At 46.2% G+C, this 57,671-nt stretch carries 53 protein-coding genes (2 of these 53 cut by a window edge); 26 read left to right on the top strand and 27 right to left on the bottom strand.

Going from position 1 to position 57,671, the window contains the following annotated elements:
* Positions 1-1,403 carry the 3' portion of a hybrid sensor histidine kinase/response regulator gene (locus C9J01_RS04720; RefSeq protein WP_107296930.1) on the top strand. The gene continues 1,357 nt to the left of window position 1, outside the view, so only the last 1,403 of its 2,760 coding nucleotides appear in the window; the start codon falls outside the window, past its left edge; it ends in the stop codon at positions 1,401-1,403.
* 652 nt (positions 1,404-2,055) lie between these two features.
* On the opposite strand, the gene C9J01_RS04715 is transcribed toward C9J01_RS04720, so the two are convergent.
* Positions 2,056-3,216 (bottom strand): MFS transporter, encoded by a 1,161-nt coding sequence (locus C9J01_RS04715; protein WP_237156870.1) that lies wholly within the window; start codon positions 3,214-3,216, stop codon positions 2,056-2,058.
* Positions 3,217-3,915: 699 nt separating this feature from the next.
* A complete protein-coding gene (locus C9J01_RS04710) occupies positions 3,916-4,830 on the bottom strand; it encodes a DNA ligase (RefSeq protein ID WP_237156869.1) in 915 nt (304 codons plus the stop codon).
* Positions 4,831-5,107: 277 nt separating this feature from the next.
* Here C9J01_RS04710 and C9J01_RS04700 point away from each other — a divergent pair, with 277 nt between their 5' ends.
* The 3 genes from C9J01_RS04700 to C9J01_RS04690 all read left to right on the top strand — a co-directional run bounded on the left by C9J01_RS04700 (position 5,108) and on the right by C9J01_RS04690 (position 7,389).
* Positions 5,108-6,169 carry a PTS sugar transporter subunit IIC gene (locus C9J01_RS04700; RefSeq protein WP_107296927.1) on the top strand — a complete coding sequence of 354 codons (1,062 nt, stop codon included), beginning with the start codon at positions 5,108-5,110 and terminating at the stop codon, positions 6,167-6,169.
* Between the two features lie 189 nt (positions 6,170-6,358).
* Positions 6,359-7,021 carry a chromosome segregation ATPase gene (locus C9J01_RS04695; RefSeq protein ID WP_237156868.1) on the top strand — a complete coding sequence of 221 codons (663 nt, stop codon included), beginning with the start codon at positions 6,359-6,361 and terminating at the stop codon, positions 7,019-7,021.
* A 53-nt stretch (positions 7,022-7,074) separates the two neighbouring features.
* Positions 7,075-7,389 carry a cupin domain-containing protein gene (locus C9J01_RS04690; RefSeq protein ID WP_107296925.1) on the top strand — a complete coding sequence of 105 codons (315 nt, stop codon included), beginning with the start codon at positions 7,075-7,077 and terminating at the stop codon, positions 7,387-7,389.
* On the opposite strand, the gene C9J01_RS04685 is transcribed toward C9J01_RS04690, so the two are convergent.
* Both C9J01_RS04685 and C9J01_RS04680 read right to left on the bottom strand, forming a co-directional pair.
* Positions 7,386-7,895 carry a nucleotidyltransferase domain-containing protein gene (locus C9J01_RS04685; protein WP_107296924.1) on the bottom strand — a complete coding sequence of 170 codons (510 nt, stop codon included), beginning with the start codon at positions 7,893-7,895 and terminating at the stop codon, positions 7,386-7,388. The two genes, C9J01_RS04690 and C9J01_RS04685, sit on opposite strands and share 4 nt — an antisense overlap.
* Positions 7,896-8,025: 130 nt before the next feature.
* Positions 8,026-9,519 (bottom strand): FAD-dependent oxidoreductase, encoded by a 1,494-nt coding sequence (locus C9J01_RS04680; RefSeq protein WP_107296923.1) that lies wholly within the window; start codon positions 9,517-9,519, stop codon positions 8,026-8,028.
* Positions 9,520-9,955: 436 nt separating this feature from the next.
* Between C9J01_RS04680 and C9J01_RS04675 the strand changes: the two genes are divergently transcribed.
* Entirely contained in the window at positions 9,956-10,939 is a 984-nt protein-coding gene (locus tag C9J01_RS04675) for an outer membrane beta-barrel protein (protein ID WP_107296922.1), read from the top strand.
* Positions 10,940-11,059: 120 nt separating this feature from the next.
* On the opposite strand, the gene sstT is transcribed toward C9J01_RS04675, so the two are convergent.
* From sstT to C9J01_RS04640, 7 genes are all read right to left on the bottom strand, one after another.
* Positions 11,060-12,301: a serine/threonine transporter SstT gene (gene sstT / locus C9J01_RS04670; RefSeq protein ID WP_107296921.1), complete on the bottom strand. Its 1,242-nt coding sequence runs from the start codon at positions 12,299-12,301 to the stop codon at positions 11,060-11,062.
* A gap of 264 nt (positions 12,302-12,565) precedes the next feature.
* Positions 12,566-14,161: a BatD family protein gene (locus tag C9J01_RS04665; protein ID WP_237156867.1), complete on the bottom strand. Its 1,596-nt coding sequence runs from the start codon at positions 14,159-14,161 to the stop codon at positions 12,566-12,568.
* 100 nt (positions 14,162-14,261) lie between these two features.
* On the bottom strand, positions 14,262-16,172 hold the full coding sequence (locus C9J01_RS04660; protein WP_107296919.1) for a VWA domain-containing protein: 1,911 nt from the start codon (positions 16,170-16,172) through the stop codon (positions 14,262-14,264).
* Entirely contained in the window at positions 16,165-17,130 is a 966-nt protein-coding gene (locus tag C9J01_RS04655) for a vWA domain-containing protein (protein ID WP_107296918.1), read from the bottom strand. The genes C9J01_RS04660 and C9J01_RS04655 overlap by 8 nt, the downstream gene beginning before the upstream one ends.
* Positions 17,123-17,629 (bottom strand): DUF4381 domain-containing protein, encoded by a 507-nt coding sequence (locus C9J01_RS04650; RefSeq protein WP_107296917.1) that lies wholly within the window; start codon positions 17,627-17,629, stop codon positions 17,123-17,125. Before C9J01_RS04650 ends, C9J01_RS04655 begins: the two co-directional genes overlap by 8 nt.
* Complete coding sequence (locus C9J01_RS04645) at positions 17,622-18,590, bottom strand: DUF58 domain-containing protein (RefSeq protein WP_107296916.1); 969 nt, start codon at positions 18,588-18,590, stop codon at positions 17,622-17,624. Before C9J01_RS04645 ends, C9J01_RS04650 begins: the two co-directional genes overlap by 8 nt.
* Entirely contained in the window at positions 18,587-19,543 is a 957-nt protein-coding gene (locus tag C9J01_RS04640) for an AAA family ATPase (RefSeq protein WP_107296915.1), read from the bottom strand. Before C9J01_RS04640 ends, C9J01_RS04645 begins: the two co-directional genes overlap by 4 nt.
* Positions 19,544-20,111: 568 nt before the next feature.
* On the opposite strand from C9J01_RS04640, the gene C9J01_RS04635 reads away from it, so the two are divergent.
* From C9J01_RS04635 to phaC, 4 genes are all read left to right on the top strand, one after another.
* Positions 20,112-20,852: an SDR family oxidoreductase gene (locus C9J01_RS04635; protein WP_107296914.1), complete on the top strand. Its 741-nt coding sequence runs from the start codon at positions 20,112-20,114 to the stop codon at positions 20,850-20,852.
* A gap of 38 nt (positions 20,853-20,890) precedes the next feature.
* Complete coding sequence (locus C9J01_RS04630; protein WP_107296913.1) at positions 20,891-22,099, top strand: acetyl-CoA C-acetyltransferase; 1,209 nt, start codon at positions 20,891-20,893, stop codon at positions 22,097-22,099.
* Between the two features lie 79 nt (positions 22,100-22,178).
* A complete protein-coding gene (locus C9J01_RS04625) occupies positions 22,179-22,526 on the top strand; it encodes a phasin family protein (RefSeq protein ID WP_107296912.1) in 348 nt (115 codons plus the stop codon).
* A gap of 68 nt (positions 22,527-22,594) precedes the next feature.
* Positions 22,595-24,403, top strand: coding sequence for a class I poly(R)-hydroxyalkanoic acid synthase (gene phaC / locus C9J01_RS04620; RefSeq protein WP_107296911.1), 1,809 nt, complete (start codon positions 22,595-22,597; stop codon positions 24,401-24,403).
* Positions 24,404-24,593: 190 nt separating this feature from the next.
* Here the strand turns inward: phaC and C9J01_RS04615 are convergent, their stop codons facing one another.
* Genes C9J01_RS04615 through C9J01_RS04605 form a run of 3 tightly spaced genes read right to left on the bottom strand, consistent with a single transcriptional unit; the run spans position 24,594 to position 27,157 of the window.
* Positions 24,594-25,277: a 3-oxoacid CoA-transferase subunit B gene (locus C9J01_RS04615; RefSeq protein ID WP_107296910.1), complete on the bottom strand. Its 684-nt coding sequence runs from the start codon at positions 25,275-25,277 to the stop codon at positions 24,594-24,596.
* A 2-nt stretch (positions 25,278-25,279) separates the two neighbouring features.
* On the bottom strand, positions 25,280-25,930 hold the full coding sequence (locus tag C9J01_RS04610; protein ID WP_107296909.1) for a CoA transferase subunit A: 651 nt from the start codon (positions 25,928-25,930) through the stop codon (positions 25,280-25,282).
* A gap of 9 nt (positions 25,931-25,939) precedes the next feature.
* The gene (locus C9J01_RS04605; RefSeq protein ID WP_107296908.1) at positions 25,940-27,157 is read right to left on the bottom strand and encodes an acetyl-CoA C-acetyltransferase; all 1,218 of its coding nucleotides are present in this window, start codon (positions 27,155-27,157) and stop codon (positions 25,940-25,942) included.
* 200 nt (positions 27,158-27,357) lie between these two features.
* On the opposite strand from C9J01_RS04605, the gene C9J01_RS04600 reads away from it, so the two are divergent.
* From C9J01_RS04600 to C9J01_RS04535, 15 genes are all read left to right on the top strand, one after another.
* Entirely contained in the window at positions 27,358-28,248 is an 891-nt protein-coding gene (locus C9J01_RS04600; RefSeq protein ID WP_107296907.1) for a TIM barrel protein, read from the top strand.
* 59 nt (positions 28,249-28,307) lie between these two features.
* Positions 28,308-29,195 (top strand): sugar phosphate isomerase/epimerase family protein, encoded by an 888-nt coding sequence (locus C9J01_RS04595; protein ID WP_107296906.1) that lies wholly within the window; start codon positions 28,308-28,310, stop codon positions 29,193-29,195.
* Positions 29,196-29,203: 8 nt separating this feature from the next.
* Positions 29,204-29,944 (top strand): sulfite exporter TauE/SafE family protein, encoded by a 741-nt coding sequence (locus tag C9J01_RS04590; protein ID WP_107296905.1) that lies wholly within the window; start codon positions 29,204-29,206, stop codon positions 29,942-29,944.
* A gap of 261 nt (positions 29,945-30,205) precedes the next feature.
* Positions 30,206-30,721, top strand: coding sequence for a hypothetical protein (locus tag C9J01_RS04585; protein WP_107296904.1), 516 nt, complete (start codon positions 30,206-30,208; stop codon positions 30,719-30,721).
* Between the two features lie 13 nt (positions 30,722-30,734).
* Positions 30,735-31,049: a PTS fructose transporter subunit IIB gene (locus tag C9J01_RS04580; protein WP_107296903.1), complete on the top strand. Its 315-nt coding sequence runs from the start codon at positions 30,735-30,737 to the stop codon at positions 31,047-31,049.
* Positions 31,050-31,060: 11 nt separating this feature from the next.
* Positions 31,061-32,155: a PTS fructose transporter subunit IIC gene (locus C9J01_RS04575; protein ID WP_107296902.1), complete on the top strand. Its 1,095-nt coding sequence runs from the start codon at positions 31,061-31,063 to the stop codon at positions 32,153-32,155.
* Positions 32,156-32,165: 10 nt separating this feature from the next.
* The gene (locus C9J01_RS04570; RefSeq protein ID WP_107296901.1) at positions 32,166-34,790 is read left to right on the top strand and encodes a glycoside hydrolase family 38 N-terminal domain-containing protein; all 2,625 of its coding nucleotides are present in this window, start codon (positions 32,166-32,168) and stop codon (positions 34,788-34,790) included.
* A 111-nt stretch (positions 34,791-34,901) separates the two neighbouring features.
* Complete coding sequence (gene ptsP / locus C9J01_RS04565; RefSeq protein WP_107296900.1) at positions 34,902-37,424, top strand: phosphoenolpyruvate--protein phosphotransferase; 2,523 nt, start codon at positions 34,902-34,904, stop codon at positions 37,422-37,424.
* 49 nt (positions 37,425-37,473) lie between these two features.
* Positions 37,474-37,815, top strand: a complete 342-nt coding sequence (locus C9J01_RS04560; RefSeq protein WP_237156866.1) for a SemiSWEET transporter — start codon at positions 37,474-37,476, stop codon at positions 37,813-37,815.
* Between the two features lie 179 nt (positions 37,816-37,994).
* Positions 37,995-38,675, top strand: coding sequence for a hypothetical protein (locus C9J01_RS29480; RefSeq protein WP_146157057.1), 681 nt, complete (start codon positions 37,995-37,997; stop codon positions 38,673-38,675).
* A complete protein-coding gene (locus C9J01_RS04555; RefSeq protein WP_107296899.1) occupies positions 38,578-38,892 on the top strand; it encodes a PTS fructose transporter subunit IIB in 315 nt (104 codons plus the stop codon). The genes C9J01_RS29480 and C9J01_RS04555 overlap by 98 nt, the downstream gene beginning before the upstream one ends.
* On the top strand, positions 38,885-40,006 hold the full coding sequence (locus C9J01_RS04550; RefSeq protein ID WP_107296898.1) for a PTS fructose transporter subunit IIC: 1,122 nt from the start codon (positions 38,885-38,887) through the stop codon (positions 40,004-40,006). The genes C9J01_RS04555 and C9J01_RS04550 overlap by 8 nt, the downstream gene beginning before the upstream one ends.
* Before the next feature lie 25 nt (positions 40,007-40,031).
* Positions 40,032-42,152 carry a metallophosphoesterase family protein gene (locus tag C9J01_RS04545; RefSeq protein ID WP_107296897.1) on the top strand — a complete coding sequence of 707 codons (2,121 nt, stop codon included), beginning with the start codon at positions 40,032-40,034 and terminating at the stop codon, positions 42,150-42,152.
* 78 nt (positions 42,153-42,230) lie between these two features.
* On the top strand, positions 42,231-43,097 hold the full coding sequence (locus tag C9J01_RS04540; RefSeq protein ID WP_237156864.1) for an endonuclease/exonuclease/phosphatase family protein: 867 nt from the start codon (positions 42,231-42,233) through the stop codon (positions 43,095-43,097).
* A gap of 603 nt (positions 43,098-43,700) precedes the next feature.
* Positions 43,701-44,969 carry a RidA family protein gene (locus tag C9J01_RS04535; protein WP_107296896.1) on the top strand — a complete coding sequence of 423 codons (1,269 nt, stop codon included), beginning with the start codon at positions 43,701-43,703 and terminating at the stop codon, positions 44,967-44,969.
* Positions 44,970-45,068: 99 nt separating this feature from the next.
* On the opposite strand, the gene C9J01_RS04530 is transcribed toward C9J01_RS04535, so the two are convergent.
* The 9 genes from C9J01_RS04530 to C9J01_RS04490 all read right to left on the bottom strand — a co-directional run bounded on the left by C9J01_RS04530 (position 45,069) and on the right by C9J01_RS04490 (position 52,396).
* On the bottom strand, positions 45,069-47,519 hold the full coding sequence (locus tag C9J01_RS04530) for a tetratricopeptide repeat protein (protein ID WP_107296895.1): 2,451 nt from the start codon (positions 47,517-47,519) through the stop codon (positions 45,069-45,071).
* Complete coding sequence (locus tag C9J01_RS04525) at positions 47,497-48,066, bottom strand: methyl-accepting chemotaxis protein (protein WP_107296894.1); 570 nt, start codon at positions 48,064-48,066, stop codon at positions 47,497-47,499. The genes C9J01_RS04530 and C9J01_RS04525 overlap by 23 nt, the downstream gene beginning before the upstream one ends.
* Positions 48,067-48,249: 183 nt before the next feature.
* Positions 48,250-49,173, bottom strand: a complete 924-nt coding sequence (locus C9J01_RS04520) for a LysR family transcriptional regulator (RefSeq protein WP_107296893.1) — start codon at positions 49,171-49,173, stop codon at positions 48,250-48,252.
* A gap of 90 nt (positions 49,174-49,263) precedes the next feature.
* On the bottom strand, positions 49,264-49,590 hold the full coding sequence (locus tag C9J01_RS04515) for a hypothetical protein (RefSeq protein WP_107296892.1): 327 nt from the start codon (positions 49,588-49,590) through the stop codon (positions 49,264-49,266).
* Positions 49,583-50,041: a DMT family transporter gene (locus C9J01_RS04510; protein ID WP_107296891.1), complete on the bottom strand. Its 459-nt coding sequence runs from the start codon at positions 50,039-50,041 to the stop codon at positions 49,583-49,585. The genes C9J01_RS04515 and C9J01_RS04510 overlap by 8 nt, the downstream gene beginning before the upstream one ends.
* On the bottom strand, positions 50,038-50,478 hold the full coding sequence (locus C9J01_RS04505) for a DMT family transporter (protein ID WP_107296890.1): 441 nt from the start codon (positions 50,476-50,478) through the stop codon (positions 50,038-50,040). The genes C9J01_RS04510 and C9J01_RS04505 overlap by 4 nt, the downstream gene beginning before the upstream one ends.
* The gene (locus tag C9J01_RS04500; RefSeq protein WP_107296889.1) at positions 50,475-50,990 is read right to left on the bottom strand and encodes a VOC family protein; all 516 of its coding nucleotides are present in this window, start codon (positions 50,988-50,990) and stop codon (positions 50,475-50,477) included. Before C9J01_RS04500 ends, C9J01_RS04505 begins: the two co-directional genes overlap by 4 nt.
* Positions 50,990-51,349 carry a carboxymuconolactone decarboxylase family protein gene (locus C9J01_RS04495; protein WP_107296888.1) on the bottom strand — a complete coding sequence of 120 codons (360 nt, stop codon included), beginning with the start codon at positions 51,347-51,349 and terminating at the stop codon, positions 50,990-50,992. The genes C9J01_RS04500 and C9J01_RS04495 overlap by 1 nt, the downstream gene beginning before the upstream one ends.
* A gap of 141 nt (positions 51,350-51,490) precedes the next feature.
* A complete protein-coding gene (locus tag C9J01_RS04490; RefSeq protein ID WP_107296887.1) occupies positions 51,491-52,396 on the bottom strand; it encodes a helix-turn-helix domain-containing protein in 906 nt (301 codons plus the stop codon).
* A gap of 322 nt (positions 52,397-52,718) precedes the next feature.
* Here C9J01_RS04490 and C9J01_RS04485 point away from each other — a divergent pair, with 322 nt between their 5' ends.
* Together C9J01_RS04485 and C9J01_RS04480 are read left to right on the top strand one after the other, a co-directional pair.
* The gene (locus C9J01_RS04485; protein ID WP_336596066.1) at positions 52,719-53,582 is read left to right on the top strand and encodes an alpha/beta hydrolase; all 864 of its coding nucleotides are present in this window, start codon (positions 52,719-52,721) and stop codon (positions 53,580-53,582) included.
* Positions 53,583-53,615: 33 nt separating this feature from the next.
* Positions 53,616-54,167, top strand: a complete 552-nt coding sequence (locus C9J01_RS04480; RefSeq protein ID WP_107296885.1) for a nuclear transport factor 2 family protein — start codon at positions 53,616-53,618, stop codon at positions 54,165-54,167.
* Positions 54,168-54,245: 78 nt separating this feature from the next.
* Here C9J01_RS04480 and arsA read toward each other — a convergent pair whose 3' ends face one another.
* The 4 genes from arsA to C9J01_RS04460 form a co-directional block, all read right to left on the bottom strand.
* The gene (arsA, locus tag C9J01_RS04475) at positions 54,246-55,955 is read right to left on the bottom strand and encodes an arsenical pump-driving ATPase (RefSeq protein WP_107296884.1); all 1,710 of its coding nucleotides are present in this window, start codon (positions 55,953-55,955) and stop codon (positions 54,246-54,248) included.
* A gap of 10 nt (positions 55,956-55,965) precedes the next feature.
* Positions 55,966-56,355, bottom strand: a complete 390-nt coding sequence (arsD, locus tag C9J01_RS04470; protein WP_107296883.1) for an arsenite efflux transporter metallochaperone ArsD — start codon at positions 56,353-56,355, stop codon at positions 55,966-55,968.
* Between the two features lie 81 nt (positions 56,356-56,436).
* Positions 56,437-57,468, bottom strand: coding sequence for an ACR3 family arsenite efflux transporter (gene arsB, locus C9J01_RS04465; RefSeq protein WP_107296882.1), 1,032 nt, complete (start codon positions 57,466-57,468; stop codon positions 56,437-56,439).
* A gap of 96 nt (positions 57,469-57,564) precedes the next feature.
* Positions 57,565-57,671 carry the 3' end of an ArsR/SmtB family transcription factor gene (locus C9J01_RS04460; protein ID WP_107296881.1) on the bottom strand. The gene runs 205 nt beyond the window's last position, so only the last 107 of its 312 coding nucleotides appear in the window; its start codon lies off the right edge, out of view; the stop codon is at positions 57,565-57,567.

The following is a 57,671-nucleotide window of genomic DNA, read 5'->3' as shown; positions in this document are numbered from 1 at the left end:
AATCCGGTAACCTTGTCTTGTCACCAAGCGAAAGCCGGGTGGCCGAGGTGGCATACGACACTATGACTGTCGTGTTGGCAAAAGCAACGTCGAGCCAACTGAATCTTGATGTGAAAATTGCTCCGGATTTACCCGCCATCGTGATATTAGATGAGCACCGTTTGCGGCAGGTTCTGATGAATTTGGCTTCCAATGCTGTCAAGTTTACCCAAGAAGGTGGGGTAACGCTTGAGATCGAATGTGCTGAACACATTGATGGCCGTGCCAAGCTTGTCTTCTCTATGGTAGATACCGGTATAGGGATAGAGAAAGAGAAACAAGACCAAGTATTTGCTCCCTTTATTCAAGAAGATAGTTCAATTACCCGCCAGTTTGGTGGTACGGGGTTAGGGTTGGCGATTTGCCGCCAGTTGGTTGAATTAATGGGTGGCCAGTTAGCGCTTGAATCAGAAAAAGGCGTAGGGAGTCGATTTTTCTTCAGCTTAGATGTTGAGGTATGTAAAGCGCATGATAACTCGCTGGACAAATTGAAAACTCGAAAAGCACTTGTTTTAGGGCCAAATACTATTGCGACACATCGTATTGAGGGGGAGTGTAAAGACCTTGGGCTTCAGGCTGCAACGATAGATGTAGCAGATCTCTCAAATCAATCAGAAGAAGACTTTGATGTTATTTTCTACTGCCAGCAAAGCATCAAGCAAACCCAATACGATTTGGGGTTAATTAACTCGATGATGCCAAGCTTGAACATCATATTGTGTATTGATCACCGAAATGAACAGTATGACTTTGGCAATTTGATAGCAGGCATCGTGACACTGCCATTTTTCGGCAAGCGATTAGTCAAAACGCTAGAGAAAGCCTTGGTAGAGAAAAAAGAGCCTGTATCTATACAGCAATTGGCTTCTAAACCGGTTAAATCTGGTATTTCAGCTAAGCTCACTCCTCCTGCTCCGGACGTTAAAGAGGTTTCAGAGCAAATTCCTGATTCATCTGTTGATCAGCTAAAAGTGTTGATTGTAGAGGATAACGCTGTAAACCAGAAAGTAGCAGGTTTGTTTTTGAAAAAGGCCGGATACCAATTTGAGATCGCTAATAATGGTCAGGAGGCGGTTGATAAGGTTAAAGCGGGCAATCAATACTATGCCGTTCTGATGGATTGTATGATGCCGGTGATGGATGGCTTTACCGCGACAGAAAACATTCGGGCGTGGGAGAAAGAAGCCGCAGTGCCTGGCTTACATATCATTGCTCTTACAGCCAGTGTCCTCGATGCGGATATCTCGAAATGTTATGAGGTAGGCATGAATGATTATGTGGCTAAGCCTTTTAAGAAAGACGTTTTGCTAGAGAAACTTGAAGGGCTCAACCGTTCAGAAAGTATCGAGGAGCAAGTGGTTTAGCTTTTTTAATGCACAATCTTCCCGCCAACTTGTGAGAGATCTCTTACAAGACGGTGGGATTTTTATGTTTGTGGATGTCAGATGAAATTATCATCAATATTTGTTTCTTTTAAAATCAGCTGGTTATAGGTAATCTGTTGTATAGTGCCAAAATGGATATGAGAAATGTGATCTTTATTGGTTGTTAAGAATTTTAGTTCGCGTAATCTTAACTGCGTCGGAAGGAACTGACGGAACGGAACAGGAAAGCAGCCAGGGAAGTTGGCAACCTCAGGAAGAGGTCGGTGGATCAGGATGATTTATCGGACAAGGACTGTGAAGGGATAATCGAACGGAAGCGATACGGTAAGTAGGATGCTTACTAGTCATGACGACGCAGATGGACCACTTCAGGATGAAGTTATGGACACCTCCAGGATGGAGAAGAGAGTCGAAACAGGATGGATCGACGGGTCAAGGCGAGACCAATAGGACATGTCCAGGACGGATATAAAAGGAAGCGCTGAAGGAATCAGCTGAATCATGGAATGATGCAGGGAGCACCTTAGTAGCCGGATTGCTGCAAGTAAGACCAAAGGGCGCGACGAAAGTCGCGCCCGCTCTTTTTTATAGCCCTATAAAAATCGTCAATTCTGATTTTCTTATCTAACCCTTACTGTGCAATCGCTGTAGGCTTGGTCCGTAGGCTCACCATCAACATATAAATAGCTGTAGCCGTCAGTACTGCAAAGAAAAATCCAGTTAGCCCTGTTTCTGTTTGCATAATGTAGTTCGCTGCAACTGGGCCAAATGCTGATCCCACACTGTAGCTAAATAGCATAATTTGCGTGGCTGAGACAATTGAAGTTGACTCTAGGCCATCACAGGCAAGAGTGATGGCTATTGGGTAAAGCGCAAATGCAGACATCCCCAATAGTGCCAAAGCCACAATTTGTACCCCGTAACTGTTATCTATATGCAATAAGCCCATCGCGAATACACCTAGAAGGCTCATCAAAGCTAGAAGCAGCGATTTAGGCATCTTGCACGAGAGTTTACTTAGCACTGGCTGAATGCTCATTCCCCCCAATACTGTCGCAGCCATTAAGCTACCAACTTGTTCGAGGTTGCTGGTGGTCGCTTTTAAAGCCAGAGGTAATAACCCGTATATTGACCCCATTACAATGCCCGAAACCAAACAACCAATTAATGCTGGTTTGCTAAGGGCAAGAATTTGCTTCAAACTCAAGCTCACATGTTCTGCTTGGCTTGGGTTCGACTGCTTCGATGTTAGTGCAGGAATAATGGCCAGAGATAACAATGCGACAGTCACGATAAATGGCAACACGCCACTTGTGCCAATTACACCAATGCCAAGTTGGCCCACGGTCGTACCACCGTATAGTGAAGTCATATAAAGGCCTAGGTTTTTGGCCCGTTCCTCTTTGCTATCACCAATTAGTAGCCAGGATTCGATCACCACAAAAATGCCTGCAACGGCAAAGCCCGCAACAAAGCGACTGGCCATCCAAAGGCCAAGCGATGATGTTAACCCCATGAAGATGACTGATGAGGCTAACATGGCCACGAAACCAATAAATGCCATACGGTGACCAACCTTTTTGATCACAGGTTCGATCAGCATTGCACCAGCTAAAAGACCAAAGTAATAAATGCTTGCAAGCCACCCGGCTGCAGATTCAGGTATATGATGGCTTGCCAATGTTAAAGGAAGCACACTCATAAAGTACCCTGAGGCGATGGCAAAAATAGATAGCCCCAAAATAGGAACCCAAACAGGATTCTTTGCGGATGGCGTAGCGTGCTTGTTCACTACAGTGATCTCCAAAAATTAAGCAAATAAATGACCACTTTCTCAGGTTGAGAAGCGGCTATAACAGGGTGTTCAGGCGATGATATAGGCATTGGACATGCCCAAGGGATTGTCGCTGATCGGGACTATGGCGATAAAATTAGGCCGAGTAAAATGACTAATTCTAATGTGAAATAACAATCAAATTTATCTGATTAATATCGTCATAATGAAGCTTTGATAGATAAAGTTAAGTTAGCTATTGATATATGGCTTATTGTTAATTAAATAACTGATTTTATGATGGTTAAATGCTTAGTGTTATGAGTTTTTTGGTGGTTTTCGATTCTAAAATGATTAGTAGGCTAAATAATTCGTTAAGCCGGTAATCATTGAAGATTTTAATGTTCAAAAGATGATTTTTTTATTAACACCAGAAAAGAGGGGCCTCAGCTTCAAAGCGTAAGGCCTTTTGCTACTGTGTAGTGCAAGCATTCACTGTTTTGGGGCGGCACTTATATACAGGGTGAATTAAGTTATTGATTATTGGTACTTCAAAAGTTGGCAAGCATCATGCAATAGTTAATTTGCAATCTGAAGCTCAACATACGAGGTAATGATTGCGGCAGATGGTACACAATCACATCTTTTTACGTACTACTCTCAGTAGCGGGGGAGTAGTACTTTTTTTATCTATCTCTTCATTACTAGTCATCTAAATTAAGCCTCTGGACTAGAGCGTTCCCTTAAAAAACGCGCAAAGCGAGGAATACCGTTGTCGGTGTAACCGTTAAACCGGTATTGAACAATAGTTCCCAGTGCTGGAGGGGACTGCCTGTCTTGGTCACTGAAGCCAGAGCCAATTTTAAACCTCTTGTTGTCAGGAGTGACGACCCAAATAGCCCCCATTTGGCCACTGTATTTTCCTTTTCCTGGCTCATAGCCAACGATGACGGCTTCGGCATCTTGATAAGGTTTTATCTTGATCAGCGCTTGACTCTTACCTGGATGGTAAAGGCTATCTTTGTGATGGAGCATAATGCCTTCGCCACCTTGGCTTTCGAGATTGTCGAGAAGAGATTCTAGCTCCGTATAATGGCTGACCTCGTATTGCGGGGCGATTTGAATATGTTGCATGTCTATTGATTCAATGATTTCATCAATAGCTTGTAGCCGGAGAGCAAACGGTGACTTTAGTGATGGTGCATCAAATACCATCAATCTCACTTTCTGCCATTCTTTGTTACAGGGCTGTTTTTGGCGAACAATACTGCTGAGTTGCTGGAACTGTTGATGCGCTATCCATAGTTCTCCCTCAAGCCACATATCCTTTGGCAGTGGAGCTACAAACCATGCTGGTGCATTGATGGGGTTCCCTTGGCGAGTAATAAGCTCACGGCCTGTCCAAATAGCCCTGATACCATCAAGCTTTTCACTGGCAAAATATTCGCCTAGAGTTTCGATAAATTCATCATCATGCCTCATCTTGTCGATGTCGATACTACTCGCATGCATGAGAGAATGCTTTATTGGCGTTGAAGCGATAGCTGGGTTAAACGGGCTTGTTGCGAAGGCTATCAATGCTGATAACACACTAAGTTTAATGTTGGCAGGGAGTTGTGGAGAGCGACTCATAATCAATTGCCTCTTTGTGACGACCAAGAAGATATTGAAGGTGACGATAGGGAGAAAGTTACACTGAGAAAAATATCATTTCTTTTCGGTGGGCTAACTTGCGATTCAAGTAGCACCTTAGGCAGTGGCTCTAACATTGGTTATTACAAATATGCGAGACGGTGTGGATCTAGGCTGGGTTGTCAGATTTATTCATACTTTGAGTTATTTTGTTGCATCTTGGCGAGGCAAGAATAGAATTGCGTGTTTGTGCTTTAAAATCTAGTTACGTGTAATCATGTCCAGTACCCAACCTGCTACATTTTCTGCTCAGTGCCATGCTTTTTTCCATCGAAAAGGTGTAACGCTTTCACCTAGAACCTACTTTATCCATGCTATGAGCTTCATGGCGTTGGGACTGTTCTCATCGCTACTCATCGGTTCGATTTTAAATACGCTAGGGATCAAGCTCGGCATTCCACTTTTTACTGAAACACTTTGGCCATTGGCAAAGCAAATGACCGGGCCTGCCATTGCTGTTGCTGTTGCCTTTGCGTTAAAAGCCCCGCCTTTGGTTATGTTTTCAGTCACGACAGTGGGAGCGGCGGGAGCTTTGTTGGGTGGCCCTGTCGGTGCTTTTGTCTCAGCGTTGATAGCCACTGAGCTAGGTAAGCTGGTGGCTAATGAAACCAAGGTCGATATCCTTGTTGCTCCTGCTGTTACAATGATTAGCGGGGTATTGGTTGGAACTTTGATTGGGCCTTATATCAGCCAGTTCATGACCTCGCTGGGTGACTTGATCATGTCTGCGACACTTTTACAGCCTTTCTTTATGGGGGTTGTCGTTGCCGTTTTAATGGGCATGGCATTAACACTTCCAATTAGCAGTGCTGCAATCGCCATTATGCTAAGCCTTAACGGGCTGGCAGCAGGCGCAGCTACGGTAGGGTGTTGTGCTCAAATGGTGGGCTTTGCGGTAATGAGTTTCCGTGAAAACCGCTGGGCAGGGGTGATGGCCCAAGGGTTAGGGACCTCCATGCTGCAAATGCCAAATATCATCAAGAATTATAAAATCTGGATCCCAACCATTTTGACGTCAGCAATTCTGGGCCCGATAGCCACCACGGTTTTTGCTGTTGAAAACACCCCTCTGGGGGCGGGAATGGGTACATCAGGCTTTGTTGGTCAAATCCAAACCGTTATTGCATTAGAGGCTTCGGGTTGGGATACCATGACCATGTACAGTGTGATTATCTTACTGCACTTGGTTTTGCCTGCATTTCTTACTTTGATGTTTTCCGAGGTGCTAAGGAAAGCCGGTTGGATAAAACCAGGTGATCTGAAGCTCAATTTGCAGTGATAGCTAATTCCAAGTCTCTTTGCTATATAGAAATTTCGGAAAATTTGATATAAATCTGACATTAGGTTTCTCTGCACTGATAATTTAATAGTCAGTAATTGCTTTTATTAGATAGCCACCGCTTTACAGCGTAACTGGCTGTACAACTGCTAAGGGCAGGAAACATTTCCAATACTTATGGATATCGATATGACATCTTGGAAAATATCTTTAGTTGCTGGTTTGGTTGTGGGTGGTCTGCTAACAACCGCTGTTTGGCATCGTTCACCGAGGCCAACCCAAGAAGAATTTGAACAGCTTCAGCAGAAGAACCAACAATTGATTGCTGAAAAATCTGCTATTGAACAAGAGTTTGAAGTATTCCAAACTCAGAGCGCGCTTGATATTGAACAATTGCGCACTGAGCTAAAAGCCTCTCAACAAGCGATTGAAGATCAGAAAGCCGAGCTTGAGAAGAAAGTGGCTGCGGTAACGACTGAGAAGAAAACCTTGGCTGTGACTAAGAAAAAACTCGATACCCAGGTGGTGAAATTAACCCACACGGCGGAACAGCAAAAAGCGGTATTGGACAACTCAAAGGCGTTGTATCAACAGCAACTAGAGTTGCAAAAACAAATAACGGCAGCCAAGACTGATGTTAAGAAAGCAGAACAAGTTGCAGCAGAATTCAAGCAAGCATGTGATGAGTTCAAGTCTGGTACCAGTTGGAACTGGGTGTCACAAGCTGACTGTGACAAATACGAGGCCCGACTAAAGGTGGTTGAAGGAGAGCAAGCGCAATTGGCCGCTCTGGAACAAGAGCTAGATTTGCTTAACCAACGAATTGAAATAGAAATACCAAGACCGAACTGATTTATTAAGAGGGAAAAGGCGAGCTTATGCTCGCCTTTTCTTTAGGAGCGAGAATGGAAAACCTGTTTGCCGCGATTCCGGCGTCATTACCCGAAGAGCTTTTTGAAGATATCGTAAAAACAGACTCGATGAGGATTGAGCGTATTGTTTCTCGTGGTCATACTACCCCGAAAAACGAATGGTATGATCAAGAGGAGAGTGAATGGGTGTTGGTAGTGAAAGGCAGCGCCAGAATCCTATTTGAAGACGGTATGTATGAAGTGTCGATGGAAGCTGGCGATCATATTAATATCCCTGCACATCAACGTCACCGTGTATCTTGGACCGACCCTAGCCAAGATACTGTTTGGTTAGCAGTGTTTTATTAACTCAGCGGCTCTAACCAGCATGGAACTGGAAGTTGGAACTCCTCACAGAGTCGTTGTGTGTCCAGAAAATCACAAGGTCGCAGTGCATAACCGCTGTGGCTTTCAAGCTGATATTGTGGAGAGATACAATTGACGGTTAATCCTTTGATCTCGCCGCTGTGTCCAAACGCATAGTCAGGATAGAAAACGTTTTTATCTGGTGGCCCGTAGATACCTTTGCCATCATCATCAAAACAGATAACATGAAAATCAATTTGGTCGGTATCACCAATCATAACAAAGTTATGATCGCCTACATTAGCTTCTGCCTGTTTCATATATCCCTTTTCTTGCAGAATATGAATAGCTTTTTCCACATCATGTACTTGGATAACAATATCTAAATCTGAGTGATTTCGTGTCTGTTGCCCCAATAGGGCATCAATTCCCCAACCGCCATCAATCCAGACTGTTATGGCGCTCTGTTGGAAAAGTGAATAGATCTGAATGACTTTGTCTGCTGTCATCTTTCTTTACCAAGATAATATCAATCTAGATATCTTAGGCTGTGTAGTTAGCGTTTTTATGACAACAGAGTAGATAAAAAGGGGGAAAAAGTTGTTCCCCCTGACTTTAAAGAATGGATTTGTGGCAGGCTTATTTTTTTAAATCGAAAGACAGTGTTTTAGCCAATGCTGCGGGGTATTCTCGCTCGTCGGCTAGTTCAACTGCATAGGTTTCGATATTTTCCGCAGTAAGTGACCGTGTCACAGGAAAAGCCATCTCAATGGATTGAGAATGACTAGTACCTGCATACAAGCCTTCGATTTGCAGTTGCTCAACAATACTGTTTGCTGCCGACAACGCCGACGAGGCTTTGACTATCTCGGTGCGGGCATAGCGACTTCCAGCGAAGGATACATCGGCTGCTCGTAAGGTAATATCATCGCCGGGCACTTGCTGGGCACCAAATAACGGTTTGCCCCCGACTTTGGCCGAGTTGTAGCCTGGAACAAAACGCGACATATGGTTGATAGCGCGTGTTGTACGAGTCTCGATTTCGTCTTTTTCCCAGCCGGACTTTATTTTACGAATGAAACTGTCGCCAAGTTTTGGTTGAGAACTGTCATGAGTATTCTTGACAAGGCCTTTTTTAAACAAGGTGATATCTTCAGTCATGCCGTGTAACTGGAAGTAACCGTCAGGATATGGGGTGAGTTGCGCCATACCATCAGGGGTACCGCGTTCGCCATGGAAGATCACTTCAGGCCAATAGGCTTGGCACTCTGGCCACTGGGTGACATACGCGGCTTTAAATTCAACCAAGCGGTTACGATGTTGTTTGGCAAAATCATCAATGACACCGGTCTGGAAGCCACAGGCATTGATTAGATAATCTACTTCAAGGAAGTTGGTAATATGATCTTGGGTCGCAGGGTCGAACTTCTGGTACTCAATCTGCCAACCAGAGTCAGCCCGCTGGGATACATGGGTGACTTTACTCTGGGTATGAATATGACTTGATTCTAGCTTTTTCAGAGCAAGGTTTGCAGTCGCCGCAAGGCGGAATACACTCCAACCGTATTCCTGAACCAACACCATAGGGTATTTGAAATTGCCTAGCTCAAGGTTTTTCGCAACCGGAATCATCCAGTCATCAAAGTTGGCAGGCTGAGATGGAACCTCGAGCTTTGAAAGCGCCTCTAGATCTTGTTTGTCATAAAGTTTGAAGTAACTGTCGGGCTCACCAATCACTTTGTTCGAAGGATCTTCGCTAACTAGCTGGCGGTAGACAGACTGTAGCTTCTCAAGACGTGGCAGGAGTTCACTAGGATCACCCTGATCATGCACTGGCGTTGCAATAACGGTCGGGCGAATGTTAACCGTATGTGGAAAGACCTTCAAAGAGTCAATAGATTGCTGGAGCAATGCGACGCATTGCTCATCAGGTATTTCACGGTACAGGTTTCCACCGGCATGAAGGTGACAGATTGGCGGCCCGTTCACAAGGCTTGTGCCTTCTTCGAAAATATCTGTCTTGATGCCAAGCTCGGCTAAACGGAGCGCAATGGTTGAGCCTGCTATGCCACCGCCAATAATACCTACCGACAAAGAAGGGCGATGATCATGCGGTTTAGCTTGTTCTTTCATATAAATGCGCGTCGTTATAATTCAGTGTCTAAGTTACATGATTTTACTGTGCATAGATCACATTGAAAACCGAAAAAGAATAGGGACATTAGGATTATTGGTAAAGGAATGCAACTTTCCCGCCTATGCTTTCTGATTTGCTTCTGCTTATACAGCGACCGACTTTTAAATGACAAAATACTACCAATGATGCGTGATTTTTTTGTGCTTATTTATGGCCTGGATTTTAGTCAGATTGGTCTGTTTGAGAAGCAGGTAAATTTAAACATCTAAATAACATGATTTTGGCTTGATACGATTCGAAAAAAATCTGGGCAAAAGATCACCTTATTTGCTCATTTTATTGAACAATTTTGTTATCTAAATTTGTACAAACACTGTTCTTTGTTCTACACCTAATGTGGTAGTGGTAAATAATAAATAAGGACAGTTAGTTATGAATAAAGTCTTCAAGGTACTTCCTCTTGCACTGTTGATATCCGGCGCTGTTCACGCTGCCACAGACAATCCATGGTATGTGGGTGCCCGTGTCGGTGGGACAACGTATGACAATCTTGACGGTGCAATCAAAGGCCAAAATGCCGACAAAGACGATTGGGGCGGCGGTGTTTTCTTAGGGTATAACTTCAATTCTTGGTTTGCCTTGGAAGGTGGTTACACTTACCTAGGCCAAGCTGACATCGGCTCTGATGGGTTTGAAGTACAAGGTATTGACCTGTTGGGTAAATTTACCTACGAAGTTTCAGATTCGTTTGACATCTACGGTAAGCTCGGTGGTTTTGTTTTCGATGCTGACAACAGCATGAGTTCTGTAAATGATGACAAGAGTGGTTTGGCAGGCACCGCTGGCGTAGGTCTTGAGTATTTCTTCAATGATGCCTTATCGGCCCGTGCCGAATACCAGTATTACAATCAGGTGGGTGATACACAGACCCCAGGTGAAAGTGACATTCATTTCTATGGCTTGAGCTTAGTCTATCACTGGGGGGCACCAGCGCCATTGCCAGTGGTTGAACCTGAACCAGAGCCAATGCCTGAGCCAGTAGCCCCAGAGATTGTGAAGGTTGAGGCCGTAGGTGCTGTCCTACCATTTGCGTTTGACAGTGATAAGCTGACTCAGCGTGATATTGAACTGTTACAACCTGTTGCCCAGCAGCTTGTGGCGTACCCAGATACGCAGCTTTATGTTGTTGGCCATACCGATAGCCGCGGTTCGATTGAATACAACCAGAAACTATCTGAAGACCGTGCTGCCGTTGTCGCTGGTTATGTAGGTAATCACTTCGGTATTGATGAAAGCCGCATCGTTGCCCAAGGGCGTGGTGAACTAGAGCCTGTAGCAACCAATGATACTGAAGAAGGTCGTGCACAAAACCGTCGTGTAGAAGTGTTTGTTCCTGGCTTTGAAATGGAAAAATAGTCGTTTGTGTTAGCAAACTCTATGTACCAAATAAAATGTTCCAAACAAAAATCCAGCACCTAGGTGCTGGATTTTTCGTTGTAGCTAATGCTGACTAAGAGCTTTATAAAAACGGCTGGATTAAGCGGTTTTGATATCAGCACTCTCAAGCTTTGCTTCTGCTGCCTTACAAGCAGCAGCGGTAAAGATAACGTCTGTAGAACTGTTAAGAGCGGTCTCTGCTGAATCCTGAATAACACCAATGATGAAGCCAACAGCAACAACCTGCATCGCCACATCGTTCGGGATACCAAACAGGCTACATGCAAGAGGGATTAGCAATAGTGAACCACCTGCCACACCAGAAGCACCACACGCAGAAACTGCAGCAACCACACTCAATAGCACAGCGGTTGCAACATCAACGTCAATACCCATAGTGTGTACCGCTGCCAATGTCAGAACCGTAATGGTAATTGCAGCACCAGCCATGTTGATAGTTGCACCTAGAGGGATAGACACAGAGTAAGTGTCTTCGTGCAAATCCATATCTTTACACAGCTGCATGTTTACAGGGATGTTAGCCGCTGAGCTACGGGTGAAGAATGCGGTGATACCACTTTCACGGATACAGCGTAGAACTAGCGGGTATGGGTTTTCTTTGGTTTTCACAAAAACAATGATTGGGTTAACCACAAATGCGATAACAGCCATTGAGCCTAGCAGTACCGCTAGTAGGTGACCGTAACCAAATAGGGCATCAAAACCGGTTTCTGCAAACGTGTTAGCAACCAGACCGAAAATACCAATTGGCGCCAGACGAATAACAAAGCGAACAATCAGGGTAATGCCGTTTGATACATCGTGGAATACCTGCTTGGTTGCATCACTGGCTTGGTGAAGGGCGAAGCCAAGCGCAATTGCCCATGCAAGAATACCGATAAAGTTACCTGTCATCAGGGCGTTAACTGGGTTATCGACAATCTTGAATAGCAAAGTATTAAGTACTTCGGTAATACCTTCTGGCGGTGTTGCGCCAGTTGCACCGGTAACCAGAGTTAGAGTGGTAGGGAAAAGGAAACTCATGGTTACAGCGGTTAGTGATGCCATCAGGGTACCGAATAGGTACAACACGATGATTGGTTTCATGTTGGTATGTGCGCCTTTCTTCTGGTTGGCAATAGAAGAAGCGACAAGAATGAAGACCAAAATCGGAGCAACAGCCTTAAGGGCGCTGACGAACAAGCCGCCTAAAAAGCCAACTTTGACAGCTGAAGCGGGGGAAAATAGTGCGAGGAGAACACCGGCGATAATACCAACTAGTATTTGTACCACCAGGCTTCCATTCGCGACTCGGGCTAAAAAGGGTTGTGTTTGATTCATATTACATCCTGCATATTTATAGTTTTGACGCTAAGCATTAAATCTTGCCTGCGACACATTTTGTAACAGGAATTTTGGCACATTTCCATAGTCTATTAAAGAAACTTTTGGTTCACACAATATTAACAGTCTGTTTCTGCTAAAATTGAAGCCTTTAATTCTATTCGTTTAGCTGAGGCGGGTTGTTAAACAAGGAAGACGTAGAACAGGGTGGAATGTTAAAAAGCCCACCAGGAGGTGGGCTTTATTAGCGGTAAAGTGCTGTTATTTGGGGGTTATTGGCTCTAGTGCACTTGACTTCACATTTACACCTGTAACGGTTGTTTTATTCAATCTTTGCATAACTGCTAGTGCATTCTGCTTATCCTTGTTGCTAACTTGGTGTTTATTTTTGCTGTAGTGGCACTGCATAACGTGCTGTATGGCTTCGTCCAACTCTTGGGTTAGTGGATGGTTAGGGTGCTGTTTTAGCCATTGTTGGTAATAGCTTTGCAGCTGAACCGGTTGGTTTTTCCCCAGTGCATCAATCATCCCTTCAATAGGTGTAAGCTGTTGTTGCATAGTGACTTTGTTAGATGGTTGAAGTCGTTGTTTAGGCTTTCTCTTTTCAAGGAGCCACAGCACTAATGTCACCAACCAAAGTATGGCGAGGCATAAGGAAAGCCAAGGCCACCATCCACTGTCTTTGACGATCTCTGTCTGAACATTCGTTACCTCAGGCTCAGCGTTGTCTGATTGCAAGGCTTGAGGCGGCAAGAATGCTTGTGAAGTTGGATCCCCCGGCAGTACCGATAATGTTAAACCATCGATCTTGCTGGTTTCTTGCTTGGATGTTTCAGTATTCCACCAATTAATGGATAGTTCGGGTAGGGTGATTTCCCCCGATTGGCGTGGGATGATCACTTGCTTGATAGTCATGAAAGTGAAATCGTCATCACTGCCATAAACAGGGCTTTCGTCATAAACTCGCACAGAGTTCGGATACTGCAAATTCAGGTTGGGCAGGGTACTTTGTTCTGCATTTTTGATGCGTAAGGTGATAGTACGGCTAATGGGTTCGCCGACTTTAATTTCATTTACGTCAGGTTGCCATTGCTGTCCAAGCTCTAGTGCTTCCGTTGGCAGCCATAGTCCTTTGTAATCAGCAGGTTTGGCCTGTACCGATAGCGTCATATCATCGGCTTGCTGTTCAAATGGGATCTGCAAAGTAGAGCCAAAACCACGGTTACCTTTAATCAAGTTACCGGTAAATTTGGCTCCGCGAAGTAGGATATCGCCTGACTTATTGGCCGTGATTTGGTAGTCACGGGTAATGATCAGGTAGCGACGACCATTCAGGACAGTTTCGACCTGGCGGTCTTCACCAAGTTGTTTCACATTTAGACCGTCGCCAGAAGGTGCCTGCAGAGCAGCTTGGCTCATTTGCTCACCAATGCGGATCCTTACTGTGTAGCGAATACTTTCGCCGACATAGAGCTGGTCTTTATTACTTTCCGCATCAATTCGAATCTCTGGCTTGGATGCACTTGTTGTCGACTTGTTTGCTGATTTCATCACCGTCATGGTAATCGGATCAGTTTTACTTGCGCCGATACGAAAGCTTGGAATGGTAAATTCCCCGATTTCTTTGGCAGCAACGGCAATTTTCCATTCGGTTTGCCGAGTGACCACGCCATTGACAAAACTAGTGCCACTACTGACCGATGGGGAGCCGTAATTGAAATCATCGTCGAGCACACTGAGGTCAAGTGCATTGGTGTTGACGTTATCATCGACGCTAATCGTTAGTTGGAATACCTCATTAACGCCAACGATATTTTTGGAAACCGTTGCGACGGCTTGGGCAGCGTACGAAGACACTGAAAACGTGAGTAGCCATCCTAAAAGTAGTATTTTCAGCCAGTGATTGCCCACTGTGTTTGTACGTTGAAAGCTAAACATATTATTACTAATCATATATTTACCAAGAGTTATCTGTTGCTTCAGGTGCCTGCTTCTCTCGAGCTTGTAAAATAAGCTGAGCACGTATCAAGGCGCTGGTATCATTCGGCACCTGCTCTAATTTCTTCAGAACTGGATCACTGGCTGTCACGCTCTCTTGCGTTTCCTGACCTTGAGGGTTGGTGACAGCATTGGCATTGTTGTCATCGCCTTGATCACCATTGTTATTTTCAGCTTGCGCTGATTGTGCCGGCGATTGTTCCTCTGATTGTTGCTGCTCTCCAGAAGTTTGACCCTGTTGTTGGTTCAGTTCACTATTCTGGTCATCATTGGACTGGCTTTGGGCTTGCTCTGACTGCTGATCGTTCTTCTGTTGTCCATTTTGCGGGTCACCTTGAGATTGCTGACCCTGCGGCTGAGACGGGTTAGATTGGTTTTGATCTTGGCTTTGGTCAGAATCAGAATTATCGCCTGATTGTTCCTGTTGCTGATCGTTTTGTTGCTGGCCATCTTGCTGCTGGCTTTGTTCCTGCTGTTGGTTTTCTTGTTGTTGCTTCTCTTGCTGTTGCTTCTCTTGCTGTTGCTTCTCTTGCTGTTGCTTTAGGGCTTGGACTAAAGACAAGTTTTTCTTGGCATCTTGATGCTCTGGGTTCTTTTCCAGAATCGATTGATACAGAGATTCTGCTTGGTCTAAATCGCCACTTTGTGCATAGGCATTGGCAAGGTTGTATTGGGATTGTTCATCAGTGAGGGGAGAGAGTGTTTCTATCGCCCCTTGATAATCACCAGCCTTATATTGGGCGGCACCACGCCATTGTGGCGAAGAAAATTGCCCTGCAGCTTCAGTGAAATTTTCTTGCTCGAATAACTCATAGCCCAAACCGTCGCTATTGGTAAACGGTGAAGACCATGACGCAGCAAATGCGTGATCAACCGGGGTTAGGACCAAGACAGCGGCGATAACAACGCCACGGCGGAAACCGAGTAGTGCAAGCAAAGCGATAGGGATCAATAGCCAGAAACCACCATTGATGTGCTCTTCAAGCTCTTTACTCGCATCGTTATTGTTATTGCTGACAGGTTTCTCTGTTGCTTTGATCAGCGCTTCGATATCAAAGTCGGTCGGCTGTGACAGTTGGAAAATCCCCCCTGTTGCGCGTGCAAGTTCACGCAGAGGTGCGACTTCTAGCTTATCGATCACTGTTTTGCCATTGCTATTGGTCAACAGTGTCCCGTCCGGCAGTCTGATGGGGGCTCCATCTGTTGTCCCTACACCTAAGACAGAAAGGCGGTATTGATTCTCACCCAGAAGCTGTTTGCTATCACGGCTTTCTTTTTGGCTGAGGCCATCTGTGATCAAGATGATATCGCCTTGCTGGTGGCCGGCTTGCTTGAGTAAGTTGATGGCTTCTTGGATACCTGCCGCTGCATTACTTCCCTGTATCGGCATGATTTCAGGGGAGAGGTGGGGGATAAGGTTCGCTAACGTCGAACTGTCTTTGGTTAAAGGGCTGACAATATAGCCATCCGCTGCATACGTGACTAAGCCTGTGCTTCCCTCTTTCCAACCGGGTAGAAGGTCAAGAGCCTTGAAGCGGGCTTGGCTGAGACGATTTGGCACAATGTCATCGGCATACATGGAACGAGACATATCCATGACCAAGACCCGAGCTCCTGAGAGGCTAAAAGCAGGGATCGGAGACTTTTGCCAGCTTGGACCTGCAAGTGCAATAACAGCAAGAGTCCACAGAATCCCAAGAGCAGGTAAAGCTGCCCTAGTCTGAGTTTTTGCAGATAGCCCCAGTTTTTCAGCCAAATGTGGTGCAATTAGTCCCTGCTTATGTTTCTTCTTCGCTAACCAAGGCAAGATCATTAGCAATGGGAGCAAAGCGATTAGCCAATATGGATATAGGAATGTAAAACTAACCATTACGCTTTCTCATAACAACGATAACGATTGACAACAACAGAGCTAGAGCCAATGGGAACCGGAAAAGCTCCTGACGAGGCCGCCAAGTTTGCTGGGCGGTATTTATAGGCTCTAGTTGGTCAATCATCTGATAAATTTGTTCCAACTCTTGCGGGTTACGCGCACGGAAGTATTGCCCGCCGGTCATTTCTGCAATGCGAGTCAGCATCCTCTCATCGAGATCGTGGGAAGGGTTAACCGTGCGGGTGGAAAAGAAGGTACGCTGTTCCATCTCTTCAGCACCGACACCGACGGTATATATAGTCACATCACTGCGAGCGGCAAGCTCAGCAGCTTCCAGCGGTTCAATAACACCCGCGGTATTGGCACCGTCACTTAGCAAAACAATCACTCTCTGCGGCGCTTCACTATCAATGAAGGTCTTGGTTGCAATACCTAGTCCTTCACCAATAGCGGTACTTTGGCCGATAAGCCCTAATACCGTCCGGTCTAGTTGTTGCTGGACGGTGTCCCGGTCAAAGGTTAGTGGTGTTTGTAGATAGGCGTGGTTGGCAAACAAAACCAGTCCTAGGCGATCGCCATTACGCTTGCCGATGAACTGATACAGCACATCCTTAACAGCCGTTAGACGATCGATAGCTTCCCCGTCTTCGGTGATCATGTCTTTGATCGACATAGATCCTGATAAATCAACCGCTAGCATCATGTCCCTGTGATCAGGGTTGATCTCTATTGGATCGCCATACCAAACAGGGCGAGATAGCGCACCGACCAAACATATCCATGCCGTTGCCATGAGTATGACTAACCATCGGCTGACTTTGGCTTTCTGTCCTAGTCCATCGGGCAATTTTGGCAATCTGATAGCCGAAGGCTGAGCTTTCGGCTTGCTGAAGAAATACACGGCAGCAGGTAAAGGGAGCAGCAAAAAAGCCCAAAGCCAAGTAAATTCAAACATTACCAGACTCCTTGGACACATCCGGTAGGGTATGGAATTTGGCTTTGCGGATCCATTTCCTGGCTTGTTGGTAACACATTGCAAATTGTTCTTTTTCTAATGGTACAGGGGAGAAAAGCCCTTTCTGCCAAATCTCAGATAAGCGAGTAAAGCCTTGATCTTTTGGCGCTAGGTGCTGATCGAGGAAAGACAGCCATGATTGACCGGTCAAACCTGCAACGTATTCTCGGGAGTGGTATGACATAGCTACCTGACGCAAAAGCAAGTTAACCTGATTAAAACTCTCGGGAGATTTCAAACACGCCAACTGTTGTAGGGCTTCTCGACGAGCAAGGTTGTAGCTTTGATGTTTTTTGAACACCAGCACCAAATAAGTTATCAAAATTACAGCGAGCAAGATGGCGACCCACCATCCCCATGCAAGCGGCCAAACGCCTGGAGCATCAGGGAGGTGAATATCAGCAAGTGGAAGTGTAGGTAATGTTGTTGCTTCAGCCATTTGCCCCTCCTTTATAAGGTTTGAAACCAGATTGCCCTAATTGCTCCATTAAGGTTTGGGCTGCAGACAAGTGGTGTAATGGGATAGCTAAGCTCTTGCACATTTCCTGAATAAATTGCTGATGCTGCTCATACTGCAGATTTAGGCTGTCACGGGTACTTTTAGCTGAAAAATCGAGCCAAGTTGCTTGCTTATCATCGGTGACAAACTCAATGCCATTGAATGAAGTTTGCCCCAACTCTAATGGGTCAAAGAGCTGTACGAACTGAAGCCGGTTGTGTTGACGGAGTTGGCTTAAACGTCGCTTATCTTTTTCCTGCAATTGATAAAAGTCACTGAGCACGACAATCTCACTGCCTTTGGGGCAAAGGTGATGTAGGTGCTTCAAGGCATCTGAAAAGTTAAGGCGATTGCCATCGAATTGGTTGCTGTCAGATTCTTGATGGGCAGCAATGATAGCGTTGATGACCGTTAATGGTCCTTGTTGACGAGCCGTGGGCTTACACTCATAGAGACGGTTTCCGTTAAACACAATGGCCCCAATCCGGTCTTGCTCACTGACGGCAAGCCAACTCAGTAAACTCGAAAAATGGGCCGCTTGGACCGATTTCAACAGAAGTTGGGTGCCAAACTTCATGCTGGGACTGACATCTATAAGCAGCATGACCGGCTGCTCACGCTCTTCGGTGAACAGCTTGGTATGGGTTTTTCCGGTTCGAGCTGTAACGCGCCAGTCAATGGCGCGAATATCATCCCCGGCTTGGTAAGGACGGACTTCAGCAAAATTCATTCCCCGTCCTTTGTGACGACTTTGGTGTTGGCCATTGAGTTGTGACCAGACACTTTGCGCAGGGGGTAACCATCGTACTGACTGGTTTTTATAGTGCAGTAATTCAGCCAGACAGAGGTTAACGCCATCACTGTGAGCAGGAAGTGCTGGGGTTAAATCCTGTGTGTTCATGCGCAAGCAACCTGTGAAACTAACTGCTCGATAATGGTATCAGGCGCGATAGCTTCAGCTTGGGCCTCATAGCTTAGAAGCAAGCGGTGGCGCAACACGGGATAGGCCATAAGCTGGACATCTTCAGGTGTGACAAAGTCTCGTCCGTTTAGCCATGCATGGGCACGTGCACAGCGGTCAAGGGCAAGTGTTGCACGCGGGCTGACTCCCATTTGTAACCAACTAGCAAGTTGCTCGCTGTATTTGTATGGGTGGCGTGTCGCCATGATCAAGCGAATGATGTACTGCTCAACTTCTTCGGCCATGTGAATATTGAGTACTTCTTTACGGGCCGCAAAGATTTCTTGTTGAGATATCTGTACCTGCTCATCAGCAGTGATACCTAACGCTTCTCCCCGGTTAAGTCGCAAGATTTCTAGTTCGCTAGATTCATCAGGGTATTCAACATTGAGTTGAAGTAAGAAGCGATCTAGCTGGGCTTCTGGAAGTGGGTAGGTTCCTTCTTGCTCAATGGGGTTTTGGGTCGCCATAACCAAAAACAACTCTGGTAGCTGGTAGGTCTTTCGCCCTGCGGTGATTTGCTTTTCAGCCATGGCTTCTAGCATGGCGGCTTGAACTTTTGCTGGCGCCCGGTTGATTTCATCGGCGAGCAACAAGGCATTGAAGATAGGCCCAGGCTGGAACGTGAAATCTCCCGTTTCTGGGCGGAAAATATCGGTGCCTGTCAAATCAGCAGGCAATAGATCAGGGGTAAATTGAATGCGGTGGAAATTCCCCTCAATGCTGTCAGACAGCACTTTAACAGCACGTGTTTTTGCCAACCCTGGAGGGCCTTCTACCAAAATATGGCCGTCAGCAAGCAGGGCGATCATTAACTGTTTAACAAGATTCGGTTGACCGATGACCTGAGTATTCAGGTGAGATTGAAGGCGTTGGAAAGTCGTTGTCAACATGGATTGCTATTTTCCTTAAATGAAACAGTCAAATATGAAAATTAAGACTCAATTTGATGGCGTAAGTTCAGCACCTTTGTGTAGTTGGTGATTTAATAACCTCCTGTTTAACTGCTGAAACAGGTCATACCTCTTTAATTTGGTGATTAAGGTTGCACTTTGTTAGTGCGCTTCTGCACTAACGGAAGTCAAAAAACAGCTTTCATCTCATTCTAGACCATTGTTTTTACTCATATAAAACTTGGCACTTATTGTGCTTATGTTTATTAACATTGTTAATACATTTGTTTGTTAATCCTGACTTTGCAAACAAGCGTGATTCTATGCGGGAATATTGGTACGACCATTGATGCTCTGTGTTGATATTGGTATGAGCATGTGTTCTTATAATATTTGTGCAATGTAAAAGTCACCCAAGTGTCTTTTTCACTCGCTAGGATGCAACAAGATTAAAAATAAGGCTGAGAAACAGCCTACGTTGGTTAGTGGTCCTTATTGATAAAGCAATTATAAGTTTTTGATTTTAAGGATGGTAAGTCATCATAAAGATGGAATGGAGTCTTCTGTAATGAGTAAAAAAGCATTAGTAACTGGTGCAAAAGGTGGTATTGGTTCAGCGATCACTAAAGGATTAGTTGATGCGGGTTTTCGTGTGATTGCCACATATTTCCCAAGCGGTGAAGCCAAAGCTAAAGAATGGTTTAAAGAGAATAATTATTCAGAAGAGCAGGTTCGTTTGTTCCCGCTAGATGTTACAGATGCTGATTATTGTGCAGAAGCATTGGCAACATTGTTGCAAGAGGAAGGTAACATTGACGTGCTTGTCAATAACGCTGGTATTACACGTGATACAACGTTCAAGCGTATGTCTAAAGAGCAGTGGGGTGATGTAATCACGACAAACTTGAACAGTTTGTTTAATGTGACTCAGCCGCTTTTTGCATCAATGTGCGAACACGGTAATTCACGCGTAATCAATATTTCCTCAGTAAATGGTCTTAAAGGTCAATTCGGTCAGGCGAACTACTCTGCTGCGAAGGCAGGGATGATTGGCTTCACCAAAGCACTGGCTGCCGAAGGTGCACGCTCAGGTGTTACTGTTAACGCCATTGCCCCAGGTTACACCGGTACACCAATGGTAGAAGCAATTAAGCCAGAAGTACTAGATAGCATTAAAGCTGAGATCCCAATGAAGCGTCTTGCTGCTCCTGCTGAAGTTGCAGCAGCGGTCACTTTCTTGGCGAGCGATGCTGCTGCTTACATCACAGGCGAAACACTGTCTGTGAATGGCGGCTTGTACATGCACTAATGGTTTAATTTCTGAATTTCGAAAGGACGCAAAAAATCATGTCAAAAGTATATATCGTTGCGGCTAAACGTACGCCTATCGGTAGTTTCAATGGTGCGCTGAAATCAGTTCCTGCTTCACAACTAGCTGCTGTGGCAATTAAAGCCGCACTGGAAGAAGCGAAGGTTGACCCAGCAAACCTTGACGAAGTTATTCTTGGTAATGTTGTTGGTGCTGGACAAGGTATGGGGCCTGGTCGTCAGGCTGCTATCTATGCCGGCGTTCCTCAGGAAGTACCAGCGTACAGCCTAAACATGGTATGTGGTTCGGGTATGAAAGCGGTAATGGATGCTGCTGCTCATATCAAGGCCGGTGATGCTGAACTTGTTGTTGCTGCTGGTGCAGAAAACATGTCACAGATTCCATTCTGTGCACCAGCTACAATCCGTGATGGTCAGAAAATGGGCTCTCTAAGCCTAGATGATCTTCTTATCTCTGACGGTCTGACCGATGTCTTCAATAAGTACCACATGGGTGTAACAGCTGAAAATGTTGTTGCCAAAGTGGGCCTTAATCGCGAACAACAAGACAACTTTGCACTTGCAAGCCAACAAAAAGCAGTGGCTGCTATCGAACAAGGCAAGTTCGCAGGTGAAATTGCACCTGTAGAAGTGACTGTTCGCAGAAAAACCAGTGTTGTAGATACCGATGAGTATCCAAAGGCGGACGCAAGTATTGAAGGTTTGGCGAAACTTCGCCCAGCATTCAAGAAAGAAGGTGGCTCTGTTACAGCAGGTAATGCATCAGGTATCAACGATGGTGCAAGTGCAATTATCGTTGCTTCAGAAGCTGCTGTTGAAAAATATGGCCTGACTCCGCTAGCAGAAATCGAGAGCTATGCCCAAGCGGGTATTGCTCCAGAGGTGATGGGCCTAGGTCCTGTCCCTGCTGTGGTTAAAGCACTGGATAAAGCAGAACTCAATATCGCTGATGTTGGCCTGTTTGAATTCAATGAAGCTTTTGCGGGTCAGGCACTAGGTGTACTACATGAGTTGGCCGACGAGCTTGGATCTCCAGTTGAAGATCTGGCCGAGCGTTCCAACGTAAATGGTGGTGCGATTGCACTGGGTCACCCACTGGGTGCTTCAGGTAACCGTATTATTGTCAGCCTTCTTCACGAAATGCGCCGTCGCGGCACAGAGCATGGCCTTGCCACGTTGTGTGTTGGTGGTGGTATGGGTACAGCAATTGTACTGAAGAGCGTCTAATTCAATTGTAAAGCTAACCAGTACCTGTATTCATCATGGCACAGGTACTCAATCATTCTTTTAATGAAGGAAACAAGCTATGTATACGGAAATGTTTAAATCTTTCTCTGAGCAGACTGAAAAATCACTTGCACCATACGTTAAGTTCAACAAGCTGTTCACTAAGAACGTTGAAGATCTAACTGAGCTTCAGCTTGCCGCTGTTCGCGCTTACAGCGACCTTGGCCTATCTCAGCTTAAAGCTGTTAGCGAAGTAAAAGACGTTCAGTCATTTGCTGCTTACAACAGCCAGCAGCTAGAAACATTGACTAAGCTTTCTCAGCAGCTAATCGATGACAGCAACAAGTTCACTGCAATTGCTCAGTCTTTCAAGTCTGAAGTTGAAGAGCTAGTGGCTGAAAACGTAAAGCAAGTTACTCCAGCTTAATCAAAATGACCACTCTGCCGCCCCCGCTCCGGGGCGGCATTTTTAGTCCAAAATTAGAGGTCATTGGCATGAACCAGAACTTTTTTTCGGACTACTTTGCCAAGCTCCAAGAAATGAACCAGATGTGGTGGAAGGAGCTGGATTCAGGCAAGGCAGCCATGAATACCCCCCTTAATAAAGCGCTCAATGAAGTTAGCTTGGAAGATACGACCAAGTTCATCGAAAAAGCATCAGCGCAGCCAGCCGTCATTGCCGAATTGCAAATGGACTGGTGGGAAAACCAAATGAAGATTTGGCAAAATGTCGTCATGAAAAGTGGCGATACGTCAGATTTTATTCAGCCCGAAAAAGATGATAAGCGCTTCACGGATCCTGCATGGGAAAATGAGGCGTTTTACAACTATATCAAGCAATCTTATTTGCTGTTTAGCAATAAGATGAAAGAGTCCATCGAGTCGATTGAAGGGCTAGATGAGAAGGCGAAGGAGCGTTTGGGCTTCTTTTCGCGTCAGGCGATCAATGCATTGTCGCCGACCAACTTTATCACCACCAACCCTGAGCTGGCGAAGCTGACGGTTGAGAGTAATGGTGAAAACCTGATCAAAGGGATGGAGTTGCTTCAGCAAGACATGCAGTCGAGTGCTGATGTGTTGAAAATCCGCATGACCAATGATGCGGCTTTCCAGCTAGGTGAGAATGTAGCAAACACCGCCGGTGATGTTGTTTACAAGAACCACCTGTTCGAGTTGATTCAATACAAGCCACTGACTGAAAAAGTCAACGCGACACCGTTGTTGATCGTGCCGCCTTTTATCAACAAGTACTATATCTTGGATCTTCGCGAGAAGAATTCCATGGTGCGCTGGCTGGTTGAGCAGGGGCATACTGTATTTATGATGTCTTGGCGTAACCCAGATGCCAGCATGTACGATGTTGATTTCGACAACTACGTTGTTGATGGCGTGGTTAAAGCCGTTGATGTTATAGAAGACATCACTGGTGAGAAGCAAATCAATGCGGCGGGTTACTGCATTGGCGGTACGCTACTTGCGACAGCATTAGCTTACTACTCGGCTAAACGTATGCGCAGCCGTATCAAGTCGGCGACATTCTTTACTACGTTGCTGGATTTCTCCCAACCTGGAGAAATTGGTGCTTACATCAATGATCCGATCATCTCGGCCATTGAAGCGCAGAACGAAGCGAAAGGGTATATGGATGGTCGCTCACTGAGCGTAACGTTCAGCCTATTGCGTGAAAACAGCCTGTACTGGAACTACTACATTAACAACTACCTGAAAGGTAATAGCCCGATCGATTTCGATCTGCTGTACTGGAATGGTGATAGTACCAATGTAGCGGTAGCGTGTCACAGCACATTGCTGCGCCAGTTCTACTTGGAAAATCGTCTTGTTGATCCGAAAGGGTTCAAAGTTGGTGGTGTGTATATTGATCTGGCGAAGATCAAGATCCCAACTTACTTTATCTCAACTCAAGAAGATCATATTGCGTTGTGGCAGGGTACTTACCGTGGTGCACGTAAACTTGGCGGTAAGTCCACATTTGTACTGGGCGAGTCTGGCCATATTGCCGGGATTGTTAACCACCCGGCTAAGAACAAGTATGGCTTCTGGACTAATGATAAGTCTTCGGCTGAACCTGAAACATGGTTGAAAGGGGCTAAACGCCAAGAAGGTTCTTGGTGGGGTCACTGGAACGAGTGGATGGCAGGCTTCGAAGAGGCCGAGGTCGTTGATGCACGCTCTGCAGGTAGTGATAACTTCCCAGTTAAGTGCGCAGCGCCAGGTGACTACGTGATGCAAAAGTTGCCAATTGAAGTCTCTAACGTGTTGCAAGGCCAACCGGAAGAAGCTTAATCGAGCAATCAGTTGATTGAAAAGCCAACGTTTATACGTTGGCTTTTTTGTGCTTATGATTTCTCTATGGACATTTTACTTACTGCATGGGTACCGAGGCAGGGGCCTAGATAACAAAACACCGAGATTCATTGATGAACCTCGGTGTTGTTCTACGTCTCGGTGTTGTTTCAGGCAAGAAGTACCGATATTAGAGATCGCTTGGGATCGGCATTGCTTTCAAGTCTGGTGATATGATCAACTCTGCTTCTGTCGCTGCCTGTATTTCATCGATGGTGGTGCCCGGAGCCAGTTCGGTCAACATCATGCCTTGTTCAGTGATCTTGATGACCCCCATTTCAGTCACGATCAAATCGACCTGATTGGCTGCAGTGAGCGGCAGTGAGCAATGCTTGAGCAGTTTTGGTTTACCTTTGACGGTGTGCTCCATCGCAACGATAACCTTCTTGGCACCAACCACAAGATCCATTGCACCGCCCATACCCGGTACCATTTTGCCAGGAATGATCCAGTTAGCCAGGTTACCGAACTGGTCTACCTGCAATGCACCCAGTACCGTTGCATCTACGTGCCCGCCACGGATGATGGTAAATGAATCCGCACTGTGGAAAGTACATGCGCCTGTTGTGGCGGTAATAGGTTGGCCACCGGCATTGACCAGATCTGGGTCAATGTTAGCCTCATCTGGCATTTCTCCAATGCCGATAAGACCATTCTCTGCTTGCAGAAGGATCTCGATATCCGATGAAGTCTCATTGGCTACCAGGCTAGGAAGGCCGATGCCTAGGTTGACTACATCTCCATCATGAAGCTCTTGTGCCACTCGCCATGCAATCATGCGTCGGATCTGGTGTTTTTCTCGTTGAATTGTCATGGTTAGGCTCCTTGGTAAATGTGGTCAATGAACAGTCCTGGTGTGTGTACGGCCTCTGGAGCAATGTCACCAGCGTTGACCAAACTTGCTGCTTCGATAATAACTGTCTCTGCGGCTGTGGCCATTAACGGGTTGAAGTTCTGGGTTGTGCCTTTGTAGACGGTGTTACCTTTGGTATCGACAACAGAACCACGGATCAAAGCAAGGTCTGCACGTAGCGGTTTTTCCAGTAGGAAGTCTTTGCCATCGATTTGAATGACTTGCTTGGATTCAGCAACCAGTGTGCCAAGGCCAGTAGGCGTTAAGACACCACCAAGGCCTGCACCAGCAGCGCGAATACGTTCGGCTAAAGTGCCTTGCGGTACGAGTTCAACATCCAACTCGCCACTATTCATTTGGGCACCTGTTTCTGGGTTGGTGCCAATATGTGAAGCATATAGCTTGCCGATACGCTTGGCTTTAATCAGGCGGCCAGAGCCAGACTCAGGTGTGCCGGTGTCAGTGGTAATCAAGGTGATATTTTTAATCCCTGACTCAAGAATGATATCAATCAGTCCTTCAGGTGCCCCGTTGGCCATAAAGCCACCGATCATGATGGTCATATCATCGCGGAGTAGGTTGGCGATCTCGCTGGCAGTAATAGATTTCTTCATCATTGGCTCCTATTTGTTGGCCTGGCATCGACGGATAATCACGGCTGTGCCCATACCGCCACCGATACAGAGGGAGGCCAAGCCATAGGTTTGCTGTGAGCGTTCAAGTTGGTAAATCAATGTGGTCAGGATACGGTTGCCTGAAGCCCCCAGAGGATGACCAAGGGCGATTGCACCGCCATTTAAGTTAGTACGGGATTCGAGCCAAGACCTATCCACACCGTGCTTTTCGCATAGCTCTTTCATCACCCCTAATGCCTGAGCTGCAAACGCTTCATTAAGTTCGAAACATTCGATATCAGCCAGTGTTAGTTTGGCTTTGTCGAGGGCGTTGGCGATAGCTGGAACAGGGCCGAGTCCCATTACTTTTGGTGAAAGGCCGGCTTGGCCGCAAGCGATGATTTCTGCCATTGGGGTGAGGTTATAGCGTTCAACCGCAGCCTTGGAGGCCAGGATAATGGCGGATGCACCATCGTTTATGCCAGAGGCATTACCGGCAGTGACAGTACCGTCTTTTTTAAAGGCGGTACGAAGGCTTTGTAACTTTTCAAGAGTCGCATCGGCTTTTGGGTATTCATCGATGCTGACATTGTATTGCTGGCGGCGGTGGGAGACATTGACCGGTTCAATTTCATCGCTAAAGCCATGTTCTTGGATAGCTGCTGTCGCTTTCTGCTGGCTGGAAAGGGCAAATTGGTCTTGCTCTTCACGGCTTAGTTCGTGTAGTTCAGCAATGTTCTCTGCGGTGATCCCCATGTGGTATTGGTTGAACACGTCGGTTAGGCCATCTTTGATAATTGAGTCATCAAGGGTCAGTTGGCCCATCTTTACGCCATCACGTAGCGGGTTTGCAGAAATGAAAGGTGCTTGCGACATACTTTCCATTCCACAGGCGATAACAATCTCAGTCTCACCGGCTCGAATATGGCTGACACCATCCATCACGGTTTTCATGCCAGAGCCACAGATCATATTCAGGGTATAAGCAGGTACGGTTTCAGGAATGCCTGCTAATACCGCAGCTTGTCTGCCAGGGCCCATGCCGATACCGGCGCTTAAGACATTACCTGCAATTACCTCATCAACCAGGCTTGGATCGAGATGACATTGCTCTAAGGCCCCTTTGATGGCGGTAGCTCCCAACTGAGGTGCAGAGACTGGGGCGAGGGCACCATTGAAGCTGCCGATAGGGGTGCGCTTTGCGGCAACAATGTATACAGATTCCATACAACTTCCTGTTTCAGTTTGATTTGTTATCAACAGTGTATGGGCGGGAGGCCGGAGGGTGTTATAGGCATAGATTCAAATCTGATTTGCGAAAATGCAAAAATAAGATGCGCGCTTGGTCACGCCATTTCGACTACAGAGTGATTAGTCTGGCTGTAATTTAATTTTATTCAGCTAATGGATCACTTGAGGGTGGAACTATGAGTTATTCAATTGCATGTGCACCTTGCTGTTGGGGTGTTGAATCTTCCGATAATCCACATAACCCGAATTGGATGACAGTGTTGTCAGAGGCAAGGTTGGGTGGTTTTACCGGAACAGAGTTGGGGCCTTACGGCTTTTTGCCACTCGATGCCGATACGGTAAACACAGCGCTGTATGTCAAAGAGCTAGAAATCTGTGCGGGTACCATTTTCGAGCCACTGTCCGAATCTGGTAACTATGAAGACATCATTAATAAAACCAAGCGTTTATGTGGGTTGTTGCAAAAAATTGGTTGTGAAAAGCTGGTGGTGATCGATTGTGTTAATGACATCAGAAGCCGCTATGCCGGCATGCCAGAGCAAGCACCAAGACTAGATGCTGTACGTTGGGCGCAGATGATGGGCACCATCAGGGATATTGCCGAGATTGCCAAACGTCATGATATCAGGGCCGTTGTCCATCCACATGCCGGCGGTTACATCGAATATCGGGATGAAATTGATCGGATGCTGGATGATTTGTCTGCTGACGAAGTTGGCCTATGCCTTGATACCGGCCACCTCTATTACGCAACTATGGATCCCGCCAAGAGCTTGGTTGAATACGCAGACAGGCTTGAATATGTCCACTTCAAAGATGTTAACCAGCAGCGCTTGCAGCAGGCTATCGAGAAACAGGTTGGCTTTTGGCAAGCCTGTGCCGATGGTGTGATGTGCCCTCTCGGTGAAGGCGCAGTGAATTATGACCAAGTGGCTCAAGCTTTGGAATCCATTGGTTACCATGGTTGGATCACCATTGAGCAAGAGCGGGATCCGCGTCATTCAGACACTACGTTACCCGATATTAAGAAAAGCCGTCAGTTCTTGGTTGAAAAAGGCTTCATTTAACCCGTAGGTAGTCTGCGAAAGAATATTGTTTAGTAGTTTGTCATGTAGAGGATGTCATTATGGCAATGAAGATAGCGTGTGCACCTTGCTCGTGGGGAGTAGAAAATTCAGAGCAGGGCGGAAACCCTAGCTGGGCGAAAGTGTTGGTAGAAGCACGTGAAGCTGGATATGAGGGGATTGAGCTTGGACCCGTTGGATACTTTCCTGAAGATCCGGCAATCCTTGCCAGCTCACTGCGAGTGAGGGGAATGAAAGTTTGTGCAGGAAACCTTCATGGCGATTTCAGTTGCCCTGATTCGAAAGAGAAAGTGCTTGTCAAAGCACGCCGGGTGATTGATTTACTCAGCGCCTTAGGGGTAGATAAGTTGATCATTATGGATCGTGCCAACGCTGCAAGAGATGCTTATGTAGGACACGGTGTGATTGCACCAAGGCTTAAGCAGGAACAGTTGCAGGCAATGATTTCAACTATCACAGAAGTTGCAGAGATGGCGGCAGAAAAAGGTGTACGAACCTTGCTTCACCCTAGTTCAGGGGGATTTGTCGCTTTTTCTGATGAGATCGCTTCGGTATTGAATGCTATTCCTGCAGAACGTCTAGGTTTGTGCTTGGACATTGGCCATTTGTTTATCGATGGGATGAAACCAGAAGAGTTTATCCGTCGTTATGCCAATCGCCTGGAACACCTGCATTTCAAAGATGTCGACGGCCAGCAGTTACATAATGCAATGCGCGATCGCTGTGGCATGACCAATGCGTTCAGTAAAGGGCTAACTCGTCCGCTGGGTGAGGGAAGTATTAACTTTTCAAATGTCTTTAAGGTATTGAAGGATATTGATTATCAGGGTTGGATTGTCGTCGAGCAAGAGCGTGCGGTCACCCAGTTGGAACATGTGAAGGTGGATATGGCGAAAAGCCGTGGTTATCTTGCTGAACATTGTATGTAAGGGTTGAAATGATAGTTACCGATCCTTGGTTTTATATTACTGCCGTTCCTGCTGTATTGATTTATGGGATTGGTAAAGGCGGTTTGGGCGGGGCATTGGGGATCATTGCAGTTCCCTTGATGGCCCTAGTGGTCTCGCCAACGCAAGCCGCCGCTATCTTGCTTCCCATACTGTGTGTGATGGACGCATTTGCGGTTAGGCAGCACTACCGCAGTGCAGACTATTCAGTTCTCAAGCAAATGCTGCCGGGTTCATTATTAGGGGTATTGCTGGCAGGGCTGTTCCTCAGCGTAACACCTGAAGCAGGACTTAAGCTGCTGATTGGGGTGTTATCACTGCTGTTCTGTTTGCAATATGTGCTAAGTGGCAGCCAGCAAAACAAAAAGCCCGGTAAAGCCAGTGCATGGTGGTGGAGTAGTCTAGGTGGTTTCTCCAGTACTGCTATTCATGCCGGTGGCGGCCCAGCGAGTATCTATCTATTACCATTGAGATTGGAAAAAGTGACTCTGATAGCCACGATGGCTGTGTTGTTCGGCATCATCAATTTGGCGAAGCTGATCCCTTACAGTATGCTGGGAGAATTTGATACCACCAACTTAATGACGGCGGTGGTACTGATGCCTCTCGCGCCCGTTGGCGTGTATATGGGCGTATGGTTGCTACATAGAGTGAGCCAAGATGTTGTATATAGGCTTTGCTATCTCTTCCTTTTCTTATCAGGAATGAAATTAGTATTTGATGTGTTGTAAATCCACCTTATACCGATAAATATAAAAGCCGTAGGGAATTGCTCTGCGGCTTTTTAATATTCAATTTATGGGATAGATTTTATTAATCCAAATGTTTTTACGCTATGATGGTAAAATGCTCAATTTTGAGTGTTTATATATTTGTGATGAATGTCATTAATACTCATATGAAAAAACAATTGATATCTATTTGTGAAATTCATCACATCTTACCTGATTTTAAGTGTATATGATCTGCCTATCTTTATAGGGGATACTTTGATGAAATTTGATACGGCCACACTATTAGTATTTATCCGGGGTGTTTTAGACACTCTGGTTAATGCTATTTATTCGTGTGTTTGTATCAGTTCTAGCGAGAGCTTAGTCTCCAACTCTGACAAGGAACTGGATGAGATAGCGTCGGACTATAACCAGCTTTATATCAGTGTTGGTGACATGCTAGGGAAACAAGTCAGGTATTGGTGTGATGTATCTTATGCACGTTGGAAGCACAATCACCATTGTTGTGCCGCTCTGGTGCGCACCTTATTTTCTTTACTGTCTCTGACATACCTATATTTTGCTAAGCAGGTTTCGGCCAGTTCCTTGGTGTGCTTCTACCGCTACGCACCAGCGAACGCTGCGATGTCTTTAAACAATGGCACTGCATCTGTTGGCCGTGAATATGCTGGCAAAAACAACGTAAATTACGTTAGCATCCATCCAATGAGCAGCAATCGTCGCAAGATGATTGCTGCTTTTTTTGTATTAAATAACAGCAGCTTAATAAGTTGATAGCGAGGTCGAAATGTATATTGTTTGTGTAGCAGCGTGTCCAACAGGAATTGCCCATACCTATATGGCGGCAGAAGCCCTTGAAGTCTTGGGTAAAGATCATGGTTGGGAAGTGAAGGTAGAAACGCAAGGCAGTACGGGTATCGATAATGCAATTACCGCTGAGGATGTCGCAAGAGCTGATGGCGCTATCATTGCCGCAGAAATTGCAGTAGAAGGGATGGAAAGATTTGAGCCTCTTACCATTTTAGAGTGTGCAGTGGCAGACCCAATCAAACAACCCGATGCCGTTTATGAAACCATGATGCATTTAATTAATACTAATTAAGGATAATTACCATGGCCCTACTATTAAAAAAAGAAAAAACAGAAATAGATAAATTACGTGAAGCATTAATGACCGGCGTTTCATATATGATCCCAGTGATTGTAGCCGGTGGTATGATGCTGGCATTTGGTTCATTATTTGAAACTTTAACTGGTGTTGATTTAAAAGAGAGCAATTCTTTAATTGCCCAGTTAATAAATGATTTAAAAACATTTGGTTTATATGGCCTGACTTTATTGTTTCCTGTCATTGCTGCTTTTGTTGGGTTTGGCTTAGCCGGTAAACCTGCAATTGCCCCAGGACTTATTGCTGGTATGTTAGCCCGCGATATGCAAATGGGCTTTTTAGGGGCTTTATTAGGCGGTTTGATGGTCGGGTATTTGGTCAGATGGATGCTGGCTAACATTAAGCTGCCAAAAGAGTTTCGTAGCTTGTTGCCGATGGTCATTATTCCTCTTATCGGCTCTGCCATCATCCTTTTCGTCATGAAGTATATTGTCGGTTATCCGCTGATTGCCCTCAACACGGGCTTGGAAAACTGGTTGGTCGGCATGTCGGGTGGCAATAAAGTGTTGATGGCGGCAGTGCTGGGGGCGATGGTTGGCTTTGACTTGGGTGGCCCCATCAATAAAGCAGCAATTACTGTGAGCTTGGGTCTGTTTGCCCAAGGGATTTTTGAGCCCGTTACCGCGTCACATATCGCTATCATGATTGCCCCGTTTGGTATTGGCTTGTCCACGATTTTTGCCAAGCAATATTACAGCAAAGAGCTGCAGGAAAATGGCCGTGCTGCATTGATGATGTCTTGTGTCGGGATCAGTGAAGGGGCGATCCCATTTATTCTTGCCAATCCAGCGCTGATCATTATCAATAGCATAGGTAGTGCCATTTCGGCTGCCATGGTCATTATGTTTGATTCGATAGTTCATGCACCAGCGGCAGGCATTCTCGCTCTGATCCTTTCTTCCCATTTCTTCTTGTACTTACTCTCTATCGCAACCGGCGTGGCTTTTGTTGCCGTCTGCACCACGGTACTGATGAAGCGACAATTCAATAAACAGGCCACTGATGCTGAAAGCCAGCAGCAAGTAGCGAAATCTGCCTAAGGTAAGAATGATGTCAATGAATAAAAAAGCCTACATAGTTCCTCATACCCACTGGGATCGTGAATGGTATTTCAGTACGGAGGAGTCACAGGTACTGCTGGTCTTTACCATGCAGCAAATCCTCGAAGAGCTTGAAAATGATGATGGATTGCCTTGCTTCGTGCTTGATGGGCAATCGGTGATGCTTGAAGACTACTTGAGCGTTGTGCCGCAAGATACCGATCGGGTGAAAACCCTGGTTGAGTCGGGCAAGTTATTGGTTGGTCCTTGGTATACCCAGACCGATCAGTGTGTGGTCCATGGCGAATCGCAAATCAGAAACTTGATGTGGGGTTGCCGTGATGCCGAGCGATTTGGCGCAATAATGAAAGTTGGCTATGTACCTGACTCGTTTGGTCAGAGTGAGCAACTGCCTCAGCTCCTGCAACATTTCAATATCGATAAATGTGTGTTCTGGCGTGGGATCTGGGAAGGGATTTGTAGCAATACCGAGTTTGTCTGGCGGGCCCCGGATGGCAGTGAAGTGACAACTGCGGTACTCGAGTTTGGCTACAGTGCGTTCCAGGGAATGAAGCCAATGGATACTCACCTTGACGGTATCGACCAGAAAATAGCTGAGCGCTTTTGGCCGGGAGAACGACAGCACTTCCTGTTTATGGGCGGGCATGATCAAAAGCCTTGGCAGAGGGAAACGGTCGAGGCTATTAGGCACGCCAATGAATCGCGCCCGTACCAATATCAGCTGTGCACTTTTGAAGACTATTTCGCCCAAACTACCAGAGAGAGTCTACCTGTGGTTGAGAGCGAAATGCTCTACGGCAAATACAGCCGTATCCACCGCGGGATTTATTCAACCCGCTACGATATCAAGAAGCTCAATAGTGATGTCGAGAACCTTTTGGTCAACCAGTTGGAGCCGCTGTTGACGGTTGCCAATGACTTGGGCTTGAAGTACCCACACGGCTTGATGGAGAAAAACTGGAAACAACTGATGCAAAGCCATGCCCATGACTCTATCGGCGGTTGTAACACTGACTCGGTCAACCGTCAGGTCAAGGCCCGTATCCAAGCTGTACGTGAAAATGCTGAACGCTTACAAGCGATCACCCTCAAACAGTTGGCAGATGCATCAACCAAAGGCAAAGAAGGTGAGTACGTGTTGGTTTTCAACCCGTTGCCTTATTCACGCAATGCCCAAATAGAGTTGGAACTGGTGCTACCGACCCGCAATCTGGCCATTTACGATGGTGAGCAAATTGTCGAGATGCAGTCGATCTCGTGTGAACTGGTTGATATCAATGCCATAGTCCAGGACCCAACCACTTTGGGCGATGAGCGGTTCCGCTCCTGGTACCGCCACCACGTTTGGGTGTCCTTGGAAGGTTTGCCAGCCTGTGGCTATCGCAACCTCAGGGTGGAGCGCTTGACAGAAGGGGAGATAACCACACACGCGAGCCTAACTCAAACAACTGAAGAGACATTAATCAGCATCGCTAACGAGGCCATGAAGGTGAGTGTCGATAAGCTTGGCAAGGTGGGTTTATCTTGTCTCGACAGTGGCCAGCATTGGGATGATGTAATTACCTTGGTAGATGGGGGTGATGATGGTGATAACTACGACTTCTCTGAGCCGCATGACGATCTGAAAATCACCTATGAAGTGCTCAAGGGTGCGATACGTGCATACGAAGGCAACTTGCGTTCTGAAGTTCGTATTACCTATCAAGCAATGTTGCCTGCGGATTTAACAGAGCGAAACGCGAAACAGTGTTCGGTTAAACAGCGTATCGACGTAGTCCTTGGGTTGGCAAAAGGCAGCCATGGGGTAGATATTTCTGTTGAGCTGGAAAATCAGGCCAACGACCACAGGGTGCAGCTTCATATCAATGGCGATTTTATCCACGCCCAAAGTGTCGCTGATCAACCTATTGGTTTAATCCAACGTGGGGATGATGAGTCAGCATTGTCTGTCTGGCAGTCACAAGAATGGACATCATGCCCGGTGCCGATTTATCCGATGCAAAGTGTTGTTGCAGGGGAGACCGCACAAGGTGGCTTGGCCGTGATGACTGACGGAATCCGTGAATATCAGCAATATGGCGATTCAATTGCTATTACCTTGTTCCGAGCTATGGGTTATGTCGGAAAACCTGATCTGAAATACCGGCCTGGCCGTCTATCCGGGTTGCCTGATGCCAGTCCGGACTCTCAACTTCGCCAGCCACTGTCATTCCGGTTAATGCTTTGCCCATTCAGCTGCAGTGCTTTTGACGCGGGATTGTGCCAACAGGTCAAAGAGTGGATTAGCACCCCGTTGACCCTACATAACGGGGTGGTGCAACGCTTTATGATTGCACCGCCAGTGTTCACAGCACCGGAGGTATTTAGCCTGTTGGCGTTCGATACACCAGAAGTGGCTGTCAGTGCCATCAAGGTCTGCGAGGATGATGCTAATAGTATTGTCATCCGTTTGATGAATGCAGGTAAGGACGAAGCCAAACTCGGCGAACTTCCGTCTGGATGGAAGGTCTGGCAGGTAGACGGCATGGAGAGAGTATTGGGTGATGCAACAGTCGATACGACAATCCCTGCACAAGGCATTATCGGCCTTCGATTGAGTAAAGAAAGTCTTTAGATAAAACCTAAACCATAACATTGGGCCCTCACTACCGATCTAGGTTACACGGATCGGGTGAGTGGCCTGCTGCACCGAAAATTCGAACTAAATATACCCCAAGGGGCAATCATGACTACATCATTTGAATTTACCAACCCGTTGGTTAATGGCATTCACGCCAGGCCTGCCGCTGAAATAGAGATCCGCGCAAAGCGTTATAGCTGTCAGATCACCCTAAAGAATAAAACGAAAGGAACACAAGCAGACGCAAAAAGTGTGCTATCGCTAGTTGGTGCCGATGTCGTAATGGGGGACGACTGCCTTTTGGTCTTCGACGGCGCTGACGAGCAAGCTGCCTATGAGGATATTAAATCTTTTGTTGAAAGGGATTTCGCCTCTTGCGATGAGCCGCTCGAAGTGATCGAAGCTGACATAAACCAACCCCTTCCTGTGGCGCTGGTGAAAGCCGAGCCGGATTTGCTTCGAGGCACCATTGTTTCCCGAGGTATTGGCCGAGGGCGACCGGTTGTTTGCAGCAACATCGACCTCTATCAGTTGGCTAAAGATGTGCAATTGCAGTCTAGTAGCAACGTCGATAGCGTGCTGACAAAAGCGTTGTTCACACTTTGCCAGCAGCTTGAACAGGAAATTGTAGAAGCTGAATCAAAAAACAGCCCTAAAGAGATCACTATCCTCAAAGCCCATTTGCAGATTGCAGGTGACAGTTTGTTCAGTGAATCGTTGGCGAAGTTCAGCACTCAGGGAAATCCTATCCATGCTATTGCTCGGGCATCCGATGCGTTGAAAGCACCATTGCTGAAAAGTCAGAGTAATTATATGCGTGAACGGGCGTTGGATATCGATGACTTGTGTGCAAGGCTAGCCGGTATTGTTTTGGGCAAGCCTCTCCAGCAGCCTATTGTGCTTTCTGAAAGCAGTGTTGTTATCGCCGATAACCTGACGCCAAGTGAGTTTTTGGCATTGGATAAGCAACTACTCAAGGGGGTTGTGCTAGCAGAAGCAGGACAGACATCGCATACCGTGATTCTGGCTCGCTCTTTTGGTGTACCGGTATTAACCGCTGTTGAGGGCGTCAATGCCTTTGCTAATAGTGCTGATACTTTGGTTGTTGATGCTAGCTATGGATGCTTGATCCGCGAGCCAAATGAAAAAGTGGATCAGTTCTATCTGTTAGAACAACGCAAACAGGCGGCTAAAACATCCATATTGACACCATTTGCGACCAGTCAGGGCCAAAGCAAAGACGGAAAGCCTATGGCGCTGTTTGCCAATATCGCAATGGGTATTGAAGCCGGTAGTGCCTTTGAACAGGGCGCTGAAGGGATAGGGCTATTCCGAACCGAAATGTTATTTATGGACCAAGAACAAGCACCTGGTGAGGATGAACAGTTCGAGGTTTACCGTGAAGTTATCGAGGCTGCTGCAGGGAAATCAGTCATTATCCGTACTTTGGATATTGGCGGAGATAAGCCACTGTCTTACTTGCAATTACCCGAAGAAGAAAATCCATTCTTGGGTTATCGCGCTGTTCGGATGTATCCGCAGTACCAGGCTATGGTCGAAACTCAGCTAAGAGCTTTGCTAAAGGCATCTCGATATGGTCAAGTCGACATCATGATCCCGATGATTTCTTGCTTGGAAGAGGTGGAGTGGATTAGCCAGTTATGCCAGCAGTGCCAAGTTCAATTGCAGGCTGAAGGGGTTGAAATCGGTCAGTGGCGGCTAGGGATTATGGTTGAAGTGCCTTCAGCACGTTACTTGATTGAAAAAGTGGCTGGGCTGATCGATTTCGTCTCTATAGGCAGTAATGACCTCACCCAGTATTTTATGGCCTGTGATCGGGGGAACCGCCAAGTTTCATCTCTTTATGACAGCTTCCACCCTGGGTTTATTGCCTTCCTGCGTGACATAGCCAGAGCGGCAAAAAATGCAGGGATTGAGTTGGGTATCTGTGGCGAGATGGCTAGTGATAAAAGAGCATTGCCACTACTACTTGCCATGGGATTTGATGAAATCAGCTTGTCGGCGCCGAGTATTGTGCCGTTACGTGCAGAACTGGCTAAAGTAGATTTTGACGAATGCGGTAAGTTGCTTGACGAAGTATGCGCACAAGGAACGGCAGAGCAGGTGAAGGCGTGTATCGAGCATTTCTGGCAACAGCAGGAAAAACCTGAAATTCTATCCGAAAGCCTTGTTATTCAGTGTGATGCCAATGATAAAGCAGGTGTGATCAAGCAGTTGACGGATAACCTCGAAGTACAAGGCAGAACGGAAAAAGCCGATGCGGTAGAGCAGGCTATCTGGGACAGAGAGGCTATCTTTGCAACGTCCTTGGGTTTTGGTGTCGCGGTTCCACACTGTAAGTCAACCGCTGTTAGCCATAACAGTATTTCGATAGCACAACTCGAGAAGCCAATAATTTGGAATGAAGCGGAGGGGGAAACTGTCTCTGCTGTGATCATGCTGACGATTTCCAGCCGTGATGAAGAGGGTACACATATGAGTATTTTCTCCAAACTGGCCCGGAAACTGATGCACCGAGATTTTCGCGAGGCACTAATGAACCCTGCCGCTAGTAGTGGTGAAACAATTGCTCTGCTTGAAGGGGTCCTCTACGAGCAGGTGGCATAGGCAACATGACTTCGGGAAATACCCGAGGGTCAGCATTGGATTGAAAATAATGAAAGTAATATCGTTGAATGTATTGGTCGTAATGACAATATTGGCTATTGGGTTTCCTGTGATGATAGATCATCCCACCATGTTAGGTAGCCTGGCGGCAGCATGTACAACCCTGTCATTTCTTCCCCAAGTCCTGCATACCATCAGGACCAAAGATACAGCAGGGATTTCGCTAGCTATGTATGTTTTGTTTGTGTTCGGGATCTTGTGTTGGCTTATTTATGGATTAATTTCCCATGATCTGCCGCTTATGCTTGGCAATGGTATTACCTTGGTTCTTTCAAGTATTGTTTTATTAATGAAGCTAAAGTCTAAATCTGATGGAAATACAGCAATTTAATAATCTTTACTCTTAATGTGAATTTTATAAAAAATAGGGTGCGTAACTTAAAGCGCCTTTTATATGAAAATATAGATTGATTTATATTCACTCCTAGTAATGTGATCTTTGTCTGAGACGATATAAGATTATTACTGTTAGGATTAGTTCGTTAACTTTTATTTGATCAGGTGATCTCAATGCTTCGTTTGGGTTTGTTTTTCAGCATAGTGGTAGTAAAAGGAAAAGAGGCGCTCTTTTCCATGCTGACTATGCTTGAAAAAATTAGCCTAGCGCTGACACCTGAATTAGATAAGTTGAATCGGTCTGAAGAAAACAAAACTGATGAGCTAGATACTTTAGCTAAGCAGTGGAGCGGAATGTGGGATACGGTGACTGATCGTTTATCATTTCGCAAGTCGGGTAAAAAGCCTGTTCGTGAGCTACTTGCGTTAGCAGAAAGGCAATCACGCTTGAATATCCAAGTTGCTGATTTTAATCTGCTATCTCATGGTTGTGTGAACTCTTCTATTGCACAGATGTTGTCTTGTCAGCGTAATATGGGTGATCCGGCAGCCGCTTACTTGCAACTTTTTAACCTCACCACCTGCCTGTCTCTTAGCTCAACCTCTCATCAAAACTCTCAAGAAAATAAACTCGCTTTACACCTAGAAAAAGTTCTAGTTACAAAGCAAGAAATAAACCGAATAAAAGCACAGAAAGCACTTATGTTTTTGCTGTGCTTTTTCTATTTTATCCAAGTGAAAATCAACGAGGTTAATTATGTATTTTGTTTGTGTAGCGGCTTGTCCAACAGGTGTCGCACATACTTATATGGCGGCAGAATCACTGGCAATGATTGGAAAAGAATTAGGGCATGAAGTGAAAGTCGAAACTCAAGGTAGCTTGGGGATTGAAAACGAAATAACAGAAGAAGATATTGCACGCGCAGACGGTTGTATTATTGCCGCAGAAGTAGCGATTGCAAAAAAAGATAGGTTCTCAAGCTTACCAATTTTGGAATGTGCGGTAGCAGACCCAATTAAACATGGAAATGCCGTTTTCGAAGCAATTTGCGAGGAAATAAATAATGGCTAAGTTTTCAATGAATAAAAAAGAAAAATCAGTAGGAACCGAAGTTAAGACCGCAATTATGACTGGGGTTTCCTACATGTTGCCGTTGATCATTGCCGGGGCAGTGATCATGGGGATTGCCCGTATTGGTGCGTCATTCTATGGCATTGATAATATTTGGGATGGAAGCCACGCTGAAGCGGCCAATGCATTGGTCCGGCTTTTCCATGCCTTTGACGGTTTTGGTGGGCTGGCATTGAGCCTGATGCTACCAGTTGTCGCAGGCTATATAGCCTTCTCGATTGCAGACAAACCGGGTATTGCCCCGGGTATGGTTGCCGGCTTGTTAGCCAAAGAGATGGGAACAGGCTTTCTCGGTGCCTTGGCGGCTGGTTTTATTGCCGGTTATATCGTTAAGTTACTGGTTACCAAAGTTAAGCTGCCTAAATCTGTTGCATCAGCCGGCCCCATTTTTATTATCCCCGTAGGCGGTACCTTACTAGCTTGTCTCGTCATGATGTACATCATTGGTGATCCGCTTGCAGCCATGAACCGCGGATTGGAGAACTGGCTACTCAGCATGTCTGATGGCAACAAGATTGTCCTGGCAGCAGTCGTCGGGGGGATGGTCGGCTTTGACCTCGGTGGCCCTATCAACAAGGCGGCAGTAACGACAGCGATGGCGATGCTCGCATCAGGGATCTACGACCCGAACACCGCCGCTCAGGTTGCTATAATTATTCCACCTATCGGTATTGGTGTTGCGACTCTTATCTGGAAGCAACGCTTCCCACATTCCCTTCAAGATGCAGGTAAGGCATCAACTTTAATGGGGCTCATCGGTGTTTCTGAAGGTGCTATCCCATTCGCACTGGCAAATCCGAAAATAATCGTTGTGAACGTGATCGGCTCAGCTGTTGGCTCGGCTATGGCTGTTGGGTTAGGCGCTGTAAACCGTGCACCCATCTCTGGTTTTTATGGTTGGCTTGCCGTTGAAAATTGGCTGGTGTATGTGCTGGCGATTGCCGTAGGTTCGGGCATCATCGCAGTGGGCTCATTGCTGGTTTTCAAGGGTGAAGAACTACCAAAAAAACAAGAAGAAGCAAAACCGAAATTCAAAATCACACGGGCCCAATAATAAGACCCACCACGGAGATACCTTAATGAAAAGGTTCAGAAAAAGCAGTGTTGCGCTCCTCGTTTCTATGGCTACAGCAATGGCATTCAATACGGCCTCAGCAAGGGAGCAGACCCAGATTGCCTTCATGCCGGATATTCATTTCCATGACGTTTACGGTGATTTTACCGATGGCAGTTTCGAAGGTTTGAAAAACAGCCACAGCGGTCAGAATGCGACTATCCGCAGTATGCATGCCCAGCTGACTTCGACCCGCTTGTTTAATGAAAACTACTTTGCTCTTTTGGCTGCGCTTGATGATGCGGTGCGGCGTGGTGTGAAGTATATCGCTCTGCCGGGTGATTTCAGTGATGACGGCCAGCCAGTTCATATCCGAGGATTGAAAAAAATACTCGACCATTATGCCCAGACTTATGATATTGAGTTCTTTGCCGCACCCGGTAACCATGACCCGGTTCGCCCATTCGATAGGCCTAGCGGAGAGAAGGACTTTCTCGGCAAAGAGGGCAAAACCCAGCGTATTTTTAGCAAAGGGGCCAATGAGTGTGTCGGTTACGAAGGCAATAGTGCTGTCATTAATGCCGGCCATGAATTACCAACGGTATGTACCGAAGAAATCCGCGAACTTGGTTACGAAGGTCTTATGGCAGAGTTGGGAGACTTTGGCTTCTTCCCACAGGCATCGAATGTGTATTGGGAAACGCCATATTCAACTTATACCCAAACCACATATGACTTCGACAAGGCATTGGGCCAATCGACCTATCAACAGCGCCAGTATGAGATTTGCCACGAAGGGACAGGGGGAAAGTATAAACAGCCAAACTACTCGGCCTGTTTTACGGTGCCGGATACCAGTTATCTCGTCGAGCCAGTGGAAGGATTGTGGTTACTGGCAATCGATGCCAACGTTTATATCCCAAATGCGGATGCCGATACTGCTCAGCCAGAACTTGCCGCGAACTTCGCCGGCTCGGGCAATGCTGGTTACAACAGGATGCTGACTCACAAACAGCATGTGATTGAATGGATGAAAACCGTTGTTGAAAGGGCCAATGCCGAAGGCAAGACGCTGGTGGCTTTCAGCCATTTCCCGATGACGGAGTTTTATAATGGTGCAGCGGAGACCATAGAGGATATCTTCGGCCCGGGTAACTTCCAGTTAGCACGTTCACCGAAAGAGGACGTTAGCCATGCTTTGGCGAAAACGGGGATCAAGCTGCATATCGGTGGCCACATGCACTTCAATGACACCGGTGTGAAACGTTACGATGATGGATCTTTCATATTTAACGTCCAGGCCCCGTCGATGGCGGCTTATGTTCCTGCCTACAAGTTGTTGAGCTTTAAATCGGACAGCCAAGTTGAAGTTGAGACGGTGATACTCGACAAAGTACCGCGCTTCGATGAGTTGTTTGAGCATTATGAGAAGGAATGGAAACACCTCAAGGCCGAAGGGGCTGAGGAAATTTGGAACAAGGATGTCCTGACATCGAAGGATTACTATGAATTTACCAATTGGCATATTACTGAACTGACAAGAATGCGATTTTTGCCAGAAGAGTGGCCATGTGACTTGAAACAGATGGTATTTGCACTTGATGGCCGCCAGATGCTGACTCTTAGCCAACTGGATAGCCCATTAACCCAAGCTCAAGTTATGACACTTTCAGGTGGCCGTCAGGCGGTAGAAATTTGTCAGGAAAAACCGGTCAACTTCGACCCATCAGCCATTAACGATCCCGCGTTTGCCAAGGCTTGGCAACAAGCAGAGGCCAGTGCCAAGCAGATAGCGTCTGACAATGGCCTATCACTTGATGACTTTGAAAAATGGAACGGTTTCGATCTCGCTGTCGATTTCTACCGCTTGAGAAACGCCGATGAATTGGCTTTCAAAGACGTTGACCGAAACCGGATGCCGCAATATGAACTCTTGGCGAGTACCTTGGCTGAGCAGACCGTGACGGATTCAACTCAATTCGGCGATGTGTTCAAACAGCGATTTGGCGGTCTGTTTGCCATCCTCACTAAGTTCGCTAACGGCGAGCCAAGCTATCACTTCGAGTTAAACCTGGATAAAGGGACCATCGTGGATCTGAAGCGGTTAGATCTGGAAACCGGAAAGGTTTCAAAGATCAAACAATAACCCTCAAAGGTTAATGCACTTGTTGCAGGGAAAGATAACTTTCCCTGCCACTTCATAATTTCAATATTGGAGAAATTAATGATGAACAAAATTTCAGTGGCATTATTAATATCCCTCGGCTTACCGGCGATGGCTGCGGATTTCGATGTGATGTCGTTCAATATCCGTAATAGCAAAGACAGTGTTGCCGGCAGCGAATATGATGGAAACAATACATGGGATAACCGCAAGGCAATAGTGGCAGATATCATTGCCCAAACGGACATTGCCGGGCTACAAGAAGCTTTCAGCGATCAGATCGGTTACCTGGCTCGTCAACTACCTGAATACAGTTGGGTTGGGGTAGGACGTGATGACGGCAATGCTGAGGGTGAAGCTGTACCGATTTTTTATCGCAATGATAAGTATGTAAAACTCGGTGGCGGGACATTTTGGTTGTCTGAAACGCCACAAGTTGTAGCCAGCGTGGGGTGGGATGCCGACCTGACGCGGATAACGACGTGGGTACGACTGGAAGAAATTTCTACAGGTAAGCGTGTGCTGGTCTTCAATGCCCATTTTGACCACATCGGCCAAACAGCACGCCAAGAAAGTGCGAAATTGCTGGGCAAGAAAGCGGATGAAATTACCGGTGGTGCCGGTGATGCGGTGATTGTGCTCGGAGACCTGAACTTTGAGCGCAGTGATACAGACTCTTATCAATCACTGACTGATTTGTACCAAGATGCCCGGGAAATTACCAAGCAGCCATTTTCGGGTGTCAACGGTGATAAAGAACAGGTCTTTACCTATCATGGCTATGGCAAGGAGAAACCAGAAGATATCGACTATATTTTCGTCAATGAAAAGTTAGCGGTAAATACGTTTAAATATCAGAATGTAGTTAAAGACGGTATTTACGCTTCTGATCATTTGTCTGTGATGTCCAATGTATCGTTCCAATAATTAATCATCACTCTTCAATTTGCTTGATATTAAAAGGTCAACATAGGTGTTTGGCCTTTTTTATGTTCGAGACTTTAGTACCCTTGCAGTCCTTTTGGTGTTAAAGGGTTGTTACTATTGTGATGTGGATTTTACACATATCTTGTTTGATTAATTATTATCCGTATGGGGGTGTATAGAGAAATAGGAATTTATTCTTAATTCAGAATACCTGAGGGTATTTATTCAGTTATAGACGTTATAAAAGGCATAAATATCATGGTGTATATCAACTTGGATATATTTATTGTGAACAATCTATCAAAAATGATTAAAACCAGCTGATTTTTGATATTAACTTACTGAGATTGTATTCAGTTTTTGCGAATCATTCGAATAAAAAATGGAGTTGTAATCAGCAAATAAGCACTTTTGTGGATAATTAGTCGTAAAGTGACTAATTATTCTATCAATAGGCTGCTGTTAGTGAAAATATATTTTGATGTAAGTCACATTTAAAGTGAAAGTTTTCCCATACTATCTCTTCACTTTCAAAATACTTCAAAATAAATCTACTTCAGATAGATATTTATTTCTGTACTACATCAAAGGATATAATTCGAAATGACTGATGCGATCATTAAAGTTTCTCGAAACACTGAAAATGCCCCTCTAAGCACTGTATCTACTCAGACAGTTGCTTTCTCTCATTACAATAACTTCTCTGCACAATTACCTGTTGACCCTAAAACAGGTGAGATTGTTGTTGGTGATATCAAAGAGCAGGCTAAACAGTGTCTAACAAACATCAAGGCGATTGTAGAGAGCATCGATCACGTGATGGACGACGTTGTTAAAATCAACGTGTTCCTAAAAGATATTGCAGATATGGAAGCGGTAGATGAAGTCTACGCGACTTTCTTCGAAAACTTGATCCCAACCCGTACCGTGGTTCAAGTAGCAGCATTGCCATTGAGCGACGCTCGCGTACAGATGGATGCATTGATTTCTAACGGTGAAGGTACTGCTCCTCAAGCTCCTTGCCCACTTGTTAAGCTATCTCGCAACACTGAAAATGCACCGCTAAACCCATTAGCGACTCACACTGTTGCTTTCTCTCACTACAACAACATCTCAGCTCAGCTGCCAGTAGACCCGAAAACCGGTGCTATCGTTGAAGGTGGTGTGAAGGAGCAAACTGCTCAGTGTTTGAAGAACATGAAAGCGATTCTTGAAAGCATTGATGTACCATTCGATGACATCGTTAAAATCAACCTATACCTAAGCGATCTGGCTAATGTTAATGCTGTGAACGAGGTGTACTCGACTTTCTTCCCTGACTCATCTATTGCACGCACCGTCGCTTACGTACCTGCACGTTCTATCATTGCAGCAGATGCACTACCTATGGGCGCGCTAGTGCAAATCGACGCTTCTGTTTCTCACGGTGACGGTACACCACCACAGGAAGTTGAAGATCGCCACAATATCGTTATCCGTGCTAACAATACTGATGCAGCACCTCGTAATGCACTGCACACGCAAACCGTTGCGTTCTCTCACTACAACCACATTGCTGCTCAGTTGCCTGTGGATGTTGCTACAAATGCTATCGTTGCTGGTAGTGCTAAAGAGCAGGCAGAGCAGTGCCTGAAGAACATCAAAGCAATCGTTGAAAGTGTTGACCACGTTATGGACGATATCGTTAAAATCAACATCCACTTGAAAGATGTTGCTGATATTGAAGCAATCAACGAGGTTTACACCACTTTCTTCAACGGTGAACTACCAGCTCGTACAGTGGTTGGCGTTTCCCAGATTGAGATGGATGCCTTGGTTCAAATCGATGCCGTTGTTTCTAACGGTGAAGGTACGCTACCGCAAGTAAAATAATATTTAAGTAATTAAACTTAGGTTATAAGATTTAGGCAGGTATTTTTAAATACCTGCCTTTTTATTACTCAACAATAGAAGAAGTAATGATATTTCTGATTAGGGCAATAAAGTATGTACTTTGCTTACTTCGAAATTAATAGGCGTTTGAGCACTGTTCTGCAGCACAATAGATATTGTGCCAGTTGGATTTTCTCTCCATATTGGTAAACCGTTTTCATACTTAACCCAAGAATACTTAAATTCCGACAATGGAATATTTATAGCAATGTTATTTCTCTGAGAGTAGGTATATCCAGAGGAGGAGAGTGTTTGTAAGTACCCCTCACTGTCTATCAGGCCAACATAAAGCGACGACACCTGCTCTGGTGAAGTGTTGGTCAAGACAATTTCAAATGCGCCGCTAGTCTCTTTTCCGAGCGCCTTTTTTCCTAGTGTTTCTTTTCCGAGCACCTCTTTACCTAGCATAAGCGGGTTCAGTTTTTCCGGTGGCTCTCTTTGCCATATCTGCCAGGTACTGAGCGTCATACTTTCATTAATGATAGAAGTGCTACTTAATGTTCCATCCCACGAAGCTTGGGATTGCGTAATGAGCTGTCCGTTAAGTGAAAGGCTGATTGTGACTGGACCGGAATGCGCCCATTCCGGTAGCATCTGACCATGCCAATTGAGTTGAAGTGAGTCGCCGACCCCTTGTGAAATCCATGCTTTCTCATCCTGCATAATAACGATCTGCCAAGCTGCCCAATGGGAGAAGTCGGCTTTGATGGTCAAGGGTGTGAGTACTGGCGCGGGTATTTTCCCTACCTTGAAGTTGAGTATTTGGGGTGGGGTGTTTGGTTCGCTGTTGTTATTAACCAGTTGCTTGTAAACGTTGAATGAAGCCTTGGCTTGATAGTCAGCAGTGAGTAGGCCAAAACTTTGCTCGGCATCGGAAAACCAGCCTTGCTGGTTGGGTTCGTCGGTGAGTGAAAACCAATTGAGCGCAAATAACCCCAACTTTCTGAGCATAGGCAAGTAGTCTTTGAGCTTTTGTAATTCGATGGCTTGCTGGGCTTCCCAATTTGGCTCAGAAGCGATTGAAAGGTAAGCCAGCATCCAGGGTTTGTTGAAGTGCTGTTGTAAACGTTCGCCAAGTCGAAGTGCCCGTACCCAGGCTGACCAGTCCGGGGCTGAATGGACTCTTTCGGTATAGCTAGACAGCATCAGCATACTGGCGACAAAATCGCTGGCTTCAATACTTTTCTGCGCGCTGGCATAGCTTGGTGTGCTGCCGGGTTGATCCCAGTCACCAAGCCCAAGACCGATTTTTACCTGTGGTGCACCTTTGCGAATAAGTGCGATGGCCTCAAGCATTAGTGGATCCCAGCCCTCCCATGTTTCGATGCCTTGCTTGTTGAATTCAGGTTCAAGGATCAAGTAAGCCTGTGGTAGATCTCGCAATAGGGGGATCAACTTGTACTTGATTTCATCAAGATAGCGCTGTCGGTTTGCTTCAACATATTCAGGGCTGATCTTATCGCCAAAGAACCAGTAGCTGATCATTGGAATATAGCCATTAGCGTGAGCACCTCGTAAAAGATCGGAACGTAGCCAGTGCCAGTCGCTTTCTTGGGTGATCCATAAGGTGACACTTTGCACAGAGAGTTCTTTTTCGGTTAAGGCCTGCCAAATAGGGGCGAATTTGTTATTGCTCCCTACGGGGGTGTCTAGCAGCAAGCGTGCCCCGACTCCCCACAGGAAAGGAGGCTCGCTTTTAGCAATCTTGTCAGATTGTAGGTCAAGCATAAATGCCATAGCGTTAACCCTTTGTTGCCAACTTCGGGCAAGCAGGCTATTCCGGTTAGCCCAACTGGAGTCAAGCTTGGCTTGAAGTTGTTCAAATTGTGCCTTTGCAACTAACGTTTGGTTGGCTCTTAAGGCAGAGAACACAGCGCCAAATGTGGCTTGAATATACCAATCTTCTTGCATTGAAAATGTAGCATCAGCAATCTTCAGGTAAAGCTCTAAGGCTTTTTGAGGTTGTAGTGCGAGTTCAAGCAAGCTATGAGCCATTAAAATTTGGCCACGTATAGCTAATGGCTGTTTAGGGTGGGTGGCATATAGCCTTGAGCTTGCTTGCTGCATTTGGGCAATGGCATTTTGATCACGAAGTTGGATGAGATACAGAAAATCGGCGAGTAGGGGATCATTCCTGTAGGCTCTCAAAAGCGCAAAGGCCGCACGGGCTTCGAGCTGATGGACACTGAAAGGATCTTCGCTTAAGTATTGCCGGTATAATGACATGGCTTGAGTCCAACTGTGTTCGAATTCGGCAATCCGGGCTGCGAGGAATAAGGCTTCTCCACTATAGGGCTCAGGGATACCGCTCAGGCGTGCTTTTGCCGCGCTGACTTGCCCCTGTTGAATCAGCTGTATGCCTTCCCCAACAGTCTGAGCCGCGCTTTTTGCACTTGCTGAGTGGATGCTTCCAAGTAATATGGTAGATATCAGCAGTGTGATGATTACGTCGAATCTGAGCTGGGATTTAGACCACAGGTTCATCATCATGCTCAACTTTACTTTTGGGGTGATCGCTGTAGTCAATTTCTAGGGTTTCGAAGTACTCCAAGTTATGCCTAATGGTCTCAAGGTGTAAGGTTTGCTCCTGGGGTAAATCACACTTTTCTAATACGGCGATGTTCTCCTTCATGCTCATTACCATGACTTGAATTCGAGCGGAACTGTCGTTGATATCCTCGGCGATATCGGTAAGTTCATCGCCTTTTCGAATTCGAATTTCTGAAGATAATTTCCCCATGGAGATGTCGACCAGGGCATTGCGAATGCGTTCGACAGGGCCGTAAAGGCGATAACTGAGCCAACATCCGGCCCATGTGGCTAATGCAAGCTGCAATGAAAGTAGTAATATCAGCCAATTGTTCATGGCTTCATACATAGAAGGTAGAGACTGGGCGACGGCGTTTAACTCTTCAGGTAATAGCTGGAAGGATAATTCTTGCGCTAATACTTCAAGAGTTTGGGAGTAGAAGAAATAGAACTGAGCGGCATTGATAACCGCACTGAACAGGGCAATAAATAGTATACGCCATATCATGCGCTTGAGTAGCCATACTTTTATTCCTTTAAATATGGCTATAAAACGAGATTTCAAAAGCATAGCAGTACCGATAATAAACTTGTTGTATATCAAGTTTATACCGTGTGAGTTAAGCGTTTCGAAAATCGTTCTTTGTTAGTGGGATCTGAGAGGTCGATCATCTTATCAGTGTTACCGAAATTAAATGTTATCCCAGTAGCAAGGGTTGCCGTACTTTTGGGTAAAAAAGTCAATCACCACCCTGACCTTGGGGGCGAGATTATCGGTTTCTAAATAAAGGGCACTGATAGTTTGTGGCTCAGACGTCGTCGATAATTGGTAATCTGTCATCACAGGCAGCAACTGCTCGGCTTTGATTTCTTCGCCAATCAACCAGGTAGGGAATAGCACAAGACCGGCACCATTGACGGCGGCGCTGACAAGGGTTTCGGCATTATTGCTATAAAGCGTGCCGCTCACGTCATATGGTGTGAGCGATTCAATGCCGATAAACCAGCGTTGTAACCCTTTTGTTCCCTTAAACACCAAACAGTTATGTTTGGCAAGATCTTCCGGTGTTTGCGGTGTTCCATGGACTTTCAAATAGTTTGGACTGGCTGCCATCACATATTGTTGATTGCCAAAGCGTTTCATTCGCATGGAAGAGTCCTGAGGTACACCTACGCGTATCAATAGATCTATCCCTTCGAGGGCAGGGTCGATAAAAGTGTCTGTCTGATGGAGTTCGACTTTGAGCAAAGGGTAGCGCTCAAGCAGTTCTGCAAGATAAGGCGCGATATGCAGCCGGCCAAAGGCCACAGGTGCACTGATTTTGACGGTACCGCGTGGTGTATCAGCCCTTTGCTCGATGCGCTCTGTCACCATTTCAAACTGATGGATTATTTCATTGCAGTGCTTGGCAAAGGCTGCACCTTCGTCGGTGAGGGAAATCGCCCTTGTATGGCGGTGTAGTAGTTTGGTGCCAACCTTTTCTTCTAGTTGTGCCATTTTCCTTGATACCGAAGAGGGCGTTAGATCCTGCCTTCTTGCGACTTCAGAGAAGTTGCCATATTGGCACGTCATCAAGAACAGTTTTATTTCCAGCAACGATACATCATATTTCATGAGCAGCATCCATCAATCACATAGCTAGAGTTAAGGTTTTGTACATTAAAAAGGCAAGCCACTTGAGTAACTTGCCTTAATTATTGTTTATCACGCAGCAATATTTTGAGTTGAAATAAAGCTCGCGTCTTTGGTGAAAGCTTGGAACTGCTCTATGACCTTGGTCATTACTTCAGACTGGATATCATCCAGAAAAGCGGCTTCCGATTTCAGGTTAATGACCTCGAAATACTGATACGGTGATGGAGTATCTTGGCCGAGGATTGATAGCCCTTTATAGACATCAAATGAAGCCACACTGTTAAGGGCATTGACCGTGGGTAGGTCAATGTTTTGTGCCCAATGTAGATAATCAGACTCGCTAACGCCATCTTTTAAATTGAAAAAAACGATAAGGGTCGTTGCTTGTTTAGTCATTGTTGTTCTCCGGCGATCGGTTCGCCATAAAAATACATACAAGGGCGGCGGCGATGCACAGCATGGCAGCTAAACGCCAGTAATTGAGGGCAATAGGCTCATTGCCGAGTAAACCTGCCGTATCGATAAACAGGCTCATAGTCATTTGGCCAAAAATGGTGGCTACAGTGGCGACAGCTACGCCAATTTTAGGTACTGCAGCGACCATGACGACCATGTATACAATGCCAAATAGCGCGCCAGTTAACTGCCATTTAGGAACGGTGAGCAAAGTGGCATCATAGTTAGGCTCGAAAAAGAAAATCAGCAAGGCAGTCACCACTGTACCAACGGTAAATGTCAGCAATGAGCTTCTGATTACTCCGACTTTTACGCCAAGTTGCCCGTTGATTGCTGCCTGTGCGCTCAGCGCTATGCCAGATAAAATGGCTAGCAAGACAAAAATAATCATGCGGCCCCCATGTAACTGAAAAACATCGCCAAGATGACAAACAAGATACTTAACACACGTAATTTATTGACTGGTTTTTTAGCAGTGCCAAACCAGCCGAAATAGTCGATGGCAAAGCTCTTGCCAATTTGCCCGGTTAGTACGCCGATCATTGTCATCGCGACCCCCAATGCTGGCGTAGCCAGTGTTAGTACCACAACATATATTGGTCCGAGCAAACCACCTGACAATTGCCACTTGGGAATAGCGTGAAGGCTTATGGTTTCTTTACTTGGTATGAAGAGGCTGATCAGCCACAGCAGTGATGCCCCAACACCAAAAATACTCAAGGTTGCCCACAAGTGGCCGACTTCACTCCCCAAAGGGCCGAGTAGGCCTGCCTCAAAGGACAGACCCATACCCGCAATCACAACGAGCAATACGAAAATAAGGTTCATCGTGGGTCAAACAACGCAACAGTTGAGGTTTTTTCATAGGCTTTACCGTTAGGATAAGAAACCAGCTCAAGTTGCATGCCCCAAGGTGCCATAAAGTAAACCCAGCTTTCACCTGCTGTCGGGCCATCTGTCATGACGTTTGGTGTACCCAAAACCTTAATACCTTGTTCTTTCAGGTAGCTCACAGCCGCATCCATATCATCGACATAGAACGCTAGGTGGTGGCCGCCGATGTCAGCGTTGTTCGGTGCTGTTTTGCAACGGTGGATATTGTCGGCATATTCGAAAATTTCCAGGTTGATTCCGCCGGCATTCATGACCGCAATTTTGCTGATTTGAGCACGCGGATTAACATTTAAATGCTCGGCCATCCAGTTGTCGTCAGCAGCAAACGGACCAAATTCATAGGCAAGCTCAAAGCCGAAGTGGTTGCTGAAAAATGACACCGCTTGATCAATATTTGGCACAGTGAAGCCGATATGATCGGGTTTTTTAAGTCCAGGAATAGCCATTAGATATCACCTCGCTCGTGACGGATTTTATTAAGTGCGCCCATGGTTGTTGCCCCTTTGTTGAAGCCGGTATAAGCCGAGGCAAAGACAATTAACTCTTCAATCTCTTGATAGGTCGCACCTTGCTTGAGGGCCATATCAACATGCGCGCCAAATGGGTTGCCTTCACCGGTGACATTCAATGCCATCTGATCAATGGCAATGGTGATCAACGCTTTGGTCTTCTGGTCGAGTAGCGGCTGGCCCCAAACTTCACCAGCAACCCTGACTGTCAGATCGCCCCATACTGGATTGATAGCCTTGAGACCATCAATCAATGCTTGATCGTCCAGTACCGCGTTTTGATATTTGTTTGTCATGGATGACACCCTCATCAGTAAGTCGATTAGCTGCCTGTGCAGCAGATGAGGGGCATTATAGGGATCGGGGAGATATGAAAAACTAACAGGTTGGAACATCACTTGTGCAGGATCTGCACAAGTGATGATGAAGGAAAATAGCTAGGATTGGCCTTGCTTGATGAATTGGCCTGGCGTGATGCCAAAGTGGTTTTTGAACGCACGGGTAAAATGGGATTGATCGTTGAAGCCAAGATCATGGGCCGTGACAGCGATATTGACAGACTCACCAGATAGTAAGGTCTTTGCCTGTTCCAGCCGCTTGGTCATCAAGTATTGGTAGGGTGTGACCCCCACTAATTTCTTGAATTCCCGAAGAAAGTAAAACTTACTGCATTTTAGTAAGTCAGCAAGATCATCAACCGAAATATGGCTGCCTATATTGTCGTCAATGTATTGGTCTATCCGGCTAACCTGCTGGTGGTCAAACTTCGATGAGGATAATTGCTTGTTTTTTTGGTCATAAAAATTCGAGTAATTTTGGACATAATGCGTGGACAATAGCGAAATTAAGTTTTTTAGATATATGTCCCCATTTCTGCCTTTGGCTTTCGCCTCCAGCATAAATAACTCCATGATGCCTTTAATCGTTTCATCCATTACGTTGTAGTTATTGAGAAACTGCAGCTCTATACCTTCCAAGTTGAGAGGGCAGTGACTGAGAAACTCTTGTTCTTCTATTGCCAGAATCACGAAATAGCAGGGTTCGGAAATATCATGGGTAAATGGGGTTTTCGGCGGGTTGATCCAGATATTGCCCGGGCTGGTTTTCAGCTCGGAGAAACTGCCATCTTGCTCGACACTCCAACTCAAATCCTTTTCCAGCGCCAGAGCAAAATAGAAGTAGGGCGTGTAGACATTTTGTGGGTAGAAATGGGGGGAAGTACCTTTCTCTATCACCACGCCCGGCCAGTTCAACCCTTGGTTCGAAAACTCAATATCCAAGACTTCTCCGCAATCAGACAATATGTTCGATTCAAAGTCGAAAAACTTCAGGCTGGACTTCATCACTGTTCCTCTATGTCACACCTTTCCTTTCAATAACCTAGCTGACAGCTAGCCATTTCGTCAACCGCCAGTTAGTGGCTGCAATTTTGTACCAAAACCCAAGCAGTAATGTTCAATCTTCATGGGTCGCCCATTGCTAATCTGTAACCAAGTTAGACGACAGGGCCGCAAAGTCCCCCATGTTGTTAAGCCAAATACCAGAAAAGTAATCAAGGAGAGGACGCAGATGTTTAAGAAGTTGCTTATGTTGATAGTAGGAGCACTGCCTGTCGCGGCCTACGCAAGTAATACCATTACCCAACCAGCCTCAGAGGAAAGCACCATGCAGCATATCCAATTGAAAACCAATGTTGGTCAACTAGCCGCAAACTTGTATTTGCCAGAAGGTGTCGAAAACCCACCCGTGGTGATTGTGACTGGTGCCTGGACGACCGTGAAGGAGCAAATGCCTGCGGTTTATGCCCAAGCCCTTGCCGATAAAGGCTATGCTGCTGTGACTTTTGATTTCCGTGGCTGGGGGCAGTCATCTGATTCAGTTCGCTTCTTGGAAAGCCCTAGCCGTAAGACTGAAGACATCCGTGCGGTGATTGATGCGGTGGCAAAACTTGATCAAATCGATAGTAGCCGAATTGGTGGTTTGGGAATCTGTGCCTCGGCAGGCTATATGCTCGACGCAGTTGCTGGGAACGACAAAGTGAAAGCCGCGACAGTGGTAGCCCCGTGGTTGCACGATAAAGCGATGGCGACAGCAATTTATGGCGGTGAAGAAAGCGTGAAAGGCTTGTTGGCCGCTTCAGAGCAGGCTGCTAATTCGGATGAGCCAGTATACATCGAGGCGGCCAGTACGACTAACGAAGCTTCCTTGATGTACCAAGCACCTTATTACACAGAAACCGATCGCGGTTTGATCCCAGAGTATGACAACCAATTTAATGTTGTTTCTTGGGATGGTTGGCTCAATTACGATGCCCAACTAAGTGCATCCAAACAGGATAAGCCAGTAATGATGGTCGCTTCAGAAGCAATGGCATTGCCAGCAGGTGCTCACCAGTATCTGGCCACCGCAGGCACAAATGTTCAGGCAACATGGTTGGAGGATATCTCCCAATTCGATTTCTATGACCAGCCAGAAGTGGTAAGCCAAGCGGTTGATATCGTAGTGAAGCATTTTGAGTCATCCCACTAAGCTGGATAGATAGAAGCATATAGGGAGGTAAGCATGAAGTTGAAATATTTTATTCCCGTCTTATTTGGAGTGTTATCCATGGCCGTTAATGCCGCACAACTCATCAAAGATGAAGCGCAGATCCGCAGTAACATAAATAGTTTTTCAGCACTGACTGACCAAGGAGCCTTTGAATATCTTGGCCGGTTGTTTGCCCCACAACTGACCGTTGACTATACCTCGCTATTTGGTGGCGAGCCACAATCGGTCAGCCGCCAAGAGTTGATGGCGCAGTGGGCTGCATTCTTGCCTGGATTTGATGTGACATTCCATGATCTGCAAAACATGAAAGTGGCCGTGAATCAGGAAGAGGCAAAAGCGACGGTTGATTTCACTGCTAGCCATTGGCTGGGCAAGGAGGGCTTCTGGGCAATTTCAGGCGAGTATGAATTCTCGCTGACCAAAGCAGGAAGTAATTGGCAAATCACTTCAGTTAAACTCAACGCTAAAGGTGAAGAAGGGAGTAGGGATGTATTGGAGGAAGCCCCGAAACATGCCAAAGACAATCTCGAAGCAAGGGAAAGCCTTAAAGTGAGCTACCAGTAAATGCAACAACGAAAGATATAGCAAAGGCCCTAAAGGGCCTTTGCTTTTTGCTTATATCTTTAAGAAGAACACCAGAGGTTATAAACCTTCAGCTTGCCAAGGTATCACATACATACTTTCTGCATGTTGCTCCCTGACTTCTTTCAAGTATTTCGCTTCACGCTGTTTTCGGGTAACCAACAGCGGGTCAGTGACATCTAGTGGTGCCAGAGCTTGGTTAACAACCCAGCCAGCAGGCTTGATCTCGGCACGGGCTAAATCCTCTTGCAAGTCTGCGGCTTCATGTACCGGAGTCGCCTCAGGCAGGGTACAAATTAACAATCTTGTGAAGGACGGGTCGCGTAGCCTTGGTAACAAACCGCTTACTTCGTCAGAATGGGCATCACCACGTTTCAAGACTTCGCGGTGGTAGCTTTGGGCAGCATCGAGCAATAGGATGGTATGGCCAGTCGGAGCTGTATCGATCACTGTAATTCTGTTGTCTGCCTGATAAACAGTACGGGCAAAGGCTTGGAATACAGCAATTTCTTCAATACAAGGGGAGCGTAAGTCTTCTTCAAGCAAAGCCAATCCGTCGGCATCTAGTTCACCGGCATCCCTGATGACATCGTTCTTGTAGCGTTCGATTTCTGCTACTGGATCGATACGCTCAACCAGTAGGTTAGCTGGTACCTCGCCCGCCGCATCTTGTACATGGGCCGCCGGGTCAGTTGTAGTCAGGGTGACAGGAAGGCCTTTACTAGCCAATTGGCGAGCGAGCATTGCCGCTACAGACGTTTTACCCACACCGCCTTTACCCATTGTCATTACGACACCACGGCCACTTTGCGCCAACTCTTCTACAAGTGTACGGAGATCGTCACCTTCAGGGGCCGCTATTTCATCACTGACTGATAGTACACTGCCTTCACTGTTAAAGAATTCCGCTAGCCCTTGAAGACCAACTGGCGGGTTAGCTTTCATTGGAATGGTAGTTTGCGGTAATTGACTCAGTTGCGCTGGCATTTCAGCTAAGGCCGCTGAGGATCGTTTGGCTAAAGCTACGGCTATCGGATCTGACAAATCAGTTGCTTCAAACAGGCCATTGATCACCAAGTGTTGATTGGTAATGCCTAGCTCCAAGAGTTCGGAACTACTTCTGGCAGCCTCTTTTAAGGCTGCTTGGTCCGGGCGGGTGACAAGCACCAGACGCGTATGGCTTTCGTTGGCAAGCAATTCGACCGCTCGGGCGTATAGCGCAGTTTGCTTTTCAAGTGCCGCAAGAGGGCCCAAACAAGACGTTCCAGTTGAGTTATCGTCGACAAAGCCGGTCCAGGCTTTAGGTAGAGACAGAAGCCTCAAAGTATGGCCTGTTGGTGCGGTGTCGAAAATAACTCGGTCAAAGCCTTCTGTTGCCTTGTCGTCAGCCAGTAGCTCAGTGAAGGCATCAAAAGCCGCTATTTCTAATGTACAGGCACCTGAGAGCTGCTCTTCCATATTTTCGACCACAGCATCTGGCAGTACGCCACGGTAAGGGTCTATTTCCTTGGCACGGTAAGCTGCTGCAGCCGCTCGTGGGTCAATATTGAGGGCAAATAGATTCTCAACATGATTAACGGCGGTAGGCGAACCACTGAGTTTGGTTTCAAGTACCTCGTCGATATTGGAAGCAGGGTCTGTGCTCACTAGTAGTACTCTCTCACCACTTGCGGCCTGGTGCATAGCAGTTGCACAGGCAGTACTTGTTTTACCGACACCGCCTTTGCCAGTGAAAAACAATACCCGTGGAAGCTGGGATAAGAATTCCATCAGAAGCTCCTTAGCAGCCACCGCTGCAACAACAGCTGGTAGATTTGGCATCTGAATTTTCAGCTTGATCACCTTCAGCTGAATTACCCTCTACGTTATTACCTTGAACTAAGACAATAAGTTGGTCACGGGAAGGATAGCTGCCATAACTTATCAACTCTCCGTCCCTGATGATAATTGGCAGGGCTTCGTTCTTATGTGCATCAAGCAGCGCCTTGACCGTAAGATTCGATACGAAAGCGGCTGGTTCTTGGGCTAGGTTATAACGGGTTACTTTGTGGCCTTGTGATTCAAGGTGCTGTAGATCGGCAGAAAAGACAGACAGTTTTTGGTCTGGTTTTGGTCCACAAACACCAGAAGAACAACACATTGCAGGATCAAAAACAGTAATAGTAGACATAATTAGGGTTCCGTTATTGATTTTGATTATTGATAGAGAGTCGGGTCTGCCCCTGATTTCAGGGGCAGGTATCGATAGGAGTTAGGCTGCGTGGGCAACCGGGAACTTCTCGCGGGTTTTGTTGGCATAAGCAACGAGGGCTAGCATGACGGGTACTTCAACCAGTACACCAACGACTGTCGCCAGTGCTGCGCCCGAATGCAGGCCGAACAAGCTGATAGCAACAGCTACTGCCAGTTCAAAGAAGTTAGAAGCACCGATCATACCGCCAGGTGCAGCGACACGGTGAGGTTCTTTCCATTTGAACATCCAGTAGTAGGCGATAGCAAAAATCAAGAATGTCTGAATGATCAGAGGGATAGCAATTAATACAATATCCAGAGGGTTAGCCAGAATTTGTGGAGCCTGGAAACCGAATAGCAGAACAACAGTACTGATCAAACCAAGGATTGAAAGTGGCTTCACTTTGCTACCAAAGCGCTGCAGCGCCTGCTCTGACTTCAATACTTTACGGGTTATCAAGCCTGCAATTAGCGGAATAACAATATACAGGACCACAGCAATGATGAGCGTGCTCCATGGTACAGTCACATCAGTGACACCCAATAGGAATGCAGCAAGAGGAGCGAATGCAACAACCATAATCAGGTCATTGACGGCAACCTGAACCAAGGTGTAGTTGGCATCACCTTTGGTTAATTGACTCCACACAAAGACCATCGCTGTACAGGGTGCCACGCCGAGTAGGATCATGCCCGCAATGTACTCATTGGCCAGATCAGGCGTAATTAAACCCATCATATCGCCGAATAGGTGTTTGATGAACAAGACAGCCAAAAACGCCATAGTAAAAGGCTTGATCAGCCAGTTTACCGTAAGAGTAACGATTAACCCCTTCGGACGACGGTGAATATCTTTGATTGATGAAAAGTCGATTTGCATCATCATCGGATAAATCATCAGCCAAATCAGCACCGCGATGATGAAGTTAATGTTGGCGTACTCCAACCCACCCATGAAAGAGAAAAGTCCCGGAAAAGCGGTGCCGCCGAGTAGGCCGGCCACCATAGCCAGTCCGATCCAGACACTGAGGTAACGTTCAAAAATGCCCATGATTATTAGTACCTTGTTTATCGCTAATCGTCGAATTACGATTAGCTTGGGAATAAAAAATGCCTGAGAGAAATCCCTGCCAGGCATTACAGACTTTTAGGCTAGATAGCCAAGTAAGTCTTTCATTCTTTGTAGTGCTTCAGGTTTTATGCTGAAGCAAGTACGAGGGTGCTGTACTTCAGCATGTACAAGCCCTGCTTGCT

Origin of the sequence: Photobacterium rosenbergii (assembly GCF_003026455.1) — a bacterium.
GTDB lineage: Bacteria > Pseudomonadota > Gammaproteobacteria > Enterobacterales > Vibrionaceae > Photobacterium > Photobacterium rosenbergii.
Note: the sequence above shows the minus strand (reverse complement) of the source record. Positions and strands in the feature narration are given on the sequence as shown.

What these genes read in the sequence shown, in the direction of transcription:
- C9J01_RS04685 (WP_107296924.1), bottom strand. Translation starts at nt 7,895, where the DNA reads ATGACAGCAGACAAAGTCATTCAGATCTATTCACTTTTCCAACAGAGC.
- C9J01_RS04675 (WP_107296922.1), top strand. Translation starts at nt 9,956, where the DNA reads ATGAATAAAGTCTTCAAGGTACTTCCTCTTGCACTGTTGATATCCGGC.
- C9J01_RS04515 (WP_107296892.1), bottom strand. Translation starts at nt 49,590, where the DNA reads ATGACTAAACAAGCAACGACCCTTATCGTTTTTTTCAATTTAAAAGAT.
- C9J01_RS04510 (WP_107296891.1), bottom strand. Translation starts at nt 50,041, where the DNA reads ATGATTATTTTTGTCTTGCTAGCCATTTTATCTGGCATAGCGCTGAGC.
- C9J01_RS04485 (WP_336596066.1), top strand. Translation starts at nt 52,719, where the DNA reads ATGCAGCATATCCAATTGAAAACCAATGTTGGTCAACTAGCCGCAAAC.
- C9J01_RS04525 (WP_107296894.1), bottom strand. Translation starts at nt 48,066, where the DNA reads ATGATATGGCGTATACTATTTATTGCCCTGTTCAGTGCGGTTATCAAT.
- C9J01_RS04545 (WP_107296897.1), top strand. Translation starts at nt 40,032, where the DNA reads ATGAAAAGGTTCAGAAAAAGCAGTGTTGCGCTCCTCGTTTCTATGGCT.
- arsD (WP_107296883.1), bottom strand. Translation starts at nt 56,355, where the DNA reads ATGTCTACTATTACTGTTTTTGATCCTGCAATGTGTTGTTCTTCTGGT.
- C9J01_RS04500 (WP_107296889.1), bottom strand. Translation starts at nt 50,990, where the DNA reads ATGGCTATTCCTGGACTTAAAAAACCCGATCATATCGGCTTCACTGTG.
- C9J01_RS04530 (WP_107296895.1), bottom strand. Translation starts at nt 47,519, where the DNA reads ATGATGATGAACCTGTGGTCTAAATCCCAGCTCAGATTCGACGTAATC.
- C9J01_RS04600 (WP_107296907.1), top strand. Translation starts at nt 27,358, where the DNA reads ATGAGTTATTCAATTGCATGTGCACCTTGCTGTTGGGGTGTTGAATCT.
- C9J01_RS04650 (WP_107296917.1), bottom strand. Translation starts at nt 17,629, where the DNA reads ATGGCTGAAGCAACAACATTACCTACACTTCCACTTGCTGATATTCAC.
- C9J01_RS04560 (WP_237156866.1), top strand. Translation starts at nt 37,474, where the DNA reads ATGAAAGTAATATCGTTGAATGTATTGGTCGTAATGACAATATTGGCT.
- C9J01_RS04505 (WP_107296890.1), bottom strand. Translation starts at nt 50,478, where the DNA reads ATGAACCTTATTTTCGTATTGCTCGTTGTGATTGCGGGTATGGGTCTG.
- C9J01_RS04640 (WP_107296915.1), bottom strand. Translation starts at nt 19,543, where the DNA reads ATGTTGACAACGACTTTCCAACGCCTTCAATCTCACCTGAATACTCAG.
- C9J01_RS04630 (WP_107296913.1), top strand. Translation starts at nt 20,891, where the DNA reads ATGTCAAAAGTATATATCGTTGCGGCTAAACGTACGCCTATCGGTAGT.
- C9J01_RS04580 (WP_107296903.1), top strand. Translation starts at nt 30,735, where the DNA reads ATGTATATTGTTTGTGTAGCAGCGTGTCCAACAGGAATTGCCCATACC.
- C9J01_RS04700 (WP_107296927.1), top strand. Translation starts at nt 5,108, where the DNA reads ATGTCCAGTACCCAACCTGCTACATTTTCTGCTCAGTGCCATGCTTTT.
- C9J01_RS04520 (WP_107296893.1), bottom strand. Translation starts at nt 49,173, where the DNA reads ATGAAATATGATGTATCGTTGCTGGAAATAAAACTGTTCTTGATGACG.
- C9J01_RS04490 (WP_107296887.1), bottom strand. Translation starts at nt 52,396, where the DNA reads ATGAAGTCCAGCCTGAAGTTTTTCGACTTTGAATCGAACATATTGTCT.
- C9J01_RS04605 (WP_107296908.1), bottom strand. Translation starts at nt 27,157, where the DNA reads ATGGAATCTGTATACATTGTTGCCGCAAAGCGCACCCCTATCGGCAGC.
- C9J01_RS04535 (WP_107296896.1), top strand. Translation starts at nt 43,701, where the DNA reads ATGACTGATGCGATCATTAAAGTTTCTCGAAACACTGAAAATGCCCCT.
- C9J01_RS04690 (WP_107296925.1), top strand. Translation starts at nt 7,075, where the DNA reads ATGGAAAACCTGTTTGCCGCGATTCCGGCGTCATTACCCGAAGAGCTT.
- arsA (WP_107296884.1), bottom strand. Translation starts at nt 55,955, where the DNA reads ATGGAATTCTTATCCCAGCTTCCACGGGTATTGTTTTTCACTGGCAAA.
- C9J01_RS04595 (WP_107296906.1), top strand. Translation starts at nt 28,308, where the DNA reads ATGGCAATGAAGATAGCGTGTGCACCTTGCTCGTGGGGAGTAGAAAAT.
- C9J01_RS04480 (WP_107296885.1), top strand. Translation starts at nt 53,616, where the DNA reads ATGAAGTTGAAATATTTTATTCCCGTCTTATTTGGAGTGTTATCCATG.
- C9J01_RS04615 (WP_107296910.1), bottom strand. Translation starts at nt 25,277, where the DNA reads ATGACAATTCAACGAGAAAAACACCAGATCCGACGCATGATTGCATGG.
- C9J01_RS04625 (WP_107296912.1), top strand. Translation starts at nt 22,179, where the DNA reads ATGTATACGGAAATGTTTAAATCTTTCTCTGAGCAGACTGAAAAATCA.
- C9J01_RS04575 (WP_107296902.1), top strand. Translation starts at nt 31,061, where the DNA reads ATGGCCCTACTATTAAAAAAAGAAAAAACAGAAATAGATAAATTACGT.
- C9J01_RS04550 (WP_107296898.1), top strand. Translation starts at nt 38,885, where the DNA reads ATGGCTAAGTTTTCAATGAATAAAAAAGAAAAATCAGTAGGAACCGAA.
- ptsP (WP_107296900.1), top strand. Translation starts at nt 34,902, where the DNA reads ATGACTACATCATTTGAATTTACCAACCCGTTGGTTAATGGCATTCAC.
- C9J01_RS04695 (WP_237156868.1), top strand. Translation starts at nt 6,359, where the DNA reads ATGACATCTTGGAAAATATCTTTAGTTGCTGGTTTGGTTGTGGGTGGT.
- sstT (WP_107296921.1), bottom strand. Translation starts at nt 12,301, where the DNA reads ATGAATCAAACACAACCCTTTTTAGCCCGAGTCGCGAATGGAAGCCTG.
- C9J01_RS04570 (WP_107296901.1), top strand. Translation starts at nt 32,166, where the DNA reads ATGTCAATGAATAAAAAAGCCTACATAGTTCCTCATACCCACTGGGAT.
- C9J01_RS04590 (WP_107296905.1), top strand. Translation starts at nt 29,204, where the DNA reads ATGATAGTTACCGATCCTTGGTTTTATATTACTGCCGTTCCTGCTGTA.
- C9J01_RS04645 (WP_107296916.1), bottom strand. Translation starts at nt 18,590, where the DNA reads ATGAACACACAGGATTTAACCCCAGCACTTCCTGCTCACAGTGATGGC.
- C9J01_RS04660 (WP_107296919.1), bottom strand. Translation starts at nt 16,172, where the DNA reads ATGGTTAGTTTTACATTCCTATATCCATATTGGCTAATCGCTTTGCTC.
- arsB (WP_107296882.1), bottom strand. Translation starts at nt 57,468, where the DNA reads ATGGGCATTTTTGAACGTTACCTCAGTGTCTGGATCGGACTGGCTATG.
- C9J01_RS29480 (WP_146157057.1), top strand. Translation starts at nt 37,995, where the DNA reads ATGCTTCGTTTGGGTTTGTTTTTCAGCATAGTGGTAGTAAAAGGAAAA.
- C9J01_RS04555 (WP_107296899.1), top strand. Translation starts at nt 38,578, where the DNA reads ATGTATTTTGTTTGTGTAGCGGCTTGTCCAACAGGTGTCGCACATACT.
- C9J01_RS04635 (WP_107296914.1), top strand. Translation starts at nt 20,112, where the DNA reads ATGAGTAAAAAAGCATTAGTAACTGGTGCAAAAGGTGGTATTGGTTCA.
- phaC (WP_107296911.1), top strand. Translation starts at nt 22,595, where the DNA reads ATGAACCAGAACTTTTTTTCGGACTACTTTGCCAAGCTCCAAGAAATG.
- C9J01_RS04680 (WP_107296923.1), bottom strand. Translation starts at nt 9,519, where the DNA reads ATGAAAGAACAAGCTAAACCGCATGATCATCGCCCTTCTTTGTCGGTA.
- C9J01_RS04540 (WP_237156864.1), top strand. Translation starts at nt 42,231, where the DNA reads ATGATGAACAAAATTTCAGTGGCATTATTAATATCCCTCGGCTTACCG.
- C9J01_RS04495 (WP_107296888.1), bottom strand. Translation starts at nt 51,349, where the DNA reads ATGACAAACAAATATCAAAACGCGGTACTGGACGATCAAGCATTGATT.
- C9J01_RS04585 (WP_107296904.1), top strand. Translation starts at nt 30,206, where the DNA reads ATGAAATTTGATACGGCCACACTATTAGTATTTATCCGGGGTGTTTTA.
- C9J01_RS04655 (WP_107296918.1), bottom strand. Translation starts at nt 17,130, where the DNA reads ATGTTTGAATTTACTTGGCTTTGGGCTTTTTTGCTGCTCCCTTTACCT.
- C9J01_RS04610 (WP_107296909.1), bottom strand. Translation starts at nt 25,930, where the DNA reads ATGAAGAAATCTATTACTGCCAGCGAGATCGCCAACCTACTCCGCGAT.
- C9J01_RS04710 (WP_237156869.1), bottom strand. Translation starts at nt 4,830, where the DNA reads ATGAGTCGCTCTCCACAACTCCCTGCCAACATTAAACTTAGTGTGTTA.